We start from the raw sequence: 56,635 nt of genomic DNA, 5'->3' as shown, positions 1-56,635 counted from the left end.
AGCGTATTGCTTTCGCAGACTTGGATCGGCGCGCAGGGCGTCGCGGAATGTGATGTGATCAAGGCATGCGACATCGTTTGGAGGATACAGGTGCAGGTTGTGGGTCCTCACGTCGCCGTCCCGCAGGCGTATGAACAGACGGCCACTTCGAATGCCGCGATCAATGTAACCTAAATTGGTGAGTGCAGTGGCAATTTCGGTTTCATGATTTGAACGTATCGCAATGTCCAGAATGGGTTTGGCAGGCAGATCCGGCACGGCGGTGCTACCGATATGGTCAATCTCAAACGCGACACCAGGCAAAGCTTTAAAGATCAGTGTGACTTCAATTTCGAACAAGTCGGCCCATATCGGGTCATGCTCGACGAGCCTGAGCGTTGCTTGCCGAAGGCCCAGGGCCGGGATCTTTGACCTCATAAGTCACCTTTCCAGTCTTCAGTGGCGGCAAGTCGCATGTAGGCGTTCGGTCAACCGTTCATTTGCGAACTCAACCTCATGAGACCCGCCTCGGTATGCTCGAAACCACATGTGCGGTAGAACGACGTAAGGTGAGGCTCAAAATCGACGTGCAGCCAGAGTGCGCCGCGATCTTGAGCAATTCTCGTTGCCTTTGCGATCAGACGAGTGGCAATACCTTGCCGCCGTACCCGGGGGTGGACACACGTATCAAGAATAAATGCATGAATGCCCCCATCCCAGGCGACATTAACAAAGCCAACCAGTTGATCGTTCTCATAAGCGCCAATGTGGGCAAGGCTTCGAGATGGAATTTGTGAGAAGTTTCTGCCCGCGCGCTCACCCCAGGCCTCGAGCCAAAGAGCATCCAATTCATTCGAAGAAGGGAAAGGATCAACTCGAAGTGTCACCATTACAGAAATTCCAATTGGTTTTTGTTGAACATGATCTGGAGCGGCGGCGTTCCTCGACCATAGATTGCAAAAATTGACAAGATTAAGATACGAGATTCGTCAGATTAAGGGTGCTCTGGTTTCCGACCTGTAAGGCTTCTGCATCCTTCCATAGGTTGGGTTTCAGGTCACCATCAGAAGTGTTTGGGGTGACATGATCGAATGACCGTTTCGAGCTAGCGAAGTAACTCGGCCTGATGCCGTCTCACCCATTCTTGGCAAGCCGCCGCCCGCTCGAGTGTCTCCTTCAGTCCATTTTTCTACTTCGAATTGGAATTCGTGCTACCTTTTAGTCAGGATTGTATCGTCAGGGATTGAAGTAAAAATGATTAAATTGACCAAGCTAACTCATCCAGTCCTCGGATCGATCGCGATGCTCTTCTTGCTGAGTGCCTGCCAGTCAGGCGGTCAATCGGACGGAGGTCTTGAAGCCGGTAGCGCTGCTCCGCCGGTTGCAAATGTTGTTGTTGCCAACGAAGGACCCGACGGGCCTCCAGGTGAGTGTGTCAACGTTTCCGACGAAGGCACTTCGCTTACTCCAGGTTGTCCCTGATCCTGAGCTGATTGAGCTGGGAAACGTGCTCATCCCGGAATGAGAGGGGCACATTCATGTGCTCTGGAAGGGAGTCCCTCCACGTTACCAGTCGGTGCCGATCCAAAACTCTTTGATATGCGACGTCCATCTGCATGGCGCTGAGAATGAAGACCCAACCCCTGGCAAAATGGACGCTCTCACCTGTTCGGTTGCCGCAGGGGCTTGCTGTTTCTAGGTATTATCGGGGCGTTCGAAGGTTCCAGCAGGCGGCAGCATCGCCAAGACCTGGGTTTCGCAATGTTCAAAGCCGCACCGCCGATAGATCCGGCCAGCGGGGCTGTTGCTGAGCGCGTGCAGGACCGGCACGGTATCCGGGGCTCGGGACCTTGCCCAATCAACCCCCGCGGTTACAAGCGCTGCGCAGATACCCCGCCGCCGGTGGCTGGGCCGGGTCTCGACTTCCTGAAACCGCGCCACGCCATGATCGGCATAGATACCCAGATCCGCGGCCAGAAGGTCACCCTCAAAGGCTCCCAGCCAGGTTGCCCAGCCTTCCGCAATCTGGCGGCGCCGGCTCGCGAAGCGAGAGCGAAGGTATATTTCGTAGGAAGAGCGCTCGAAGCCCTGCTCGACGCCCGTATCAATTTGCAGCGCAATGACCTGATGCCAATCTGACTCGCTTTCGACAGGACGAATGTCAATCCCCTTTGGTACGGGTGCGCGCTCCAGAGGGGCTGTCAGGCTCAGGACATCAATCTGCTCAAGCTCGAACCCCAAAGCCGATAACGGCTCGTGTTCCGGTCCGATCTTCATGTCAGGGATATCCCAAGAGATCGCAACATGTGCTGCTTCGGGGAAATCTGAGCGAAATTGTGCAATCTGCCGCTCCGGATCGACATGGGCGCTCCGAAAGGTGACCATGTTCCCGTCCCAACAATGCGGCTCGTCCGGCATGCGTAGAACGATGCGGTCCTCATGCGCCTCAACCTCGCTGACGCCGCGCGCGATCAACAGGCCGCTGCGCACTCCCAGGGTTTGCGCTTCCGCAAGCGTGGTTTCTTTAACTTCAAGGCCAACGCGCTCGCCGGCGAATTTTTCAATATGACTCACGTCACATTCCTTTCGATCAATCATCCAGGAAGCTCCAGCGACTGCCTTTCGAGACAGCTCTGCCTCTTAAAGGATCGTACCTTGAGCTGAATAGGTGGGTTTTCGCTTTATGTATCCTGCAATTGAAGCGGTTAGAACCGGGCATCAAAATCATTTTGATTGTTGATCAATCTTTGTCGCGTCTCGTTGCCCAGACCGGTCCTTCAGGATCAGGGTTGGCAAATCCGACCGGCATGCCATCCGGTGAAAGAGCCCCCTGTTCGGCTTCCGAACCTCACATGAGATGTCCGCCGGTTTCGTGGCTGGGCATCAAAAGTCGCGTGCAATGAAAGATGTCGGAACGGTTCTCGTGATGCGGTCTTCGTCACAGGACTTGGCGACGCGCAGCTGAATGATTTCCATGATTGCATCAACCGTATCAATCACGCTTTGCTTGATGGTCGACAGATTGTAGGACGGCCAGGAAGCTTGAGGAACATCGTCGAACCCGATGATCCTTATGTCCTGCGGAACGGAAAGTCCGTGTACAAATCGGGCTGTGTCCATGGCCCCCATCGCCATCGCGTCATTCGCACAAAACAAGCAGTCGGGCAAAGGACCTCTTGATGACAGTTTCTCAAACGCCTCCTGCCCGCTTTCGTAACTGAAATCGCCCTCTTCCTTGTCAATCAGCTTCATGTCGCTTCGTGCCAGGGCTTCGAGCAGGCCCACGCTTCTTGAATGGAAAGCAGATGAGGAGCGCCGTGCCGTGACCAGCCAGACGGTCTTGTAATCACGGTCATGGAGGTAGCTGGTCATCTGTTGAATTCCCGTGGCGTCATCGACATTCACGACATCGACCCGCTCGTCCTGCGAGAAGTTGCTGTTGAGCATGATGGGCGGACTGTGGATGCAAAACGGGATTACGTCAGATGCATTGACGGCGTCTGCACTGACGATCGCCGTGTTCAGCGGCATCTGAATGATTTGCGCAAGGGTCTCGGCGCCCCGGTAATTCTCGTCAACGCAGATCGTGTAGGGAACCAGTCCCATTTTCTGAAGTGCATTGTTGAGGTGATGGATCAGATAAGGCCGGCGGAAGTCAGGTTTGCTGATCGTGATCAGCGCAACAATGTTGCTGCTGCCGCTGGCAAGGCTGGAGGCGATCGCGTTGGGGCGATAGCCAAGCTCCCTCGCCGCCTTCAGCACCTTTTCCGCTGTGCGGGCCGATACGCTTGCATCTTTGGTAAAGGTCCGGGAAACCGCCGAGCGCGAAACACCCGCACGTTCGGCGACCTGATCTGCTGTAACACGTTGCATTGGTTCAATATGCTCTTTTTTGCATGCGCGTGCAATATGCGGCTGCGATTTGGGTCCAATCATTCTTGGTGCAATTGTCGCAAATGACTTTCGATTCGACAAGCGCGTGAGAAACTGTATAAAACAGGAGGTAGCGCGGATTCGATTCCATGTTGTCGCCTTTTGGGAGGGCGCTGCACCTTTTTCTCATTGAAGTGGGTACAGAGATGAAGTCGAACAGTTTTTTGCAAAATTGCACGCGCTTGCAAAAATGGGAGAATACACATGCGGATCTCAAATTTCCTTCTGTCAACCTCAGCGGCGATGGTGCTCGGAACGCTGTCTGCGACTGCCGGCACAATCACCATCTACTCTGCTCATGGGGATGACGTGTTCGGGCCGATTGTCGAAGTGTTCGAAGCCGCTCATCCGGATATCGATGTCGAGGTCATCGTCGGGGAGACTGGACCGCTCTATCAGCGTGTCAAAGCTGAAGCGGCCAATCCCGCGGCCGATATACAATGGGGCGGTGCAATCCAGTCCTACGAAACCTTTTCCGATCTGTACGAAGCATACGAGGCGCCGGAAGCCGGGGCATTGATTGTTTCAGATCCGAACAACAAGTGGTTCCCGTTTTCTCTGTTCGCTCAGCCCTTGATGGTGAACACGGACATTGTTTCGGAATCCGATTATCCGACATCCGTACGTGATGTGCTCGACGATCGCTGGAATGACAAGGGCGGCGTGGTCTTGGCGGATCCCAACCATTCGGGGACCGGGCATTCGATCGTTTCCGGCCTGGCTTCAGGTCTTGGCTGGGATTTCATGACGGAGGTCATCAAGACCGTTCGCGCCACTCAGGGATCGTCTCCGATGTTCGAAAGCGTTCGCGACGGCGAGGCTGCTCTGGGGTGGGTCAATGAGGACCTGGGCGCTAAGTGGGAGGCGGAGGGTCTGCCGGTCAAGATGATTTATCCCGCTGACGGCGTCACCGTCCAGGTCGACGGGTTGGCCATCATCAACGGTGCTCCCAACCCTGAGGACGCGAGGGTCTTTGTCGATTTCATCATCAGTCAGAAGGGACAAAGAATTGCGAGTGAAATCGTCAAGCGGCGTTCCATTCGCACCGATGTTCAGCCGCCGACGGGCCTGCCGGCCATGGGCGAGTTGCAGCTTTTTCCCGCTGAAGAGCCTCGCGATGTGATCAAGGCGAAATTCACGTCGATCTTGGAAAGCAAATAAGCCTCCGAATTTCCTTTGAAATCCTCTCCCTGGCGGCCGTTGAAGCTGCCGGGGCATTGTCTGACCCTTGAGGGCCAATCTCTGATGAAAAGTCTGACTGACACCTGGAAGCTGTTTTCGCTGCTTTGCCTGGTCGGTGCAGTGATGCTGGTTCTGGTGCCGCAACTATGGATCGTCATTTCGGCATTCAAACAGGACGGCGGAGCATTCACCTTGCAGAGCCGAAATGGAAACCTGAGCCTCGTCAGCGAAGGAATGACGCGTTTTTCGCCGATCTCAAGTGAAAACGGGACTGTGCAACTTGAACGACCCGACGGTTTTTCGGTGACGTTTGAACAACAACAGCCCGGCATAACCTTGATCCGTGCATCCGAACCATTGGAACTGGTGGCTGGCCACATCGGAACGCGTTTCCAGCTGACCGGTGAGAACGTTGATGTCCTGATCGAACAAACGGTCGTTCTGGACATTTTCGGCAACTCCGGTGCACCCGTTCTGGTTCCCGAGCAATCCGGATCGAACATACTCCTGCGGCACGAACCGAAGAGCTTCCTGAGGTTTCAGGATCGCAGGCAACACTTCAGCCTGCAGAACTTTCGGGAGTTCCTGACGAGAAGCACCTACCTTGAAGCGATCAAGAACAGTCTGATTGTCACGGTTCTTTCCACGCTGTTTGCCAGCCTCGTTGCGGTTCCGCTGGCCTGGATGGTGGCGCGCTACCAGTTCCGGTGGAGATCCGCCTGCATCGCCATGATCACGATGGCATCCGTCTCCCCGCCCTTCCTTGGGGCTTATGTCTGGCGAATGCTCCTGGGGGCAAATGGTCTTTTGACCAATGCTCTAGGACTGGACTGGACGATCGTTGGCATGCACGGCGTCATCTGGGTCATTGTCTGGCTTCTTTACCCGCTTGTCTTTCTCATGAGCCTGGACAGCTTTTCCGGAGTTGACCCGACATTGAGAGAAAGTGCGCTGAGCCTTGGTGCATCCCGCCGGCGGTCCTTTTGGAACATCGAAGTGCCGACTTGCCTGCCGGGAATTCTGACAGGCCTCTATATGGCGGCGATGGCCGCATTCTCGGACTTTGGCACGCCGTTCATCATCTCGCTCGACCTCCTGATCCTGCCGAAGCTCGTCTATACGGAATTTCTCAACGAAACCGGAGGCAATCCCTCCATCGCCTCTACCGGGTCAATCATCATGCTTGTCATCGCGACGCTGTTCCTGGCGATGCAGCGGCTTGTGCTGGCCGGGCGAAGTTTTGCATCCGTTACCTCCCGCAAACAGGTTCTGGATGTTCCCTCCACAGGTATGAAGTGGCTGATCTACGGCTTTGCGGGAACCGTCATCGCGCTGGCATTCACACCGCATGCGGTCGTGACCGTTACGTCCTTTCTGGAATGGCGTGCCGGAACAGTGACGAGTGTTCCAACTCTCAGCAACTATGTGAACCTGTTCAGCAATCAGATGAACTCGGTCTGGGTCAGCCTTTCGACTGCCGCGGCTGCCACGGCTCTGAGTTTGTTTTTCGGCCTGAGCATAGCCTACGTCATTGTCCGGAAGCGCTATCGGGTCATCGCGCCTGTCCTGAACGGCCTGGTCATGACGCCTTACATCATTCCGGGAACGGTGTTTGCGATCGGGTTCATTCTGGCGTTCAACCAGGAACCTCTGTTGCTTACCGGAACATGGTTCATTCTGGTTTTGAGCTACTTCATCAGGATGCTGCCGTTTGCCCTGAAAACCGGTGAGGCAACTCTTTATCAAATTCACCCAGCCATGGAAGATGCTGCACTCAGTCTGGGTGCGAAGCCGATGCGCGTGTTCATGGGCGTTGTCGTTCCGATGATGCTCAGCGGTGCAATCACTGGCGCCACGCTCGTGTTCCTGCATTCGGTGACCGAGCTCAGTTCCACCATTCTGCTTTATCGTCCACCCTGGACGCCGATGTCGGCAGTCATCTTCCAGAACACAGTCTCACCGGGCGCCAATTTCGGATACGCGGCAGCAATGGCCGTGTTGATGATGGTCATTCTTTATGTGCCGCTCGCGCTTGTAACCAGAAAAAGAAAGAGCCTTTCTCAATGACGACGTCTGCGATTAACGGCAGTGCCGGACTGGATGTGTCGATCGAAGGATTGCAGATCAACTTCGGCGATTTCACCGCGTTGAAACCAACCGAGCTTGAAATTCGCAACGGCGAGCTGTTCACCCTTCTGGGACCGTCAGGCTGCGGGAAAACCACTTTGTTGCGGTGTCTTGCAGGCTTCACCAAACCGTCGGCGGGCCGGGTGCGCTTTAACGGCAAGGACGTGAGCGCCCTTGAGCCCTGGGATCGGGGCATCGGCTTCGTATTCCAGAATTACGCGCTCTGGCCCACAAAGACGATTGCCGCGAATGTGGCCTACGGTCTGGAAATGCGGCGCGAACCGAAGGATATGATCCGGGAAAAAGTGGCCAGCACCCTTCGAATGGTTGAGCTGACCGAAGCCGCGGGCAAGTACCCCGGAGAAATGTCCGGCGGCATGCAGCAGCGTGCAGCCCTTGCCCGGGCGGTGGTGATTGATCCCCCGCTCCTGCTGTTTGACGAGCCGCTTTCAAACCTGGACGCCAAGCTTCGGGTCAAGCTTCGCCGTGACATCCGCAATTTGCAGAAGCGGCTTGGACTGACAGCGGTTTATGTCACCCATGACCAGGAAGAAGCTCTGGACATTTCCGACCGCATCGCGGTGATGCGACAGGGGGAAGTGCTGCAGGTCGGCACCCCGCGCGAGATTTACGAGACGCCGGAAAACGCTCAGGTCGCCGACTTCGTCGGCAAGGCAAGTTTTCTTAGCGGCAAGGCAATTTCAGATGATCGCTTCCGTTTGACGGATGGTACTGAAATCAAAGCGAAAATGTCCTTTCAGACAAACCGTGACAATGCCGTCGCCATATTCGCCCGCCCCGAGGCAATCGCACTTGTCCCGGTCGATCAGGGCGACCTCAACGGGGTGATCAGCGAAGTCTCCTATCTCGGAAACCTGACCAGGTACCTTGTGCGGATCGGAGATCAGATCGTGCTGTGCGAGACGCGCGATGATGCGGTTCTCGGACAGGAGGTTGGCTTGAGATTGCCGCCCCTCAGGACATTCGACACTTTGCCTGACCGGCAGAAATCGGAGGAGGAAGTGTGATGCGCGCCGCAGATTACCTGCCTTTGATGACCGAAACCGCACGCTCTGCAGGTGCATTGGCCATGGACTATTTCAAGCGAACGGCAACGCTCGATATTCAGTTCAAGGGCCAGGCGGACCTCTTGTGCGAAGCGGATGAAACCGTCGAAGCGCTCATTCGAGACACACTTCAGGAAGCGCATCCGGACATTGCCTTTCAGGGAGAAGAGTCAGGTCATCACGGTCCGCAGGATGCGGATCTGATCTGGGTTGTCGATCCGATCGACGGTACGACGAATTTTCTTTCCGGGCTGCCTTTCGCGATATCGATCGCGCTGGTGCGCAACCAACAGCCGATTGCCGGTGTGATTTATGCTCCGGTGAACGATGAGATGTTCTGTGCATCGCAGGGCACCCAATCCACGCTCAACAACGTTCCGATCCGCGTGCGAAGTCAAGCCGATCCGGCTCGATTTGTGGTCGGCACCGGGTTGCCGTTGGACGCCTATCGGCATTCCAACGGCGCCTATGGCCGATTGCACAAACTTCGCGAAGAAGTCGCCGCGGTTCGTATCGTCGGAACCTGCGCATTGTCGCTGGCTTATGTCGCCAGCGGTCGTCTTGACGGATATTTCGAAGGGCCGACCGGATTTCTGGATTGCGCAGCCGGTGTCGTGATCCTGCGTGAAGCCGGTGGAGTCGTGACCGATTTTTGGGGTGCAGAGGATTTCGCAAAGAACATAACTTTCACCGCTGGAGCGCAGGCTTGCCAGACCTTCTTGCTGGGTTTCACGCGCCAGGCGCCGAGGGAGGTAACATGAGCGATATCAGATTGGGTATCTCTCCCCTCTCCTGGACAAATCAGGCCATCCTCGATCTGGGCGACGATGTTTCCTATGATCAATGTATCCGCGAGGCGTCGGCAGCAGGCTTCACAGGGGTCGAGCTGGGGCGGAAGTTTCCGGAGTCCGACCAGGAGATATTGGACACACTCGGCTCGCGCGGACTGAGACCCGTATCGTCCTGGTATTCGGGTTACTTGGCCGAGCGCGATGTCGAGGCCGAGTGGCCGGACGCCATGGTGTTTGCAGATCGCCTCCTCCGGCTCGGTTGCAGCGTCATGGTCTACGGAGAGTGCGGATGCGGCCCGGATCTCGGTGCGAAGTCGCCATTGGATCAGCGGCCTCGGGTCGACCTGTTTGATCTGAAGACCTACGCCGGACGTTTGACGCAACTTGGCAAGCGCCTGGCCGATCGCGGGATTGCTCTGGTCTATCACCACCACATGATGCAGCCGGTGGAGACCTCTGCCCAGATCGACGAGCTTTTGACCGAGTGCGGACCCGAGGTCGGATTGTTGCTGGATACCGGCCATCTTGCACTGGCCGGTGAGGACTATGTCCCTGTCATGAAGCGTTGGTGGAGCCGCATAGATCATATCCATCTCAAAGACATCCGGAGACAGGTCATCAGCCAGCTCGACCCATCGCGCGACACGTTCAACGACGGCGTGAGGAAAGGGATGTTCACGGTTCCGGGAGATGGCGATCTCGATTTTGCGCCGCTAGCCCGCCAGATCGCGGAACACGGATGGCATGGATGGTTGCTTGTTGAGGCCGAACAGGACCCGGAAATTGCTGAGCCGGCCGCGATGGCGCGCACGGCCTTTACCTATCTTGAAAAAATCCTGACTGCCTCCGGCGTCAGTTTCGAAAGGAATATCCATCGTGTGTGCTGATAGAACACTGAAAATATGTCTGATCGGGTGCGGACACATGGGACGCCTCCATGCCGGCAGTCTGGCAGGTGACAAACATTTGCATCAGTTGACTGTGTGCGACGCCGATCCGAGCGCTGCGCAACTGCTTGCGGACGATCTGGCGAGCCCGGCACTGGAAGTAACCGTTGCACCGATTGAAACGGCGCTTCGTCAAGAGCGCTTTGATGCCTATGTCATAGCGAGTCCGGCGCACCTTCACCTGGAGCAATGTGCCAGCGTCGCGGCAACGGGAGCTTATGTTTTCTGCGAGAAACCGGTCGCTCCGGATTATAAAGACATACTGGGGCAGCTGGACAGCCTTGCGCCCCATGAAGACCGCATACAAGTCGGGTTCAACCGGCGCTTCGATCCCCAAATGGCGGCATTGAAGGCAGAAATCGAACGTGGCGCGATCGGGGAAATCGAGCAGCTGCATGTTGTCAGCCGGGACCACACGCCGCCGACGCTGAGACAGCTTGAAACTTCTGCCGGACTGATAGCCGAAACTGCCATTCATGACTTCGACATGGTGCGATGGCTTCTGGGTGGAGAGGTCCGCAGCATAGCCTGCTACGGTGCGGCCCTGATCAATCGTGAGTATGCCGATCTTGGCCACATCGATACGGCGACGATGGTCATGATCGGAGAAAACGGCCAGCAAGTTGTGTTGCAGAACAGCTGGCGGGCGGCAAATGGCTACGATCAGCGGATCGAAGCTTTCGGCCCGAAGGGCAGGCTCAATGTTGGAAATCCCCTGTCCGATCTTGTTGTTTTCGAAGATCGCGGTGGTGCCCGCCATGGGCAGATTTCCGATGACTGGTCTACACGCTACCGCCAGGCTTATGGCATCGAGATTGCCTCGTTCCTGGATTGCGTTGCCAGAAAAGACAAGACATCTCCGTCCCTGTCCGACGGCGTAGCGGCATCCAAACTGGCGCATTTTGCACAGCTGTCCTTGAAGCAGGGACAGGCAATTCAGCTGCCGTCATAAGGTCATGTTCCGGCCGCTGCCGCGGAGCTTAAAGTCTTTCAAATTCAGCGTTTGATGCGTTGCGGGGCCTCTAACGACTGCCAATCCCGGATCAATACAGAACCGACGTCTGACTGAACCGGGGTTGTCAGAGGCTCCTTCTTGCCCGGCCAACAGTTTGAACCTCCCCTGTTGGCCGGGATTTTTTTGATCTCCTGACTCTCGAGGCCGGTGAATAGGGCACTGCAGTGAACGACCGTAATCAGGAGTCGGCATGACAGCCCATGCCGCCGGCACTCAAAACAGATAAGATGTTTAGAATGGGTACTTGCTTTCCAGCAGTAATCGTAGCGCTGGTAGTTCTGATCGAAAACGACCTTTTCTCCTGATTGTACCCATCTGCGGTCGAAATTCGATTGCAGCCACCAGTAGCGGCCGCCGATACCGAGTTGCCAGGAAGTCTAGCGTTCCCTTCGTTTCTAGCTCTGTGGTTTGATAAAGTGATTGGCAGTCAGCGGTTGGCGGAATATGGAAACTCTGTGCTTTCTCCCTGAAAACATTTATGTCGAGAAATCCCCTTGAAGTGTCTTGTTGTTGTTTCTCATCCCTTGCCGAACAGTCTTTGCAGGCACCTCGCCAACAGAGTTGTGCAACATTTGATTGAAAGCGGTCACGATGTCCTTGAAGAAGACTTGTATGCGCAAGGATACGATCCGACCCTTTCTGATAGAGAGCGTGAAACGTATTACGGCTCGTACGACGCGTCGCAAATCGAGGGCCAGGTCAAACGGTTGCAGGAAGCAGAAGCCCTCGTGCTTGTTTTCCCCACCTGGTGGTTTGGATTTCCCGCGATCCTGAAGGGGTGGTTCGACAGAGCGTGGGGGCCGGGACTTGCTTATGATCACGCTGACGACTTCGGTCCGATCAAACCGAAACTTTTCAACCTGAGACAGGTGCTCGCTGTCACGACGCTGGGGTCGCCTTGGTGGGTTGATAGATTGGTGATGTGGCAACCGGTCAGGAGAATATTGAAACACGCCTTGCTTGGAGCGTGCACCAGGAACAGCAGGCTTGAGTTTCTATCTCTCTATGGCGCAGAAAAAATTCAGGAAAAACAGGTGCGGGCCTTTGAGGCGAAGATTGTCAAAGCCTTGGACAAATGGCGTTAGCGGAGCTCTGAATTCCGTCAAAAAATCTTTGATTGAGGCTGCGCAACTTCGATCGGCTTCATGGTTTTCAAGATTGCTGATCCGCCCTCTTCCCCCGCTCCCGAAATCTTGAAGTTTACCGGTCCGGTAGGGCTGGACACCCGGAATTGGAACATCCTAGTGTCCTGAACTTCATCACACTGAGCAGCGGGCCGATATTGCATGGAACTCTATTTTGCACCGAACACGATCTCGATTGCGGTTGCGATCGTAATGGAGGAGCTGGAGCTTACTTTTGAAGCCAGGAGAATAGATTTCTCGACCGGCGAGCAAACGAGTGCCGATTACGCAAGAATTAATCCGAAAGGCCGTGTTCCTGCGCTAGTGACCGAGGATGGAATCGTAACTGAAACGGGTGCGATCCTGGAATACGCCAACGCGATCTCACCTTCGTCAAAGCTGGTGCCTGATGATGCGTTCCAAGCCGCCAAAATGCGCGAAGTGATGTACTATCTGGCCTCGACAATGCACGTGAACCATGCTCACAAACTTCGTGGACACCGCTGGGCGAATGAGCGCACCAGTTTTGAGGATATGCGTGCCAAGGTGCCTGAAACAATGGCGACGTCCTGCGCCTATGTGGAAGACAATCTGCTGCAGGAACCGTATGTGCTCGGGCAGGAAATGTCTCTCGCAGATCCCTACCTGTATCTGATTTGCACCTGGCTTGAAGGCGACGGTGTCGACATTTCCAATTACCGGAAGTTGTCAAGGTTCAAATCGCTCATGGACGAAAGACCCTCCGTCAGGAAGCTGAAAAGTGCAGGAATGCTTTAGCTTTCGGTTGAAGGATCAAGATAACGGCCTTTCGATCCCCTCCAACCTGACCTGGCGACTAGGAGAACAAGACGGCACTTGTGCGTTGTGGGGGCTAGCCACCTTGCGATCTTTGCATCGCTGCGATCTTCTTGTCGGTGTTGTACTGGCTTAGAGCATACACCGCCCAGATTGCGGCTGGTATCCAGCCAATCAGCGTGATTTGCAGCAGCAGACAAAAAATGCCCTGAAACGGCCGTCCGATCGTGAAGAAGACCAAAAATGGAAGCAGGATTGCAATTATAAGGCGCATTTCATAACTCCCTAGTCGCAAGTGGCAGAGCTTGCTACCTGCATTACAACATCGGCCTTGACGCGGTCCAGTCCGCACAAACAGGGTCGTCCCTTCGGTATGGCGACGGAAAGCCCTGTCCTCCACTCCCCGGAAATGACAAAATCCGCTCCCTCGCTCTTGTAGTCACAACCGGGATTTGTGACCTGCATGGTGTTTGAATGATTGGCAACGACCGCCAGCTCGGGCTCAAACATATTTGCTGGAGACTGATGTCAGTCCGGCAGGCGCGATTTTCAAGGCGATATGTTCACAAAGGGCCGCAAATAGCTAATTTGGCTGGGTATTTCGCAGGCCCGGGAAGCAAAAAAGCAGATTCAGGCCTCGATCAGGCAGAGGATCTTTTGACAAATTCCCCCAGCAGCAATTGCTTTTTCCGCGGCTCTTCGGGGGACTGGAGCATTTCGATCAAACAGTCTGCCATTTCCGCAAGCGGCTGGCGGTATGTTGTCAGGTTGTATGCGGGAGATGACGCAAGACTGATGTCATCGAAACCGATGACAGCAATGTCCTCCGGAATCCTCAGGCCCATCTCATAGCGGATAACGTCGATTGCCCCGACCGCAATGACATCGTTCTCGCACAAGACGATGTCCGGACGCTTGACCCCTTCCCGGTTGTTCAAGATCTCTCTCATGACATTCCGGGCGAGCTGCGGATCATAGGCTGACACACTATGAATGTCAGGAGGGGAATAGCCGCGTTCACTCATTTTGGTGACGAATGTCCGTTTCCGCTTCAGCGACGTCGAAAGCGTGTCCGGTCCCGCCAGGTAGATCGGTCTCTTGTATCCGGAAGAGATGACATAATCCGTGATAACGCCGACTGCGGTTTCGTTGTCGCAAGAAACGGACAGAGTATTGGGATCTTCACTCTCACGGGCAAAGACGACCAGTTTTTTCAGCTTCCTCGCACCCAATGCGGTTTGCATCAGGCTCTCGTCAAACTGGGTTCCGATGAGGATTGCGGCATCGACCCGTCGCTGGCTTGCATGAAGCAAGCCGTCGGATGGTGTCTGTCCGGCCGCGATATTGACCAATATCGCGGTGAAACCCGCCAGCTGAAGTTTTTCGGTCAGGATGTTCAGGATAGGCAGCTTGTGAGGGTTGTGAAAATCATCCACCAGCAGTGCGATTTGATTTGTTCGTTCTGATGCCAGGCTTGAGGCCAGCAGATCCGGCGTATAGCCAAGCTCGGCTGCGACGGACAAAATCTTGTCACGGCTTTTTTGAGAAATGGACGCGCCAGCCTTGAATGCTCGCGCAACCGTCCAGCGCGAGACGCCTGCGGCTTCCGCCACATCATCGGCTGTCACAATTGAGCTCTGTTCCGAGGCCTGCTCTTTCATAAGCCTTTCCTACACCTGCGTAATCCTGCCGGCGCGATCCTAATCGAGTTCAATTGCCGGTGCGAGCCCTATTCTTGCACCCGTGCGCACGATTTTGCACGCGCGAGCATTTTTTTCTTGCTCGCGCGTGCAAAAGTGATAACGTTGTCGTCGACAAGCTTGGGAGGGCATGTTGAAGAAAGCACCTGCAAGAGGGCGAGCTGATCTCAAATCGGTGGCAGAAAACGGGACGTTTCAAGCGCGTCCGTTCGTTTGCACTCACAAGGAGCAAGCAGCAGAACCTGCAGCGAAATCACCGCTGACAGGCCGTTTCGGAGCGCGCAAACTGCTTTGCTTGTCAGAACGTCGACACAAGTCTGTCAAAGCTGCGCGGAGACTGTCGGACGTTCTTGCCTCACGGCCGAATTCACGACTTCTGTCGCATCATGGAGTAATCGGTAGGGCGCGCTCGCTCAGAAAATTTCGGATGCATTCCGGTATCCGGAAAATGCCGGTCTTCGCTCAAACGGTTCAATCTGTTGATGTCCGTGCCATCGTTCAGTCCTTGTCTCGCAGTTCCTGGAATTCGCGGGAAGGAGATTGATATACAAACCGCCTTGCGGATGTTTCGGCAGTCTTTGCCCGTCGGTGCATGACCGCATCTTTTCCCTGAAGACACTCAATCTCCGGTCGGCTTAGAGCCGGTGAAAGTTGGTGAAACTTTTTGACGCGCTCCGGTGGCGGCGGCGCGAACGCCGAGGCTGTGTCTGCAAATCGAAGTTGAATTCGCTGCTCCTGAAAATCCGGTTTCCGCCAAGCAGCGCGAAGTTGAAAGAACGGAAAATTCATGAACTCGTCACCCATCCATATCTCGGCGGTCGAAGCGCAATACGGATCGGTAAAAGTCCTCAAGGGCATCGATCTGGACATTGAACCAGGTACCTTCGTTGCGCTTCTTGGATCATCCGGTTGCGGAAAAACGACGCTGCTTCGCTCCATCAGCGGTTTCATGAAGGTGAGTTCCGGTCAGATCCGTGTCGGCTCCCAGGACATCACCCATGTTCCGCCGGAGCGAAGAGGCATGGCGATGGTGTTCCAGTCATACGCCCTGTGGCCTCACATGACGGTTGCGCAGAACATCGGATACGGTCTGAAACTTCGTCGCAAGAGCAAAAGCGATATCGCCAAACGGGTTGATGAAATGCTTTCGTTTCTTGGCCTTGAGGGCCTGGGCGCGCGCAAGGTGACCGATCTGTCGGGTGGTCAGCGCCAGCGGGTTGCTCTTGGAAGAGCGTTGGCAATCGAGCCGCAAACCTTGCTTCTCGACGAGCCTCTTTCAAACCTCGATGCCAAGATACGCCTGAGCATGCGTCATGAAATCCGGGCCATTCAGAAGAGGCTCGGGCTGACCGCGATACACGTCACTCACGATCGGGAAGAAGCCATGGTTATGGCGGACCGGATCATCATCATGAAAGACGGCGAGATCGTTCAGGACGGGGAACCTGAATCCGTCTACAGGCATCCGAACACCCCCTTCATTGCTTCGTTCCTTGGAGCGGACAACTCAATCGAAGTCAGAGCGACGGCGACCGAGGACGGCATTGCCCTTTCCACGCCGGACGGGCTGGACCTGGGGGCGATCAGTCGTCCGGACCTAAGCAACGGTGCCGACTTTTTCTTTGATCCGAACAGGCCGATGACCGTCCGGTTCCGGGCCGAGGCGGCCAACCTTTTCAAAAGTGCCGACAATCTCGCCCCCGGGCTGAGCTTTTCCGGGGAGATCAGCGATGTTGCCTATCCGGGAGGGCGGTACCGCTATGGAATTACGACCCGCTTCGGAACCTATCAGGTCGATCAGGAAGACAGGTTCCAGATCGGGGATCGGATCACCCTGTCCGTTCCCGAGACCGACGTTCATCTGTTTGACGAACCCCAAATGAGCGAATGACGGCCGGCTATCCGGTTGTCGAGAAGGAGAGTTTTCAAGCTGGCGGGCAAGACGCCACGGCTGGAAATGGCGCTGCTTCATGCAGACAGCGCCGTAGCAAAGGGAGAAGAAGAGTGAAGAAGTTAGTTCAAGGCATTTTGCTGGCGAGCGCCGCAATCACAATTTCGGTGCCGGCCAGTTCGGAAGAGGTGCTTAATGTCAGCACCGCGGGTTCCGAAAACATGGTCGAATATATCACCGACTACCTGGGGCCACTCTTTGAAGCGCAGAATCCGGGGGTCAAGGTACGGGCGGTCGGGACCGGTCCCGGCGATGCCGGCTCACACAAGATTTTCGAGAAGCTCGATGCGCAGGCCAATGCCGGCAACGAGACCTGGGACATCGATGTTGCCATCGTTCACCAGAAGATGGCTGGCGACATGGCAGATGCAGGGCTCCTGTCCAAGTATCGTGGTGATATCTCAACCGGCGAAATGATCACGCGCGATACGGCCAAGATGGCGCTGGGCGTTAACGTCGACGGCTATGTCATGCCCATGTTCCACAGTCAGACGGCCTTGGCCTACAACCCTGATATCATCGCAAACCCGCCTTCGAGCTTCGATGAGTTGCGTCAGTTCACGGCCGAAAATCCGGGGGTGTTCGGCTATAACGGCATCAAGAACGGCATGTCCGGTCTCGCATTCGTCGTTGGCTGGATCTACGCGTATGGCGACAATCCGGACAAGATTGCAAACGGGCCGTATGACCCATCCATGAAAGATCAGTGGGGCACCGTTCTTTCCGACCTCAAGGAGTTCAACGAGAACGTCACCTTTACGCCGGGCAACGCCGGTACCCTGGACATGCTCAACCGGGGCGAAATTGCCATGGGCCCGGTGTGGGTCGACATGTTCTACACCTGGCAGGCCGATGGCCGTGTCAATCCGGCCATCAAGCTCAATCTGATCGAGCCGGGTCTTCCGGGGCAGCCGATGTACTACATCGTTCCCAAGAAGGCGGCCCATGGCGATTTGGCGCGCAAATTCATCGAACTGGCGACAAGTCCTGCCGTACAGGCCGAAGGGATCGTCAAGCGGTTCAACTGGTATCCCGGTATCGATGCCGAACACGTTCAGCCGGAACTCTCGACGGAAGATTGGGACAAACTCTTCGTCGACGTCACGCCGCAAAACCTGGCTGAGAGAGGCAAGCCGTTCCCGATCGCTCCGTATTTTGACGACATCAAAGAAGCCTACGAAGAGCAAGTCGCCAACTAACCGAATTCCTCCAGGAAAACTTGAAGAGGTGGGTTGGGTCGTCAGTCGCGACCTGCCTCTTCCCTTCACACCAGGTGTCCTATGTCCAAAGAAAGATATGCAACATGGCTGATGTTGGCGCCATCGCTCGGCGTTATCCTGGCGCTGTTTGCAATGCCGCTCATTCTGTCAGTTGTGACCTCATTTGAGACCGATGGTTTCTTTTCATTCGCCAATTATCAAAAGGCCTTCAAGGTCTATTCAAAGGACATCTTTTTCACTGTTGTTATCGTCGCACTGTCGGTCCTGCTGATCTGTCTGTTTTCCATCGCAATCGCCGGAGCGTTGACACTGGGCGAAAACAGATTTGTCGTTGCTTCCCTGAGGTGGCTGTACCGCTGGCCTCTGTTCATTCCGTTCATCGTGGCCGCTCAGCTTATGCGCACTTTCCTGGCAAAGAACGGCCTCATGAACAACGTCCTGATCTCCCTAGACGTTATTACACCGCTACAGGCCGTCAGCTTTCTGGATTGGCGCGGTATCATCATTACGTTCGTGTGGAAGCAGACACCGTTTGTCACCTTGCTGCTGGCAGGTGCCATGGCCAGTATCGACCGTGCAACCATTGACGCCGGCCGGAACCTGGGAGCCGGGCGTCTGAGAATTCTTATCGAGATCGTCGTTCCCCAAACAGTTTCAACGTTGATGGTCGGCGCCATTTTGTCGGTCGTGACCATCATGTCGGTCCTGTCGGTTCCATTGATGATCAACGCCGGCACCCCGACCATGATGACGGTCGATATCGCCTTCCGGATCAACTCCTATGGCGACTATGGCGTGGCAAACGCTCTCGGCGTGATCAGTTATCTGATGGTCGGTATTGCAAGCTGGATCTATCTTCGTCACCAGATCAAGGAGACCCAATCGTGAGCACGAATTCCGGGTTGCTACGTTCCAATTCCTTTCTCCAGGCGGGCTCGTTTGGCCGCAAGATCGTAACCTGCGCCTTCCTGGTGTTGCTTGCATGTGTGATTTTCGGCCCGTTCGTGAATCTGGGCCTGTGGGCGGTTGCGGAGAAATGGTATTTTCCCGCGAAACTGCCGCTGGAATACGGTTTTTCATTCTGGGAAAGAGTGTTCCGGCCGCAAGGCAGGGCGATGGAATCGCTCTGGCTGTCGATATTCATCGCGCTGGCGACTGTTGCCGCGAGCCTGGCGCTCTCGATTCCTGCCGGTTACGCCCTGGGGCGGCGAAGCGTTCCGTTCCGTTGGCTCATTATGCTTGCGTTTCTGCTGCCTCAAGCGCTGCCGTCTATCACCATCTTTGCGAATGTCGGCCGGATTTTCTATTCCTTTGGCCTGAACGGAACCGTCCTGGGTGTGGTCATGGTGCACACGGCACACGGTTTGGTGCTCAGCGTATGGATTTGTGCGGCCTCGTTTGCCTCGGTGAATCGGGAAACCGAAGAGGCGGCCCGCAATATGGGAGCGTCACCCTTCAGGGCCTTTCTGGATGTGACCCTGCCGCAAGCAGCTCCGGGAATCATGGCCAGTGCCATCTTTGTCTTTCTTGCCTCGCTTGATGAATTTACCGGCGTCTATTTCGTCGGAATTCCCGAGATCCACACGCTTCCGATCCTTCTGTTCACCGCCAGTATGGAAGGCAACTATCAGATCGCGTCGATTACAGCGTTGATATTGCTGGTGCCATCTGTCCTCTTCATGTTGTTCATCGAACGCTTCCTGCGTGCCGATGTCCTGGCAAAGGTAGGAGCTTAAGTGCGTCATGAATGACATCGAAGCAAGGCTTGGGCTTGCCCGCAATATCGCAGTCGAAGCGGGGAAAATCGCGCAACGGCACAGGCAGCAGGGACTTACGATCGATCAGAAAGCAGAAGCCGACTTCGTCACTGATGCGGACCTCGCGGTCGAGAAGTTTCTGGTCGAGAGGATCCAGCGTTCGTTTCCGGACGACGCGATCTTTGCGGAGGAAACCACGAAGCAGGTCGGTGACGGCGGCGTCTGGGTGCTCGACCCGATCGACGGCACGACCAATTTCTCTTCAGGAATGGATCTTTGGGGAATTTCGATTGGTTGGATGAAGGGAAACAGGCGGGAGTTTGGTGTCATCTTTGCTCCCGACCGACGGGAGCTTTTCTGGGCAAGGCGCGGATTCGGTGCATTTCTCGGTGACACCCCGCTCAACGTGACGGCCCTTGCAAGGGCACCTTCGACGATCGTGTTGGGCAAGGCACCATCATCGCCCGTCGACCAGTACCTTGGGTATATCGACCAATGTTACGGCGCCGGACTGGATTACCGCCGACTGGGCGCGGCGACGATGTGCCTGACACATGTTGCCCGCGGTTGGTCAGGCGCGTACCTGGAAGGGCACGTGAACAGTTGGGACTGTGCGGCCGGGCTTGTGATCTGCGAGGAAGCCGGCTGTATCATCTCGGAAGAGACTGCCAACATGGACCTTGTGCGCGGCGGACCGGTGATGGTCGCTCATCCTGAAATCTATCCGTTGTTCCAAGGCAGGTAGGCCCATGAAATCCGTATGGTTGACCGTCGACGACAAGACTCGCGCGATGTTCCGCGAGCAGGTCGGAAAACTTGCCGAGACAGCACGCATGCCGGTCTTTGAGCCGCACATTACGGTTGTAGGTGACGTCGATGCCGAGCTCGACGTTATCGTGGGCAATTGCGAAGAGGTGTTCTGCACACCGTTGAATAGCGCCGCATCTGTAAGTGGCGCGGACGGATTGGACGATCCATTCATGTCTTTGTTCTTGGATGTGCAACTTGCCCAGTCCGTGCTTGAGAGGCGTGATGAGTTGTATTCCCGATTGATGGGCAGCGAGCCTTCGACCTTTCGTCCGCATATCAGCCTCGCCTACCACTTCGAAAGCCAGGAAAACCGCAGGTCTGTCGTGGACACAATGGCGGAATTGTTCACTGGTCATGCCTTCGGTGTTGCAAGGATCGAAATCTGGGAGGCGGACAAAGTCACTCCGATTGAACGCTGGCAACGGCTTTGGAGCAGGACAATCAATGAGTACAAGCCTTGACATGCCGGGCAGAAGTTCTTTCGCACCAGGTGCCGGGAAATGATGCGCTTGGTCTACAGTAAACGGATCACGCAAGCACGCGGCGTAACAGGTCGGTGTCAATATAGGCGACGATTTCAGCGATACGATCATTTCTTACGACCATCGCGAAACAATAGGTCTGATTGTATTTCAGTCCGGATTTGGTAACGCCGTAACTTGTGAACTGGAGAAACACCTTTTCTCCCTCTCCGGCGATGTCAACGAGCCTGGTGGTCATTCGCCCTTCAAGCTTTTTCAGCAGCGGTCCGAACGCCCGGTCGATCAAATCCTGCTTCGAATGATAGACGCCGGAAACGGGTGTTGAGCCGATCACCGTCCATTTGACGTCATCGGCAACAAGGTCGAAGAACGGTCCGCTGTCGCCCTGCTCCCACGGCTGGAATGCCTGACGTACAAGTTGTTTGTTGGAATCAGTCTGGGTCATGCGTTCTCCAACCTATCGGTAATCGAGTTTCGCAAGGAGAAGTCGAGCTTTGCAAAGTCTGCCCGGCTTTCTGGAAGTTGTCCATTTGGAAGCAGAGATGAGAGGCTGGGAAACCGCGGCTTCAAATAGAACATGATCAATTTCCGGATCCGGGGATGACCTGGGTCACTTCCGGGGCGGCAGTTTTTTCCGGCGCTTCAAAATATGCCTATCTGGCGCGCCGGTTTTCTTTCCGCTGGTCAATTGTTGCCGCCTCGCCTTTGCTGGCGATCCTGCGATTGCTGCCGTTGGTCAGAACCGAAAGATCGTCAGGTTTATCCTGTCCTTACAAGCTGGAACGGAAGCATTACACGGAACAGCTTTCCGGATATTCGGAGCTCGTAAAAGCGGCCGGATCATTTCGTGAAAACTTATAGGCTGCAAATGGAGCGTTCGGCAATTCGATGCGTTCCTGGAATATGAACCACATACATTTGAAATACTGTGAAATTAACAATTTATAAACTGTAATTTACTTAAAAACTTGTCATATTTTACAGGAAAATTCTTGAGTGGGCATTTTTTGCCCATTAACTGGAAGGAATTGCCTAGTAAAAAGAAAAATTTACCTACTATTATTTTTGTTAACCTTAACTTTTTTGCGCCTGAACTTGTTTATTACTTCGTTATAGACTTGTAGCCGTCGCTACGAACCGCTTTTTGCCCTGTGACCTGGGATTATGAATATGGGTGTTGCGATATCAAAGCCTGAAACTTCCGACCTCGAATACGCGGCCGACGAAGAGACCCGGCCGGATCAGCTTCCAGTTGAAACGGCAGTCGATTTGAAGTCGCATTCGGACGACGAGCTTCTCGGGCTGATTGCATCGGATCGGGAGGATGCTTTCCAAGCTCTGGTGGAACGTCATATCGATCGAGGCTATGCAGTCGCCTATCGTATCCTGCAAAATGGGCCTGATGCGGAAGATGTCGTTCAAGACGCATTCTTGCAGGTCTGGACCCGCAGGGATGTGTGGCAGAGCGGGCGCGCAAAATTCTCGACCTGGCTTTTCAGGGTTGTCAGCAATCGTTGCATTGACCTCTTGCGCAAACCAAAAGCGGAAACGGTCGACGAGCTTCCCGAGCTTGAAGACGGCAGCATCAATCAGTCTCAGGATCTGGAGAGGCAGGAGGCGACGGAACAGCTGGAACGGGCCATGATGAAACTGCCGGATCAGCAGAGGGTGGCTCTGGTCTTCTCCTATAATGAAAGCATGAGCAACGGCGAGATTGCCGAGATCATGGATACAACCGTATCGGCGGTCGAGTCCCTGCTGAAGCGCGGTCGTCAGAAACTACGCCATATCCTGAAGAAGCAGGGTGCCGATATCTTGACGGCGTTCACAAATAGTTAACTCTACTTGCCTGGTTGGAAATAAAAAATCGCCTGAAACAGGACTGCTCGTCCGTTGAACTGTCAGAGCGCGGGTATTCGCGCCGACCGCGCCGGATGATGGGCGTGGATCTGTGACATCAGGAGAAGACGATGCCTGTTATTTCGACCAATACCGCAGCCAACACAGCGGTCCGTTACCTGAACTCCAACTCGGCGGAGCAATCCGATTCACTTGCCAAGCTAGCCAGTGGGTCCAGCATCACCAAGGCTTCGGACGACGCCGCGGGCCTTGCCATCGCCACCAAGATTTCCTCCGATGTCGCAGCCCTGGAGCAGGCATCGACCAACGCGTCGCACGGGATCTCTGTGCTGCAGACCGCAGACGGTGGTGCGGCGAATGTCAGTGACATTCTGGAACGCATGAAGACGCTCGCGTCGCAGTCGGCGTCCGGAACCGTGACAGACACGGAACGCGCCTACATTCAGGCCGAATTCGAGCAGCTTCAGGAAGAAATCGACGGCATCGCCGAAAGCACCCGCTATAACGGTCAAAGCCTGCTGGACGGTTCCAGCGACTTTTCAGACGACTCTGTTGAAACCGAGGCAACGGTTACCGGCGCGTCCGCCGATGTGACCGGTCTGACCGGAGGTGATACTGGCAGCATTGTCATCAATGACATAGAGATCGATCTGACCACCGACGATGCCACCCTGACTGTCGACGAGATGGTCGAGCAGATCAATGCCGGTCTTCAGTCCGAGGGTGAATATACCATCGTCGCGTCAAACGATTCCGGAACTTTGACCCTCACCACTCTCGACAGCGGTGCAAATTCTTCAATCACGCTGGCTGATGGTAGCGGCACGCTTGACCTTTCAACGCTCGGCCTGACCGCAGGAACCACCAACGGCACCACCACCGAAGTTGACACGACCGGTGCGGACATTGTTGTCGGATCCTCTTCCTCAGACACGATCAACCTGACATTGCCTGAGCTGACGACCGAGGCGCTCGGTATCGAAAGTCTGGACGTTTCAACTGCCGATGGTGCGAAGGAGGCGCTTTCGGTTCTGGATATGGCGATCGACGAAGTCTCCAATGCACGCGCCGAGATGGGTGCCACGATGTCCCGGTTTGAGTTCCGTTCCGCGCAGATCGACACCAGCATCGAAAACCTGGATGCAGCCCAGTCCGCGATCGCGGATGTCGACATTGCCAAGGAACAGGCGCAACTGTCAGCCGCCAGCGTGAAGGTTCAGGCAGCCGTCGCGGCAGCGTCGCAAGCCAATCAGATGCCGGAGAACCTCCTGCAGCTGATCCGCTAACACCAGAACTCCCGGACCGTCATGAGTTTGCCCCCTCACCAGGCCTGCGTTTGCAGGCGCCCTGGCGGTCCGGGGTACCCCGCGACCCTTTGGAAACCGGACCTTCGCTATGAGCGTGACTGACACTTCCTCGTCTACCGTGACGCCGACAACAACGACACAGACCGTCTATACGTCAACCGCGAATGCCGATGCGGATGTCGATTGGGATGCGTTGATCGAGGCGGCAGTTCTGGAGAAGCAGGCACCGGCCGACACGATCGAGATCAAGATGCTCGAAAATGAGGCCGAGATTGCAGCTTACGAGGAAATGCAATCCCTTCTGACGGGCATGGAAGATGCGCTCGATGTCATTCGCGGGACTGACAATTCGCTGACCGAGTCCGATGATGTCTTCTCGTTGCGGGACGCCTACCTGACAGGATATGGCGACGTAAATGCTGAATCTGCAGTCGTCGTGACCGCGGAAGACGGAATTGATGTCGCGACATATGAGTTGAAGATTTTGCAGCTGGCCACGAGCCAGAAGGTGGCAGGCGGAGTATTCGACGACAATACCGCAGACCTTGGTTTGTCCGGAACCTTCACGCTCGGACTGGATGGAGCGGTCTATGAGGCGGATGGCGAAAGTGGGGAAACTGCAGGGCCCCTGGAAATTACCGTTACCGAGGACATGTCTCTTGACGAGATTGCCGAGGAGATAAACACGCATTCGGAGACAACCGGTGTTTCCGCTTCGGTCATTCAGGTTTCCGACAACGAGTACCAGCTTGTGCTCAGTGCCACGGAGACGGGTCAGGACATCGTCATGTCGCCGGTTTCCGGTGACGATATCGCTCAGTCGCTCGGTTTGACGAATGACGAGGGAGCCTACGTCAATGAGCTCCAGGCTTCGCAGGACGCGATCATCAGCGTCGATGGCGTGGAGGTCACGCGCGACAGCAATGTGATCGATGATGTAATCGAAGGCGTCACGTTTTCCATTTTTCAGGAAACCGGTGAAGACGATTATATCTCCATCGAAATCTCGCAATCGCTTACGAGCATTCAAAATTCCATCTATGAACTGGTGGATGCCTACAATGCCTATCGCGAATGGGCACTCACGCAGCAGGAAGTCGCCTCGGGCGGTGGTGCGGCCGACGGTGCTGTCTTGTTTGGCGACAGCATCCTGCGCAGTGCAAACTCTGATATCGCCGACGGTCTGTCGACTGTCATCGATGAAGAAAGCATGGCGCTGCTGGGGTTGTCCTATGACAGCAGCAATTTCCTGGTCGTCGATGACGATGCCCTTGCCGATGCGCTTTTGACCGATCTGGATGCGATTGAAGATCTGTTGCTCTTCAACATGGAAACGAGCTCCAGCGATCTGGCGTTGCTGGCGCGCAACGAGTCCATGCCCGACGAGTTGTCGCTCGACATCGTAGTCGGTGATGATGGCGCCGTGACCGATGTCACCGTAGATGGCCAGGAAGGTCTGTTCGAGATCGATGGCACGCGTATCGTCGGGGTAGAGGGGACGATTTACGAGGGCATCAGCTTTGTGTTCACCGGATCGGAAAGCCAGACGGTGGACATGACCTTTTCCTCAGGTCTGGCCGAAAATCTCTACAATTCGGTCAATTTCTACAGCGATGCCGCAGACGGATTGCTGACGGAAACCATAACCAACCTGAATGAACAGAACACGGACTACCAGGAGGAGTATGACAGCATCATTTCCGATGCAGACGACTACCGTGACTACCTGACAACGCTCTATGCGTCGTATCAGGCCGAAATAGATCAGGCAGAATCCGATCTTTCATACATTGAAGCTCTTCTCAATTCAGGAGGTTAAGTGATGAGCTACGCCATGAACCAGGCAATCGCCGCCTATCGTACCGCGGCAGCGACCGTCGCGCCGCCCGCCGCTGTGACGTTGCTGTTCGATGAGGTCCTGAACGCGATTGTGCTTGCCGCCGGGCATCTGCGCAAAAAGGAATACGAGCAATCCCAGTCACGCATTGCCAGAGCGACCGGAATTCTGCGTGGCCTGCGCCAGAATGTGGATCTTGGTGTAGACAAGACCATGGGGCAGCAACTGATCGATATGTACACCCGCAACATCTTTGCCCTGAACAGTGCCGTTGGCAGATCAGACGCCATCGAGCGCCTGTCGACACTTGCCGCAGGATTGCTGGAGCTGCGAAACGCCTGGTCTGAAATGACCACCCTTTCGCCCCGGAAACTTCAAACAATCCAGGACGAAATTCGTAACGAACGAATTGTTGCTGAATGTTTCTAAACCATAGACAACCCACTTCCGGGCATGTACCGTCGCCGTCGTGCTCGGATAGTGTCTGGTTTGGATATGGTCGACGAAACGCCGTTAATGGCAATCGAAAAGTTTGATGCGCTTCTTGATCGATACGGATCGAACTTGGACGATTGGCCGGCCGCTGAACAAGGCCCCGCGAGAGAACTCTTGAAAATGTCCAGTGAAGCAAGAGAACGGCTGGAAGAGGAACAGGCACTGACCTCGCTGCTTTCCGCGCGTCCTGCCCCCAAGGCGCCAAAAGGGCTTGCCCAGAAAATCATCAAGAAAGCGCGCGAGTCGTCCTGATCGCGTGTTTCCGGAATTGAGAACCGACCGGTTGGTAAGAAGGCCTCGCCGCTCTTGCCACCGGTTTTTTGGTTTCTGCGACACGTGATGCGAATCGGCAATTTCTGCCGGGTCCTTGCCGGCGCACTCTGCAATTGGCATCAGGCAGATGGTGTTTTGCTTGTCAAAACAATCATTCTTCAGATGTTTTGGTGAAGTACCGGCTAGGCAATATTTTCCGTAAGTTGATGCCGTTCGATCGGCAAAATATTCCTAAGTAAAAAAATACAAAAAACTGCGCCCAATTCCCGCGTCAGGCCCGTTTCACTATTAGACCGGGTGAATATTTGAAATCATCAAATTCAATTCACCCTCGAATAGTTATTATCGAGCGAGGGCGGGGACATGACTATATCCACCGTGAATTCTTATTCCGACGTTTCAAGTACATCGTCAACGACAACTTCAAACGACGCCAGAACAACTATTGATAGCGATGAATTTTTGATGCTGATGGTGGAGCAGCTTCAAAACCAGGATCCGACCAATCCGACCGATACAAACGAATACGTCAGTCAGATGGTCGATTACGCGAGCTTCGAAACCCAGACGCAGATCTCCGATCAGCTGAACTCCATCACCGATGTGCTTTCAAGCTACATGAACTCGCAAGGGCTTGGTTATCTCGGCCAGACGGTTGAAGCCGTCGGCAACACGACCTCTCTTCAGGATGGACAGGCACAGTGGTCCTACACGCTGGACAGCGAGGCAGAGAGCGTCTCCATCAACATTCTCGATGAAGACGGAAACACGGTTTACAGCGCTGAAGGGGAAACCGGCGCGGGTTCACATTCCTTCGCCTGGGATGGCGTGACTTCCGATGGCGAGCAGCTTGAAGACGGTGGGCAGTACACGATCCAGGTGGAAGCCCTGGACGGCGAAGGCAATGAGATCTCCGGTTACACCACTGTCATCGCTGAAGTGACCGCCGTTGATGCATCCGGCGACGAGGCAGTGCTCGGCATAGGGGATTCCTCGGTTCTCCTGGACAACGTTCTTGCCGTCGTTGCCAAGCAGTAAGGGAGGCCGAGATGAGCTTACAAGGCGCCCTGAACGCTTCCATTTCCGCGCTGTCCGCCCAAAGCACCGCGCTTTCCGCCATTTCCGACAATCTGGCCAACTCCCAAACCACGGCCTACAAATCTTCATCGACGAGTTTTTCCAGTCTGGTTGCCGGCAGCGGCTCGAATTCCAGCGGTGGCGTCTCGGCGACGATGGTGTCAAATGTCGATCAGCAGGGCCTGCTCGTTCAGTCGACGGAAGCAACGCATCTGGCGATCGAGGGAGACGGCTTCTTCATCGTTTCCGACAGCAGCGACGCCACTTCGACCTACTATACGCGCAACGGCGAGTTCACGGTCGACAATGAAGGTTACCTGACCAACGGCGAATACTACCTGCTGGGTTGGGCAACCGATGCCGACGGCAATCCGGTCGGCGGTACAAGCGAGAATGCGCTGGAGCCAATCGATCTGGATTCGGTTCAAAGTTCGGTTGATGCGACTTCGAATGTCGAGTTTCAGGCCAATCTTCCCGCAGACGCAGCAATAGGCGATGAATTCGAAACGACGTTTGAGGTTTACGATTCACTGGGAACCACCAGCACGGTCACCGCGACTTACACAAAGACCGCTGAAAACACCTGGGAAATCAACTACTCGGACCCCACGCTGCCATCGTCGGGAGAAGTGGTCGGGACAGTGACGTCCGGCCCGGTCGAGGTCACCTTCAACGAGGATGGAACACTTGCGTCCACCAATCCGGCTCCGGCCGAATTGACCATCGGCAGCTGGACAACCGGGGCGCAGGACAGCTCCATAGGCCTTGATCTCGGTGAACCGGGTGCGACCAACGGACTGACCCAGTATGCGTCCGATGGGGGTGACCCTGCCATCGATGTTCAGTCCATCGACCAGGACGGTTTGGCCTACGGCAATCTCAGTTCCATCGAAATAGCCGATGACGGCTCCGTCATCGCCTTTTTCGACAATGGTGAGGAGCGCCCGATCTACCAGATCCCGGTTGCCACCTTCGGCAATCCGGACGGGCTGGCGGAGATGAGCAACGGCGTCTACGCGCGTTCGTCCAATTCGGGCAACGCAACGCTTCATGAGCCGGGCGCAGGCGGCGCCGGGACCATTCAAGGTGGCTGGCTTGAAGCCAGCACCGTCGATACGGGCAGCGAGTTCTCCAAAATGCTGTCGGCGCAGCAGGCCTATTCGGCAGCCTCTCAGGTCATGACGACCGCCAACAGCATGTTCGACAGGTTGCTCGAGGCGGTGCGGTAATCTCCGATGTCCGAAGACCTTAAAGCCTGCCGGGAGGCGCGAAAGCGCCTCAAAGCAGAGGTTCTCAGGCTGGAGGGGGCATCCCGCAATGCCACCTTCAGGCTGAGGCTTCTGGTCGCCAAACGCGACTTACAGGACCTGATCCGTCAGATGCGTCAACAGCAGGCGGAAACGGGCCGGAAGATGTCCCGATCTACCGCAATCACCCAGGCAGTCAATGCCTATGCCAGAACAGCACAAGCCTGGAAGACCCAAGGACGGTGACCATGTCAATGAAATCCGAACAGCAGATGACCGTAATGTTGTCGCCCGCAGATATCGCGAAAGTCGAGGCCGCCGTTGACCATGCAATCAATGTGGCCGAAGACCTCATCCATGTAGCCCAGGAAGAAAACCGGCGGCTCAAGAGCGGCCGTCCAGCCTCCATTGAAGATCTTTTGGAGCGCAAGCAGAAACTGGCAAATGAACTCGAGAGCTTTCTGAAGACGTTCAAGGCCCAGAGCAACGTGTTCCTGCTCGCCTCGCCGAAGAAATTCACGCAATTGCAGATCAGCAACGAACGGCTGACAAGTGTTCTTTCCGAAAACAGCCAGAACCTGACACGCGCCCTGACCGCCAACCGCCGCCGCGTGGAAACGATCATGAGAGCAATCCGGGAGAAACAGAGTTCCTCGGTTCCATATGGCAATAACGGCCGGAGCTGCCTGTCCTCCCCGTATCCTGTGTCGATAGGACGCCGCTACGAGGCCTGACCTGCCAAATCCAGTTGCCGAGCGGAGACAGCACCATGACAAGCCTGAACACGTCTTCCTACATTGCCACCAGTTCGCTGAGCGCGACACAGGTTCAGCTGTCGGTCGCCTCCGCCAACATCGCCAACGCCGATACCGACGGCTATACGGCCAAATCCGCGAGCGTCACGTCACAGTCAACCCTGGGGTACGGGTCAGGAGTATCCGTTACCGGCATCTCATCAAGCGTCAGCAAATACCTGCTGGAAGATCTGATGAACGCGACGACCGAAACGGCAGGCGCGACCGTGACGGCGGATTACCTCGGCAGCCTTCAGCAGTCATTCGGCACGACAACCGGGAGCGATGGCGATGGCAGTTCTCTTGCCAACACCATTGCGGCCTTCGAGAGTTCGTTGACGGAACTGGCGGCCACGCCGGAGAGCGCGAGCCTGGCGAGTGCAACCGTATCCGCGCTGGAGGATGTGACCTACCAGCTCAACGGCATGTCTGCGGAGGTTCAGCAGCAGATTGACCGGGCCGATGAGGAAATTGCCGATGGCGTTGACGCTGCAAATGAAGCGATCACGACGATTGCCGTGTTGAATGAGCAAATTGAAGCAGCGTCCGCCCGCGGAGACAGCACCGCAGATCTGGAAGACCAGCTCAACGTCGCCATTGTCTCGCTGTCGGAGCAAATGGAGATTGCCACTTTCAAGGGGGGAGACGGCACCGTAAAGGTCTATACTAGCAGCGGTCAGGTGCTGGTCGACAATTCTGTGCATCTGCTTTCCGCGGAAACCGGAGCCGATGGAAAGACTATCGTCTCCGTGAACGGCGCTGATATCACAGCCGATCTGGAGAGCGGCAGGCTCGGTGCGCTGATTGAACTGCGTGACGAAACGCTTCCGGCTTACCAGGACATGCTGGACGAGCTTGCCACAACGTTTATCGACGAGCTGAATGCCGTGAGCCCGGACCTTCTGACAGGGAGCGGGGCTGCCGATATTGCCGTCAGCGAGAGCGTACGCTCAGACCCCGGCCAGATGCTGGGGAGCACCCTGCCGTCCGAAGTTGCCTACAACATGCTGGACGTTTTGCAGTCGGACGCAAGCTTCGATGCCGCGGGTAATCTTTCCGGTGGTGACATGACCTTTACCGACTATGCGAATGACATTCTTTCCGACCTCGTCGGCAAGACCAATTCCGCTCAAACAAGTCTCGAGACTGCAGAAGGCGAGCTGACAATCGTCTCGGATACGATTTCGTCCATGTATGGTGTCAACGTGGACGAGGAACTGGCCCGGCTATCGGAGCTTGAGCAGTTGTACTCCGTTGCTTCGACCTTGCTGAGCGTCGTCCAGCAGATGTTCGACGATCTGTTGGCTGCCGTTCAATAGGATTTAAGCAGATGGCCATGCGTGTCGCGACCTTCAGTCAGTCCTCAACGATCCTGCAAAATGCCCTGCAGACCCAGGCCAAGCTGGCGAAGAACCAGGAACAGCAGGCCAGCGGTTACATTTCATCCGACTATGCCGGACTTGGCACGGATGCAGCCACGCTTGTTGATCTGGAAGTTTCCGTCGCCCGATCGAACGCGACTGTTTCAGCTGCCGAAGATGCTCTTGCGCGGGTGGAAATGACCTATTCGGCACTGGGCGGCATGAGCGACGTCCTGACATCGATGCGAGCTGATGTAAATGCCGTGCTGACGGAAGAGGACCTGGCTGATCTCCAGATGATGGCCGAAAATTATCTGGAAGACATGACCGCCCTGTTGAACACGCAGTTTGCTGGCCGCTATCTGTTTGCCGGCAGCAACACCGAGCAGGCTCCGGCCGATCTCGATGCCTATCAGGCAGCAAACCTGACCGACACGAACACCGACTATTATACCGGTGACGATTATGTGCAGTCGGTCCGGCTCGGTTCGGATCGAATGCTGGATTACGGCGTCACTGCAAATTCCGCGGCGATCGAGGAGGCGATGCGGGCCCTGTCCTTTGCGGCAACGGCCGATCCGCTGACGATGGACGACCTTGAGGAGCTTTCGGACCTGCTTGTGAGTGCCCAGGACGGTATCATCGCCCTGCAGAGCATGTCCTCCACCGCTGCTTCCAGCCTGGAAACCTTCATAGCGGCGGAGAAGGAATACATCGCGGATGCGGAGGAAATGATCACCGAGATCTCTTCGGCCGATGTCGCTGCTCTCATTGTCGAGGCCTCTAACTACGAGGTCCAGCTGGAAGCGAGTTATGCAGCTCTGGGGTCAATCAACAATCTATCCCTGCTGGACTATCTGTTCTAGCCGTATCGATGTCGTAATCCGTTATTCCTTCAGGTGAAATTCAAGCAAAACCGGCCTTCCGGATTACATCTGGCTCGGTAGTAGCAGAACCAGTCCGGGAAGCAGCAAAAGCAACAGGAGTCTCAGGATATCCACCATCCAGAACGGCGTGACGCCTCTGAAGATTGTGGCCGTCGGCACATCTCCAACGACTGCTCTCAACACGAAGACGTTCAGGCCAACTGGCGGAGTTATCAGGCTGATTTCTGTTACGACCACCACAATGATGCCGAACCAGATCGGGTCATATCCAAGCCCTGTCACCAGCGGAAAGAAGATCGGCACGGTGAGGAGCAGCATGGACAGGCTCTCAAAAACACAGCCAAGGGCAATGTAGATCAACAGGATCATTCCCATGACCACCCAGGGCGGCAGGTCGTAAGCTGTCACCAGGTTGCTGAGTGCATTCGGCAGACCTGCGATGTTGACAAAATTCGAGAAGATCCACGCGCCAATCAGCACCGCAAACAGGCTGGCAGCCGTCATCGCCGTTTCGCGCAATGCATCAAAGGTTGCCGCCAGTGACAGACGTCGGCGGGCAAGCGCGATCAGGAAGGCGCCCATCGCTCCCATTCCGGCAGCCTCGGTCGGAGAGAAGCTCAAGTTGAGTGGCGGAACATCGAACAGGCCATAAAGACCACCGATCACCAGGAAAAAGAGCAGAAGAACGGCCCAGACATCCTTGAGGGCGGACAACCGTTCCGATGAGGATGTGCGCGTTCCGGCGGGTCCCGCTTCAGGATCTCGCCATACGATAAAGCGGACAGCTGCAAGATAAAGCAGAATACCGATGAAACCCGGAATAATGCCGGCGACGAAGAGTTTGCCGATGGAGGTCTCGGTCAGAAGACCGTAAATCACAAGGATGACGGATGGCGGGATCAGAATGCCGAGCGTGCCACCAGCGGCGATCGAGGCGGTCGAAAGCCTGTCACTGTAGCCGAAGCGGCGCATTTCGGGCATGGCCACTTTCGACATGGTCGCGGCCGTTGCCAGTGATGATCCCGAGATGGCGGCAAAGCCGCCACAGGCCACGATGGTCGCCATGGCAAGTCCACCGCGAAAATGCCCGAGAAAGGCGTTGGAAGCAGCATAGAGTTCGCGGCTGATCCCGGCCTTGTTGACGAAGAGGCCCATGAGGATGAAGAGCGGCACAACCGACAGGCCATAGTCCTGGCTGGTGTCGATGATCAGCCTGGCAGTCATGGAAATCGATGCCCGGAAGCTCGTTTCGATCATGAAGCCGACCATGCCGACAAATCCCATCGCAAATGCAATGGGAACGCGCAGCATGACCAGAACGAGCACGGCTGCGAAACCGAGTAGACCTTCAAGCATTCAGGGAACTCATCAATTTCGGTGCGAAGAGATGTCCGAGTCCCCGCACGATCAGGACTGCGGCGGTGATTGCCGTAACGGCTGCGATGAACCAGCCCACATAGTGGAGCGGCAGCCGCAGATATTCCATGACGTCGCCATAGGATCGGCTGCGTTCGGCCAGGACAAATACGCGCATGGCCGGCCAGATCAGGATCACTCCGCAGAACAGATCGGTAAACGCATTGCGCCAGCGGGTGAGATGGGCGCGTTTGAAAAAGCCGTCCAGCAAATCGACGCTGATGTGACCGCCCTGTGCCGATACCACAGGCAATACGGAAAAGACCATGATCGCCATCAGCAGACGGGTCATGTCCGCGGCAACTTCGATCGGGGCATTGAACACCGACCTGAGGATAACGTCGCAGAACGTCATCACCATGAGGATAAATAAAGCGAGCGAAGCGAGAATGGCCGGCAGGCGAGCTGCAACATGCAAGAGGCGCGACACGTCAACATCCTTCAGTTACCGGCGGTCCGGCTCAGCCGGACCGCCACGTGTCGTTAGTTAGTTTCCGGCCATTTCTTTTTTGACCATTTCATAGGCGGCCTTGGCGTCAAGGCCCGCTTCCTGAAGTTCCGCCAGAACCTTGTCGGTCACTTCCTGGGCAACTTTCTCAAAGGCAGCGATGTCGGAATCGCTCGCGGGGGTGATCTTGGTTCCTTCCGCGTTCTTGGTTGCCTCATAGGCAATCTTGTCGGACTTGTCCCACGCTGCTCCAGCCATGCGGCTGGCCGGTTCGCCGAAGACCTTTTCGTCTAGCGCCTTCTGGACGTTCTCCGGCAGGCTGTCGAAGGTTTCCTGACTCATGATGATTGCAAAGGAGCCGCGATAAAGGCCGCCCGGCATGTCATAGAGGTTCTTGGCGACTTCGTTCAATTTGAAGCCGACGCGCTCGCCCACATTCATGGCAACAGCGTCAGCTGCGCCGGAGTCCAGAGTCTCGTAAACTTTCGGGGCAGGCACGTTGATGCCAATGAGACCAAGCGCGGCACCCACGTCACCCGCGACGCCACCGCCGATACGCGTCTTCAGGCCGTTCATGTCGGCCAGGCTGGCAACGTCCTTGCTGGAGTGGATTTGTCCCGGTCCGTGTGTGTTCAGGGAAATTACCTTCACGCCGCGATGCTCGTTCAGCTCGGAAAGGTGCTTTTCATGCACGCGCCAATAGGCGACAGAGGCAGCTTCAGCGCTGCCCTCATAACCGGGCAGTTCGATCAGCTTTGTCCCAACGAAACGGCCGGGCTGATAGCCGTGAAAGATGATCGCCATGTCGGCGGCGCCATCAAGAACAAGGTCCATTTGTGCTGGTGGCGGCGCGAGGCCAAACACGAGTTCTCCCGTCACTTCGCCATCGGTTGCCTCCTGCATCATGTCGACGAGGCCGGCAAAGATTTCGGTATTGATGCCATGTGTTGGCGGCAGCCAGCTGGAAATCTTGAGAACGGTTTCTGCGGAAAGCGCTGAAACACTGAGGCAAAGCGAAACAGCTGTTGCGCCCGCAATATTCAATAGCGACTTCATGTTCCTCTCCCTAAAATCATGCGTCTCCTTGATTGGGCTCCTCCACTTTGCCCGAGACTTACCGGGAATACTTTCACCCAACGTGAGGCTTTGTCAAGAAATATGAAACTGCATATAAATTTTGCAGCCTATGACCGTAACCCAACTTGAGAATACAACCTTTCGGCTGCGTGGCTAAGCACTAGTTGCATCTCCATACCTGGTTGAATTGGTTGAATATTTTACTCCAGAAGGGGCGCAGAAACACGAAGCTCCTCCGCATTTGTCATTATTCACTGGCGAAATCTCTTTGTTGAAGCAACGAATAGATATATGCAAAATCAAACAAATTGGGTCGATGCCGTAGGGCGCGACGGCAAATCAGGCGGTTAAGGGAGAGAGTTTTGGAAGTACCATTCAGAACCAAACGCATGCTCAATTTCGGTGATTGTGATATTTCCGGAACGGCGTATTTCCCATCATATCTGAACATTTTGAATGGTGTGAACGAAGAATTCTGGCTGCACCTCGGATATCCATGGCACAAGATCATTTGGGAAGAGCGCTGGGGAACTCCCACCGTTCACATTTCGAGCGATTTCTCCAGTCCTTCCTTTTTCGGTGAGGAGCTGGAATTCGAAGTGACCGTGCAGCGTGTCGGCCGTTCCTCGGTCACAGTTCATCACGAAATCAGTTGCAAGGGGCAAAAGCGCTGGTCCAGCACGCAGGTGCTTGCTGCCAGCGATCTGGACAAACATTGCTCCATTCCCTGGCCGGATGACGTCAAGAAGGCGCTGGAGGCCCTGTTGCCGCCATCAGAAGCAGAAACCTGAGTGTTCCACCGGTCAGATTGTCAGCGTGCCGACGCTTGCACCGCCGCAGACATATAAGGTCTGACCGGTAACAAAGCTGTTTTCCGGACTGCAGAAAAACAGAAAGGCGTTGGTCACGTCCTGCACAGTTCCAATGCGCCCGACCGGAATGCGTTTGGCAAGCGCTTCCTGCTGCGGACTGTCCTTTTCGACGATGCCCCAGAAGTTATCGGTCAGGATCGGCCCAGGCGCGACCACATTGACCGTGATGCCGTGCGGGGCGAGTTCCAGTGCCCATGTGCGCGCCATGCCGATCATTCCGGCCTTGCTGGCGCTATAGGCAGTACGTGTCGGTGCACCAAGGGCTGCCCGGGATGCGTTGAACATGACGCGGCCGAACGAGCGTGCCTTCATTTCCGGAAGCGCTGCCTGCAGGAAGGTGAGTGCGGATCCCAGATGCAGCTGCGCCAGCCCGGTTATGTCGGACGGCTTTGCGTCTTCCACCAGATTCGGCCAGATCAGGCCGGCATTGTGGATCAGATGGGTAACGTTGAATTCGGTCCGGATGGTTTCCGCCGCATTTGCAACAGCCTCCGGATCAAGCAGATCGGCTTCCACCGAATGCAGGTTGGGGTGGTTTTTTTCCGGTGCGGAGCGCGCAACGGAAACAACCTTGTACCCTTGTCCCAGCAATTTTTCGGCAAGATCAGCGCCAATGCCTTTATTACCGCCGGTGATTACCGCCGTGTACTCCGTCATTCCGCCACCATTGCCAGAACCCGCAGCGGGCTCCCGGTTCCGTTCTTTATTTTCAAAGGAGCTGCGATCAGCACGGCGCCCTTGGCGGGAAGCTGATCGAGGTTCGCAAGACACTGCAGGCCGTATTTGCCCGCGCCATGGAGAAAATAGTGAGCTGGATAAGGCGGCACATAATGCGCCCCTTGCCCCGCATCCGTGCCGACGGTCTCCGTTCCGAAACCACGAATGTTCCGTTTTTCGATCAGAAAGCGGATCCCATCAGGGGTTGGGCCTGGAGAATGTGGACCGTCTTCCTTCATGTTCAGATACTCGGCGCCAGTGCGTTTGGACCAATCGGTGCGCATCAACACCCAGGCATCTTCCGGAATTTGTCCGTGCTCTTTCTCCCAGGCCGCAATGACTTCGGGAGTCAGCTCGAAATCTTCATTCTCAGCTGCCCTATCGGAACAGTCGATGACAACGACCGGACCGACGAACACCTCAGCAGGGATCTCGTCGACGGATCCGTTGGGCACATCCTTGCCGGAAATCCAGTGCGAAGGCGCATCGAAATGCGTGCCTGTATGTTCGGACATGGAAATGTTGTGCCATTTCCAGGCCGGGCCACGATGATCGTATGCGCTGATTTCTTCCATCCGGAAGCGGGCGCATTGGCCAAATTCCGGTGGCAGTACGATTACCGGAAAGTCAGGGTCCAGCGTGTGTGTGAGATCCACGACTTTCAAGGCACCGGTTGCCAGGCCGGAGACCAGTTTTTCCAGATCGCTCATGCGCCCTCCCCTGCCTGTGTGAGTTCGCGCTCCAACACTTTCGGGTCCCGGCGCCACCGGTCACGAATTTCTGCAGCGACATCTCCGCACCAGACATCTTCAAGGCCCTGTTGCAGCCCGCTCACCACCGCTCGTGCCAAAGCGTTCGGTGTGACCTTTGGCGGCGGTAGGGGTTGATACCAATCGTCGTCGGTTGGCCCGGTGAAGACCGTCATCACACGAAGGCCGGATGCTCTGAATTCGCCGCGCAGGGACTGGCTCAGCGAATAGGCGGCAGCATTGGAGGCAGTAAAGCAGCCATAGTCGGGTGTGTTGGACAAGGCATGAACCGACAGGATATTGACCCAGGCAACGGCCGAATTGACGCCATCATTGGTGCGCGCGCACATGCCCGGTCCAAATGCCTGCGCGAGCCGCATGAGGCCCAGGTAATTGACGTCCATTTCCTCGCGGGCGAATGCCGTATCTCCGCGCTCCAGAACGCCACCCGGGCGCATGAAGCGCGCATTGTTGATCAGGATGTCGGTCTTGCCGCCGATTTCACCCGCCAGCTTTTGAACAGATGCGGTATCGGTCACGTCGAGTGGCAGCACGCTGACATTATCAAGACCCGACAGCTCTTCCTGGTTCGCATGCGGACGCCAGTTTTCAGATTCGCCGATAAAAACCGTTGCGGCACCTGCATTCAACAGTGTTTTGACAAGCGCTGGCGTGTTGGGGTTGCGCAGATCGGTCACCAGGATGCGCCGGTGTTTCGGATCGGCGGAAAGAGCGCGCAGGTGTGGATCGTCTTCCATATGTTCCGTCCTCTCTGCCGGTACGGCCAGCAAGACACCCTGACCGGACGCATCCAGCCGGTTGAGAATTGTGACATTGCCGCCGCGCTCGCAATCGCCGTGCAGATGACACAGGACCACCGGTCCCGCATCAAGCTGGACCGATCCCATACGCCACGGCATGCGTTCCCTGAAATAGAGCTTTGTCGACGCGCGAACCGTTGTTTCGGCCAGTAGTTTGCCCGCAGGAGAAATGTCCCGCCATTTCAACTCACTGGAAAGACAACCCTGGCAGGCATCGCGGGGGGGATATTGTACGGTCCCGCAGTCCTCGCAGACCTGAAGCGCAAACCGGCCTTCGGCCGCTGCAGCGGTCAAGCCGAGTGCAGCACGCGATCGGGATTCCGGCGGTCGCATCGGCGAACGGGTGCGCTTTTGCGGGTTCTTCCTTGGAGGCGGTTGAAGCGGAGTGGTCATGCCGCCCCTCCCGTTTTCAGGATGGCCGCGCTGGTACAGACACCGCGATCGTAGTTGATCATGCCAAACCCCGAGACCATAGCCGTATAGGCGTTCTTCACCTGGGTGCCACCAGCCGTTCCGGTTACCTGACGAAGTGCCTCGACAAGGCCGATGAACCCTCCGGCAGCTCCCGCCTGGCCGGCTGACAGCTGACCGCCGGACGTGTTGTGCGGAAAGTCTCCGCTGACGGTCAGGTCCTTGGTCCGGACAAAATCCGGCCCGGCGCCCTTTTCGCAGAATCCGAGGTCTTCCATCTGCATCATCGAAATGACGGGATAATCATCATAGGTCTGAAGCAGATCGATATCGTCGGGTGTGCAATCCGACATTGCGTAGAGTTCGTCGATATCGAGTGTCCAGCCACCTCGAAGCTGGATCGGATCATCCGAATGCGCATTGTGGCGCTCGATTGTCCCTCCGATGGTGGCGAAGGGCAGGTTACGGCGCATGGCCTCGTCAACGGACATGACGAGGAAGCATTCGGAGCCGGCACAGGGCATGACACAGTCAAACAGCGCAATCGGATCGGCAATCGGACGTGCAGTCAGGTATTGTTCCAGCGTCAGGGGCTTTTTCATCACCGCGTTCGGATTCTTCAGCGCGTTTTCGCGTTGGGCCACGCAAATGCGGCCGAAATCCTCACGCTCCGCGCCGTATTCCTGCATGTAGCGATCGGTCAAGAGTGCAAAATTCGCATTCGGGCCGCCATATCCGTATGGATAAGAAGCGTCCTGGGCGAAGCGGGAGAAGCTCGACAACATGTTCCGGAAGCTGTCGATGTGATTGGTGTCTCCTGCAACGCAGGCGACGATGTCGGCATCGCCCGCTTGAATTGCACGCGCCGCCCGGCGCAAGGCCACCACTCCGCTTGCACCACCCATGGGGATGTGATCGAGCCATCTTGGGCACAGGCCAAGGTGCTGGGACAGGCCGACGGCGGTGTCGGGAAACAGGGTGAAACTCGCGACCGAGAACCCATCCAGATCGGCAGGCTTCAACCCGGCCGCACGAAGAGACCCGCGCAATGCACCGGCAATCCACCAATGGGCCGTCTCTATGGAATAGCGCTGATAGGGCATCGAAAACGGCGCCGTGACCGCCACACCCTCATAACTCTGACGCTTACCCATCAACTGGCCTGCCGTTTCTTCAAATGTCCGGTTGCAACAGTATCCGGATCTTCCAGAAGCCGCACAGACATTTCTTTCAAGGCGGCCCGCTGGATTTTCTGGGTTGCGGTCAAAGGCAGCTTGTCGACAAAGGCGATGTAGCCCGGAGCCTTGTAATAGGCCATCTGTTCCAGGCACCAGCGCGTGATCTCGTCAGCTTTCTGCCGACTCGGTGCGCTGACCTTGAGACACGCGAAGACTTCATCACCGCGCACAGGGTCCGGCACCGGCGCGATGCCGGCAGCCTCGATATCCGGGTGACGCATCAGGATCGATTCCACTTCGACGGCGGCGATGTTTTCGCCGGATCGCCGGATGACATTTTTCTTGCGGTCGACGAAGAACATGTTGCCGTCCGCGCCCTGCCGCACGATGTCGCCGGTGTGGAACCAGCCGCCTTTCCAGGCATCTTCCGTTGCTTGCCGGTCCTTGTAGTATTCCGAAAAGAAGCCGTGACGCGGGTTCGGGCCTGTGTGGCGCACCAGCAATTCACCCTGACTTGCGGGTTTGCCGGCTTCATCGACGATCAGGCACTCGACCCCGGCTTTCGGCTTGCCGATGCTTGCCTGTGCAACAAGCCGGTCTTCGGTCGAGGCGGCAATGACGGCACCGGCTCCGGTTTCGGTCATCGCCCAGGCTTCGACCAGCGGAAAACCGAACCGTTCCTCGAAGGCGATCTGAAGCTTGGGATCGACACCGGCGCCAAAGCCGAACCGTACCGAATGGGCCTGGTCCTCAGGCGACGGATCAAATCCCATCAGCATGGACGGCATGACACCTAGATAGTGCAGGCACGTTGCCTTTGACGCGGCAACATCCGACCACCATTGACGGGGATGGAACCGGTCCAGAACAGTCAGGCAGCCGCCGACCGTCACCATCGCCATGAACGAATATGCCATGGCATTCATGTGAAAAACCGGCAGCGGCGTGATCATCCGCTCGCCTTCTTGCGTCAGCTTCGCCAGTCCACCGACCTCGGCATACCAGCGGCCTGCAAGCAGGAAGTAGGTATTGGGCAGGACACAGCCCTTCGGCTTGCCGGTGGTGCCGGAAGTGTAAAGGATCGCAGCTTCCCGCGCCTCGCCGTCCAGCTGGCGGCTGACAATCGCTTCCCGTCTGGGGCTCGGGAGCCTGTCTTCCGGTGAGATCACTTCTGTTTTTATGCCGGCGGCATCAGCTGCGGCCGAGAGCTCAGCGTGGCGACCTGCAACTGCCACGATCAAGGCAGGTTCAGAATGGCCGATAAGATATTCCAGCTCCGCTGCTCTCAAGTCGGGGTTGATTGGCACAACAGAAGCCCCGATCCGGTTCACCGCCAACCAGTAAAGAAAGAAGACAGGCCGGTTTTCCAGAAGGAGAGCAACGCGCATGCCCGCGTCAAAGCCGGCCGTGGTCAGGTCAGATGCAAGCGCATCAACTTCTTCCAGGGCTTTGCCGTACGTTACTTCGCCCGAAGAAATGCCATAGACCTCCGCCGTGCCGCGAAGGACGTTCAGAAGTGGGCGATCCGGATACTTTTCTGCCGTCTTGGCAAAAGCCTCGTAGACGGATGAAACCTCAGTTGCACTCATGGCAGCAGCTGAATATTGCCGAAAGCGGCGTCGCAATTCAGGATGTCGACACGCTTGTTGGCAATTCTCAGTTTGCCGTCGACGATCGCAAGTTGATGTGTGGCGGTGAGAGCCAGCAGAAACTGTTCGTCGAGACGGGTTTCGACATAGTGCATCGATGTGTTGGTGATGATCTTTTCGTCCGTCATCTCGTCGATGAACGGTCGCTGAATGACATGGTGACAGCGGCTCTTCGGCTTCTGGCTGAAGGTTCTGGCGCCGTTCAGGCGTTCCACGCGCAAACGCAGCATAAACATGTCTTCGTAGAGCAGAGACGTCACAAGATGCGGGTCTGTCTGCTTGTAATCGAGCGGCATCCAATAATGACCGTCTTCCAGCCACAGAGACAGCCATTCGTCATAGCGGCCCTCATCCAGCATCCTGGCTTCGTCATAGATGAAGTCGATGACCTGGTCCCTGGTAATCGCCATCATGCATCCTCCATCGTGGCCGTCATGAATTTCACCCAGGCATCAAACTGGTTGCGCATCTGACGTTCCGTGGTTCCGTTTTCGACGGCTTCCCGGCTGTAGTCTTCTTCGTCCGTCATCAGGCGCTGAACATTGACCCACTCCATGCCGTCGGACATCAGCCCTTCCTGAGCCCGCTCGTACATTTCCAGATCATCGTGCCCGACCATCGAGGTCGGGGCGTTGATCATACGGTTGTACATGGCGGTTCGTGCCAGCAGATCGTCCGGGGCACCGACGAGCCGGTAGATGTAGCTCTCCACGAGCGTCTTGTCGGGACCGAGCGGAATGAAGTTCCGAAGCTGCTGGATCGGACCCTTGATCATGATGTTGGGAAAGTAGACCGTGTTGTGCCTGTTCTCACCAAGGATTTCCCTGGCGCGTTCTTCACCATATGCCTCGACCATGGCTTCGAAGTAGCCCGGAATGGCGGAATAGTCGGAGTGGATCGAATGATGAACGCCCGTGTGCCCGTGCCCGTTCGGCCAGGTGCGAATGCCCATCTTCTCGAAAAACTCGTATGGAGACATGAATGGTGCGATGATTTCCATTGCAGGCGGGCGTGGCTCCGGATTGCCCATTTTCTTCCAGATATTCACCGCTGTTCCGGCGGAACTCTCGTGCGCAACCATCGGGTGGCAGGTGTCCGTCTGGTTCTCGACCAGCATTTTCCAATTACACTTGTGCATGTAGCGCAAGGGCGGACCGGCGATTTCCAGGCGCCCGACCGGTGACCGGTCGACCATGTTGTCGAGGGAGCTCAGGCTGTCGCCGAAAAAGTCTTCGAAACCGATGCCTTCCGCTGCGAGACGGGCGAATACAAAGCCGCGATGGACGTGTACGGCACCGACAGACGCCATGCCCTTGGCGTTTTCAGTGTCGGAGAAACCGGTATCCTGGTAACCTTTCTTGAGCGGGATCGCCAGCAGGCAGCCATCGGTCTTGAAAGACCAGGCATGGTAGGGGCAGCGGAAGAACTTGCCCGTATTGCCTTCCCGGTCGATGGCAATCTTTGTTCCCTTGTGCGGGCAGCGGTTGTGCAGAACGTAGATCTCGCCATCCGAGTGGCGGACCTGAATGACCGGCTGATCGCCGATCTGGGTGGTGAAATAGTCGCCCTTGTTCGGCGTCTGGCTCTCATGTCCGACAAACACCCAGGTGTTGGCGAACAGGTGCCGCATCTCCAGCTGGTAGATTTCCCGGCTTGTATAGACGTCCCTGTGGACCTGAGGCCCGGTAAACAGGGCAGCGATTTCGCTGGCTGTTCGCATGCTGGCTCCTCCCTAGGATGCGAATTGCTTTAGATATCGAGGATCAGACGCGCGGATTTCGCCCGGCTGACACAAATCTGGATGACTTTGCCCGAAGCCCTTTCGGCGTCCGACAGGACGACATCGCGATGATCGGGTGTTCCGCTGATCACATCGGTCTGGCAGATGCCACAATCACCTCGCTGGCAATCGTACATGACATCGACACCGGCTTCTTCCAGAGCCTCGATGATTGTCTGGTCCGGTGCGACCGTAACAATCTGCCCGGTGCTGTGAACCTCGACTTCAAAGGCAGCATCACCGGCCTGGACTTCCGGCGTGCTGAAAAGTTCGACATGTATCGCGTCCTCGGCGACGCCAGCATCGACGGCGGCAGCACGCGCCGCGTCGATCATCCCTTTCGGTCCACAAATATAGACATGTGTTCCGACAGGCTGAGCAGTCATCAGCGCGGCCAGATCAATCGGAGCGCTGTCGTCTAAATAGAAGTTGGCGGTCTCGCCGAAAACGGCCTTGAGTTTTTCGGCAAAGCCCATGCGCGACGCGGACCGAGCCGAATAATGGAGCTCGAACGAGCGGTGTTCCGAGCTCAGCTGCGTGGCCATCGAGATCAGCGGCGTGATGCCGATCCCACCTGCCAGAAGCAGAACATGCGGGGCATCCTCTTCAAGCGGAAAATCGTTTTTGGGGTCGCTTGCGGTGACGGTTTGTCCGAGAACCAGCTCGTGCATGGCCCTTGACCCGCCCTGCCCGTCATCTTCGCGCTGGACTGCCACGGAATAAAGACCGTTCGGCTCAGGCCAGTCGATCAGCGAATATGCTCGTGTGCCGAGCGGACCCAGATCGAACTTGAGATGAGCACCGGGTTCGTAAGCCGGCAACTGTTGTCCAGCCTCAGCCCGGAACCCGAATACCCGAACCAGATCCGTCTCCGGTTCCACACTTTCAAGAACAAGTTTCACCGGTAATGCCTCCTCCTGAATAAAATATGAAATTTCATATAAAATGAGTCAAGCCTCTTTTTTTCCCTATGTTTCCGGGCTAAACGAGTTCATGACCTTGGGAGCAAACGCGCAGGTTGGGGGAAGTTAGTGGCCCAGGCACCGGAAAAATTCGTTTCTTCTTACTTGCTCTATCTGCTGGCGGCTTCCAGCGAAGCAGCCAGTCACCAGTTTCATGTCCGAGTTCGCGAACTGGGGCTGCGGGTTCCGGAATGGCGCGTCCTTGCCTGCCTGTTTGACCAGGACGGGTTGATGATCACTCAGCTGGCGCGATTCTCGTTGATGGAACAGTCGAGAATGACGCGCATCATCGATCAGATGGAAAAGCGCGGGCTGGTTGTCCGAAGAAGCGACAAGGGCGACGGGCGCCGTGTCCGGGTGTATCTGACGGACGAAGGTCAGGAACTGAGCGTGCAGCTTGTTGGCGAAGCCAAGGATCATGAGACTTCTTTGTTGTCGGCGTTAAGCCCGGCAGACGCAGAGCGGATCAAGCCATCCCTGTTGCGGCTTCTGGATTCCCTCAACTCGTCCTTGATTGCCAACGACTGAACCCGGCTGCTGGTCTCAAGCGGAAATGATTGATCGCTTCTGTGCCGGAAGACTTCAGTTCCGAGTTTCTTCCCATTCATTCCTGACACCTTGCACTTTTCCACCGGTTCGCTGAACGGTGAGCGGGTCGTGATCGGGCGATCATTCGGCTTGGATTGGCTGGAAGCGAGCCGCGCGACAGTCCGCCGGAAAACAGCCTGACCTCTCCCCTCCCCTCCTCTGGCCTCCGCTTGTCAGCTGCGCTGGGTCTGATGGTTCTTTCCTCTCCTCTCCTCTCCTTGAAGCGGCTCACGTGAAGCGGTCGTTTGCCGGTCATATTTGAGTTTCGCCGCGGAACCAGCTTCAAAGAAAGGCAGGAATAGACAACGGAGTTTGCCGCCTCATAGCCTTCCCAATTCACTCAATTGGTCCGATTTTCTGAAGCTGACAGCGGAAACAGCTTTACCAAAACACGATAATGTACTATTTGCATAAAAAAGTACAATTCAACCGGTGAGGCATAGGAATGGATCTCGGAATCAAGGGAAAAAGGGCTCTCGTTTGCGGAGCGAGCAAGGGTCTTGGCCGTGCCTGCGCAAATGCGCTGGCGGAAGCTGGTGTCGATCTGGTCATCAATTCCCGGACAGAAGAACAGCTTGCGCAAGCTGCCCGGGAGATTGCCGAAACATATGGCGTTTCGGTCGAAACGGTGGCGGGTGATATCTCGGATGACGATGTCCGCAAGCAGGCTGTTGCGACGGCTGGCCCTGTCGACATCCTGGTCAACAACGCCGGCGGCCCGCCGACTGGAGACTTCCGCGATTGGGACGAGGATGTGTGGCTCAAGGCGCTGAAGTCCAACATGCTGACCCAGATCTTTCTCATTCGCGAAACCGTTGACGGTATGATCGAGCGGAAGTTCGGCCGTATTCTCAACATAACGTCCGGTGCCGTGAAAGCGCCTTTGGCCCCGCTCGGGTTGTCGAATGGGGCAAGAACCGGACTGACCGGCTTCGTTGCCGGATTGGCCAGGGATGTCGCTCAGCATAACGTCACGGTCAACAATATTCTTCCCGGTCCGTTCGAAACCGACCGGCTGGAAGTGACCTTGGCCGGCATGGCGAAGAAGCAGGGAATTTCCCTGGAGGAGGCGCGCGAGCGCAGGCGCAGCGGCAATCCGTCCAAACGCTTTGGCCGGCCGGAAGAATTCGGGGCCGCTGCTGCATTCCTGGCGAGTGACAAGGCCGGCTTCATCACCGGGCAGAACCTGCTGCTCGATGGTGGTGCTTTCCCGGGCACGCTCTGACAGGGGCCGTTGAGCTTGACGACGTTCGCGTTCCGACTGAAGACCGGGCGACCGTCCCGGTTGTCGGGCACGACGAGGTCTTTCCGATCAACAGGATCTGGTCGGTCACCGAAACGAGTGCGGAATTGTCCACTTTCTTCACCCTGCGGGCCGCAGACCTGATTCATACCGGTATGCCTGAAGGCGTGGCGGCAGGCTCACCTGGGAACAGGCTCCGCGGCAACTGCAGGGGATTGGCTCCGCGGATGTTGCGATCGTCTCCGGCGCTCAAACCTAGGACCTGCGGGTTCTCTCGCCAAAGGACGCTCGGGACAGATTCGAGCCCAGGGCGCAGAACTTCAGGATACCTCTCCGGTTCTCAAGGTTTTGCGGCACGAGGGCAGCTGAATTCCGGGGCTCCGAAAGGCCATGCTCCCGCTCCGCAAACCGGTCCTTGCACCACGGCCTCAGTCGGTGTTTGCCCCCGCTCCCTGCGCCGCGATTGTCAGGTGTTCGGCCATGAACTTGGATGCCTGGCCAAGCTGGCCACGTTCAAGTGCTTCGATAATCTTCAAATGTTCATGGCACCATTCCTCGACACGCTCCAGATTGCTGCCGTCCCACAGTTCAAGAATCGTACGCAAGCGGTTCTGCTGCGAGACCGCGTTGAGGAAGAACTGGTTGCCGGACATCATCGCAATGGCTTCGTGGAAATTCGCGTCGACCTTGTAGATCCAATGCACATTGGACTGCCGCTGGGTGACGGCGTTCAGCAGGTCAAGATGCTCGTGCCGCTGTCCTGTCAGCAGTTGGTAATCAACCTTGAATGTGGATGACAGGATGGAGGCCGGTTCGAGCGCCAATCGAAACTCGTAGCTGGATTGCCTGGACTGGACGCTGTCGAGCGTTGGGACGAAACTCCATCCCTGCCCCGCGTTGCGAACGATCAGCCCCTCATCCTGCATTCGCTTGAGTGTGTTTGTGGCAGTGGTCCGGTTGACTTCGTACTGACGCATGATTTCGGTTTGCGTGAACCGCTCGTTCTGCTCTCCCTTGGCCCTGCCTTCAATCAGGGTAATGTAAAGTTGCTCCTCCGCGGTCTGCGGCGTTTCAAGGGCAAATTCTGAAAGCTTCCTGCCCTCAACAGCAAGATAGAACCCGTGGTTCGCCTTGGCTTCCAACAGCCCCTGCTCCTGGAGAAGCTTGAGAGCCGCCCGCACGGGAGACCGGGACACGCTAAGGCGGTCAACAAGATACTGCTCAACTACATGGTGCCCTTTTGGCCAGCTTTCCTGCAATGCATATTGTATAATTTGCTGCGCCAAGTGGACACGTCGTTTGCTCGGTTTTCGATCCGCGCCGAGCTTCTCATTCATATCAAAATCCCTTTTTCCTGTATTTACGCGACAATAAACCACAAAAATCCGATTTGTCAGCCTCTGTTCACGAGTTTGGATTCAATCTTTGAATTCAGTTATTGCATCCGCAATGATTGTACATTATGAATCAAATAGAACAAAATTGACGAGTGAGCCCAATGAGCACGAGTTTCTTCACTCCGGAATTGCCGAAGTTGATCAGCAATCTTGAGCAGATCGTATCGATCAATACGGAAAACCCTCCCGGCAGAGAGCAGGAGGCCGCAGAATGGGTTTGCACGCAGCTCCGCAATATGGGCTTCCAGTCCACAACCGTGGAAATAAATCTGGACCGAACCAACGCGATCGGCGTTTTTGAAAACGGTCCAGGGCCGGTCTTTGCCTTCAACACGCATCTTGACGTGGTGCCCGCCGGTGACGGTTGGACCACCGATCCCTTTCGCTTGAGACGGGACAGCGGTTTGCTCTATGGCCGTGGTTCCAATGATGCCAAAGGTCCGCTCGTGTCGATGCTGGCTGCCATGGAGCAAATGGTCCGGGCGCGGGATGAATGGTCCGGTACCTTGATCGGTGTGTTCGTGGCGGACGAGGAGGTCGCAAGCACGGGCGCCCGGCACTACGTGAAGCAAGCGCCGAAGATCGATTTCTGCGTGGTTGGCGAACCGACATCGTGCACCACGGTCGCTGCTCACAAGGGATCGATGCGGCCGATCGTTCACGTCATGGGCAAGACAGCGCATTCAGGAACGCCGGATCTCGGCGTGAATGCCATCATCGAAAGCGCATCGCTGTTTTCCGAAGTCGGCAGCGAACATGTGCGCATTCGCGAGCGCCATCATGATCTTGTCGGATCCCCTTCCCTGACGATTACCCGAGGCAACGGTGGTCATGCGGACAATGTCGTGCCGGACCTGTTCGAAGTGATGCTCGACCGGCGGATGATCCCCGGCGAGGACGAAAACGCGGTCAAGGAGGAAATCTCCGCCCTGGTCGCCCGGGCCGCAGCCATTTCCGGCGCCCATATGGAGATCGTCGACTACAAACCCACCACGGGCGGTGCGACCGAAACCGCACTCGACCATCCGGTCGTTGAGGCCGCGCAGCGGGCCTGCTGCCACCATCACGGTCACCAGACGGCAATCACCGGGTTCCAGGGAGGATGCGATCTTGTGCATTTCCGCCAGGTTGGGGCCCAGGGCATCGTCCTTGGGCCCGGGGATCTGGCCGTTGCGCACAAGCCGGACGAATACGTCCCGGAAGCAGAACTGGTTCTGGCCGCAAAGATCTATCGAGACATTGCCTTCGATCTGCTGAAAAGCCGCTGATCGAGGCCCAAAATTCCATCATTAAAGGACTGAAGACCATGCAAAGCCGTGAAGAGTCGATCGAGCGGATCAAAGGGCTGTTCAACATCACCATTACTGCATTCGACCAGAACGGGGATGTTGATTTCAAGGCACTTTCGGAGAATGTCGAGCGTGTCATCGATCTGGGGTATGACGGTCTGCTGATCGGCGGCACCTATGGTGAATTCGCGACCATGAGCGCCGACGAACGGGCAAATGTCTTCAAGGCGGTCATGGAGCAGGTCGGCGACCGGGTCCCGGTTCTCCTGTGTTCGGCGCATTCCGACAGCCGAGTTGTCTTCGAGCTGACCAAGCTGGCCGGTGACCTCGGTGGCTTGCCGATGGTGACAGCGCCCTACGTGTCGGAGGTCGAGGACTACCACATTCACGACTTCTTCACCCGGGTAGCTCCTTTGTCGAAAACCGGGATCATGATTTACAATGCGCCGGGTATCGGCATCACGCTTTCCCCGAAGCTCATCTGTCAGCTTGCCGAAATCGACGGAATGGTGGCGTTGAAACAGGGGGATCTGAACCCGACCGCGGTCGACATCCTCTCCGGGAACCTGCACGGCAAGATCAAGATGTTGGCGGCCTCCGACCTTGCGCTTCTCGGACCGCTGGCGCTTGGGTTCGATGGTGTCAGCTCCACCAATTCCTGTGCCCTGCCCGAGCTCATTCACGCCATCTTCCACGCGATCAGATCCGGTGATGCCCAGGAAGCCGGTCGTCTTCAGCGCCTATGGTACCCGCTGCGCGTTCTGGCTCGCAAATACGGCCAGCCGCAGACGACCAAGGCCATCATGAACATGCGTGGCTTCAACGGCGGGTCGGTGCGTCTGCCTCTGCTTGATCTCAACGAGACACAAAAGGCGGAACTGAAGGAAACGCTTGAAAAAGTCGCCTCCGATCCGGACGCGCGTATCACCCTGGCCTGATCTCCACTGGAACGACTGAAACAAGATGAGTGCGACCAATCTTCACCCGTCGCTAGCCAAACGCATGGCCAGCGCAAAACCCTCGCCAACCGCGGCGGTTTCCGACGAAGCACGACGCCTGCGTGCTGAAGGCCACAAGATCATCAATCTTGGCGAAGGCGAACTGGATTTCGACACGCCGGAATCGATCCGTGCTGCCGGGATCGCTGCCATCAACGGAGGTGACACCAAATACACCGCCGTTGCCGGGACGGCTTCGCTCAAAAAAGCAGTTGCCGAAAAGTTCAAACGTGAGAATGGTCTATCTTATTCTCCCGCTGAATTGATCGTCTCATGCGGTGCCAAGCAGATCATCTACAATGCTTTCCAGGCAACCGTGGAGGAAGGCGACGAGGTGATTGTGCCCGCACCCTACTGGGTTTCCTATCCGGACATGGTCGCACTCGCGGGAGGCAAACCCGTTATTGTGTCCTGTGGGCATGAGGATGGCTTCAAACTAACGCCTGCGGCCCTTGAAGAGGCAATCACTCCGGCAACAAAGTGGTTGATCCTCAACTCGCCTTCAAACCCCACCGGGGCCCTTTATTCGAAGGAAGAACTGGCTGGCCTCGCCGAAGTGTTGTGCCGTCACCCCCAGATTCTGGTGCTCTCGGATGATATCTATGAGCATATTGTCTACGAAGGATCCTTCATCTCGTTTGCAACAGCCGCCCCGGATCTTCTCGGCCGGACACTGACGGTGAATGGCGTCTCGAAATGCTTTTCGATGACCGGCTGGCGGGTTGGTTATGCCGGAGGACCGGATTGGCTGATCCGCGCGCTTGAAATCCTGCAGTCCCAGTCGACTTCGAATGCCAGCTCGATCTCGCAGGCGGCAGCGGAAGTGGCGCTTAATGGTGACACAGCCTTTCTCGGCGAGTGGACGAACCTGCTCAGGGAACGCCGGGACATCGTCCTCGATGCAATCAGCCGGACCAATGGATTGCTGACGGCAGAAGCGCCGTCCTCCGCCTTTTACGTCTATGCCAGCTGCGCAGGAGCGATTGGTCTTCATACCGCCGACGGTGTCCAGATCAACAGTGATGTCGATATGGCAAAGTATCTGCTGACGGCGGCTGGATCCGCCGTCATTCCGGGAGTCGCTTTCGGGCTTTCCCCGTTCCTGCGCATAGCCTATGCGATCAACACCGACGAATTGCGCACGGCCTGCGAAGCCATGGTGACGGCATGCCGTGCATTGCAGAAGGATGCCGCGTGATGGCTCACCTTTTTCAGCTTTATATCGACGGAGAATGGATCGACGCCGGTGATCGCGACACCCGCCAGGTTTTCAACCCGGTGGATGGCAGCGAGATTGGCCGTGCTCCGTGCGCCACGATTGACGACCTGGATGCTGCTGCAGAAGCTGCTGGACGTGCCTTTCCGGCCTGGGCTGCCCTGCCGCCGATCGAGCGTCAGGCGGTTTTGAAACGCGCGGCGACGCTCATTGCCGAACGCACACCGGAAATCGCCAGGCTGCTGGTGCGCGATCACGGCAAACCACTGCGCGAAGCATTGGCGGAAGTCGGAGGCATTCCGGAGCTTTTCGAATGGTTCGGAGAAGAAGGACGCCGCGTCTACGGACGAACGATTCCGGCCCAGGACCAGCTGACAAATCAAACGGTAGCCCGGATACCGGTGGGGCCTGTCGTTATTTTCTCGCCCTGGAACTTTCCCATGGGCGAAATCGCTGCTCACCTGGCCCCTGCCCTGGCTGCCGGTTGCACTGCGGTCGTCAAGGCGCCGGAAGATGCACCGAGTTCGGGACAGGAGCTGATCCGCGCGCTGCATGATGCCGGTCTGCCGAAAGGCGTCGTCAATTTCGTGACCGGCCGGTCTTCCGAAATCGCGGCGCGTCTGATCGACCATCCGGCAATCCGCAAGATCTCGTTTACGGGTTCAACACGCGTCGGCAAGCTGCTTGCCGCCCACGCCGCAGGCCACATGAAGAGCTTCACGATGGAGCTTGGCGGCAATGCACCGGTCATCGTCGGCAAGACAGCGGAACTGGCCGCAGCTGCGGACCAGATCGTTTTCCGCAAGTTCCGGAACGCAGGACAGGTTTGCACCGCACCCAACCGAATCTATGTGCACAAGGATGTGCACGACACCTTCGTTGCCGAAATCCTGTCGCGGACGCAGGCACTTGCCATCGGGGACGGCATGCTTGATGCGACCGATATGGGCCCGTTGATCAATCAGCGCCGGTTGGACGCCATGTCCACGCTCACGGAACGGTCGGTTTCGGACGGAGCGGAGCTGGTGCATGGTGGCAACCGGATCGGTGATAACGGCTGGTTCTTCGAACCGACGGTCCTGACGCAAGTTCCCGAGCAATCAGTCGGTTTCCAGGAAGAGATATTCGGACCGATTGCTTCCATCGGCACCTTTGAGGACGTCAATGACGTTCTGACGCGCTCAAATGCGGTTTCGGTGGGGCTGGCATCTTATGTGTTCTCGCAGGACCGTGCCGAGATAGATCTTCTGCGCAAAGGGCTGCAGTTCGGGTGTGTCGGCATCAACACGATGGCGATCTCCACGACCGAAACACCGTTCGGAGGTGTCAAGGATACCGGATTTGGCCGTGTCGGTGGCTGGGAAGGGTTGCAGGAATACCTGGAAACCAAATTTGTCGCCGAAAAAGTCAACGCGTGAAGCGGATTACGAACATGACACAGGAAACTTTGGTCAAGCAGGGCCAGGAAGCCGTTTTCCCGAAAGACGAGCTGGACGCAAGGGTGAAAAGAGCGCGGGCGGTCCTCGCCGAGCGCGGCATCGACATCATGATCGTCACCGGCCCGGAAAACATCTTTTACCTGACCGGACAGCAAACGCCGGGATACTACACCTACCAGGCGCTGTTGTTACCGGTTGACGGCGAACCGGTCTTCATTGTCCGTCAGCTGGAAATGATGAACCTGATCGCCAATTCCTATGTCAGCGATCTGGAAGTCTACCAGGACAGTGCCGATCCGGTGGATGTGACGGTGAACCTGATCAAGGCGCGTGGCTGGGCTTCGAAACGGATCGCGATTGACGAACGCGGCTGGTTCCTGCCCATCGCAATTTACAAGGCGCTTCTTGAAAATCTCGGACAACTTGGCAACGCCGCGGGCGTTATTGAAAGCCTGCGGGTCATCAAATCTCCCCGTGAACTGGAAAAACTGGAGAAAGCCGCGTCCTATGTTGACGCAGGCATGAAGGCGGGGCTTGCGAAGGTGGCTGCCGGGAACTCCGACAATGACTTTGTCGCTGCCATGATGGGAGCAGCCATTGCTGCCGGATCGGAATATGTCGGCATGGAGCCATTGGCTTCCGCCGGATCCAGAACGGGCATTCCACACGGTACCTGGCGCAGAACGGTTCTTGGCGAGAATGACCCGGCGTTTCTTGAAATGGCGGGGTGTCACGACCGCTACCATGCGGCTCTGATGCGTTCTGCCTGGATCGGCAAGCCGCCGGCGGAAGCGGTTGCCATGAATGCCTGCTGCCAGGAAGCTCTTCAGGCGGCGCTCGATGCAATCAAGCCGGGAGTAACCTGTGAAGCGGTTCACAATGCCGCTCAGGCCGTCATAGACCGGGATGGTTTCACCGAAAACTTCAAGAAACGGACCGGTTACGCTGTCGGTATTTCCTTCGCGCCCGACTGGGGGGAAGGCGGCATCCTGTCGTTCTACACCGGCGTTACCCGCGAACTGGAGCCGGGCATGGTCTTTCACATTCCCCCTGCCCTGCGTCGCTACGGCGAATTCACTGTCGGCGTCAGCGAAACGATTGTCGTCACCGAAGACGGCTATCGGCAACTCGGCACTGTTCCGCGTGAGTTGTTGATCGTCGACTGACCATCACAGTAAACAAAAAGCCCCCGGTTTCCTGGGGGCTTTTTTTGTTTTGAGACCGTATTCTAGAGCGTGAACAGCTTGCCAAACCGGTCTGTTGTTCCCTCATGTCCACCGAGGCGCATCAGGTTCCAGGCAAGCGCCTGGTTGGACGTGATCACCGGGCACCCTGCTTCCGCTTCGATCAGTGCGACGAAGGGCGCGGTCGCCAGCGCCGTGCAGGAAATGAATATTGCATCGCACTCCGCTGTGTTGATCGTTTCGACCGCCCGCAGATAGCTTTCCAACGACAGTCTGTTGCGCTGATTGTCGTCAAAGATTCGAAAAAAGGCTTTGTCGGTAAGCTTCAGTCCCTGTGCTTCGAAGAAGTCCGCGATGCCGACATTGACCTCTCCGATGTAGGGCGTAATGAGTGCGAGGCGTCTCACCTCAAGAACGTCGAGCGCCTTCAGGACCGAAGCAATCGGATCCGTGACGGTGGTTTCCGGCTTGTGTTTGCGAATGTCCCTGGCAACCGTCTCAGACCCGAGTGCCATGGCGGCCGATGTGCAGCCGAAAGCCAGCACATCCAGCTTGTCATCGGGCATCAGCGCCGCAGCGGATGCGGCGATATCCTTTCCCACGGCAATCAGCGAATCCATATTCGAGTATTGAGGGCTGTAGACCCTGTTGGTCGACAGACGTATGCCTTCAAACGGTGCGAGATAGGCATGCATGTCTATTTCGGCGGAAGGATCGTTGGTCAGGCTGATTAGGCCCGCCTTGATCCGGGCAGGTTCATAGATCCGCGTGACCAGTTCCTGCCACCCCTCCGGCGGCGGAGCGGTAAACTCGGGGCCGAGGTCATCCGTCATTTCATCGGCGACGGACCGTGTAGGGCGTGTCATCAACGTGCCTCCGGTTTGACAGCCTCATAATCGGCCAGCGGCAACCACTCGGCCGGCATTTGCGGCCTATCCCTGATCATGTCCGCGGCTTTTTCCGCCATCATCGAGACAGGAGCATTGGTGTTGCCGCTGACAACTTTCGGCATGGCAGACGCATCGCAAACCCGCAAGCCTTCCATGCCGTGAACCCGCATTTCGTGATCGAGAACAGCCATGGAATCGGTACCCATTTTGGCGGTACCGCTCGGGTGATAGCAGGTTGTCGCGCTTTCGCGGACATATGCATCGATCTCGTCATCGGTTTTGACATCCGGACCGGGATTGAGTTCCGCCTTGACGTATTCTCTCATGGAGGGCTGGTTGAACACATCACGCGTGATCTTGATGGCATCGCGCGACATGCGCCGATCCTCTTCCGTTGCCAGAACGTTTGCCTCGATGATGGGGTGATCGAACGGATTGTCCGAGCGCAGTTTGATGTGGCCGGTGCTTTCCGGGCGCAACGGACAGATGTGGCACTGGAAGCCGTGGCGGTCAGGCCAGGTCCGCCCGTTGTCATAGACCAGGATCGGAATGAAGTGATGTTGCGCGTCCGGCAAATCGATGTCTGGCCGGGTCTTGAAAAACGCTCCCGCCTCCGTGTGCATCGTGGCGCCCGGACCGGTTCCTTGCAGCAAGTATTCCAGGCCGATCTTGACGTTGTTCGGAAAGGCATTTGCCTTGTAAAGCGTCACCGGTTGGCTGCACTCCATCTTCACCGACGTATTGACGTGATCCTGCAGGTTTTCTCCGACCCCCTTCAGGTCCTGTACCACCGGGATACCGATCGACTTTAGCTCATCTGCATTACCGATCCCCGAAAGCATCAGAATCTGCGGGGTGTTGACAGCGCCCCCGGACAGGATCACCTCGCGTTCTGCGTGAACGGTCTCAACCTCACGTCCACGAATGATTTCGACGCCGGTGACACGGTTACCGTTTGTCAGCACACGCTTCACCATGGCTCCCGTCATGATCGTCAGGTTCCTCCTCGCAAGAGCAGGCTTCAGGTACGCGAAGGAAGAGTTCTGGCGCCGGCCCTTAGCGATATTCATGTCAAACCGGCCAAATCCTTCGAACCGGTAGCCGTTGAAATCCTCGCTTTCGGGAAAGCCGGCCTCGGTACCGGCCTTGATATAGGCGTCAAACAAAGGGTTCGGATATTCGCCGATCGTGACGCCGATAGGCCCCTCCCCTCCCCTGTACGCGCTGATCTCACGGTTGCGTGCTTCGATTTTCTTGAAGTAGGGAAGGCATTCGGCCCATGTCCAGCCTGGGAGGCCTTGCGCTGCCCAGTTGTCGTAATCCCAGGCATGTCCGCGGATCCAGACCATGCCGTTGATGGACGAGGAGCCGCCAAGCACCTTGCCGCGCGGCCAGTATAGACGCCGGTTGTTCAAATGACGTTGAGGTTCGGTCTCGTAGAACCAGTTGAAGCGCTTCGAGTTGAGTGGATATGTCAGTGCTGCTGGCATGGAAAGCTGCCAGCCGTACAAAAGGCTGCGGTCTGATGGACCGGCTTCGATCAGCAAAATGCGTGCGGGAGAATCTTCACTCAGACGATTAGCAAGCACACACCCGGCGGATCCAGCTCCGACAATTATGTAATCAAAACCACGAATTCGTGAGTTTTCAGCCATTTTCCAACCTCATGTCGCTAACCGGCAAATTCTTATAGACAGCTATCGTTCAAAAATGTACAAATGGCAACAATAAAAACAATCATGCAGCCAAACACCTCGCTGCTTTCAACTCGGGAGGATACGACTTGTCAGCAGAGGCGCTCATAGAATTTCAGGATGTCACGAAGTCGTATGGTGCGTTGACGGTTCTTGGGGATCTTAACTTCAGTGTCGGGTCTGGAGAGAAGATCTCCCTGATTGGTCCGAGCGGCAGCGGCAAGACGACGATCCTGCGCATATTGATGACGCTGGAGACGCTGACTTCTGGTCATATCCTCGTTGACGGCGAGCAGTTGTGGCATGAGCGGCGGGGCGATGTGTTCGTTCCCGCGAGCGAGGCGCATCTTCATGCGGTGCGCGAGAAGATCGGCATGGTGTTCCAGCACTTCAACCTGTTTCCGCATCTGAGCGTTCTGAAGAACGTGGTCGATCCGCAAAGGATTTCGAAGAAGATCGGCGCGGCCGAGGCGCATGAGACCGCGGTGGAGCTTCTGGAGATGGTCGGTCTCGGCGGCAAGCTTGAGCATTATCCCTCGCAATTGTCCGGCGGCCAGAAGCAGCGGGTCGCGATTGCCCGGGCCCTGGCGCTGAAGCCG

General features: G+C 56.4%; 57 protein-coding genes and 1 pseudogene (1 of these 58 cut by a window edge). 37 read left to right on the top strand and 21 right to left on the bottom strand.

Features of this window, described 5'->3' with window-relative positions; all coding sequences use genetic code 11:
- Positions 1–417 carry the 5' portion of a GrpB family protein gene (locus tag ABLQ08_RS31845; protein WP_352950804.1) on the bottom strand. 108 nt of this gene lie to the left of the window's left edge, so only the first 417 of its 525 coding nucleotides appear in the window; the start codon lies at positions 415–417; its stop codon lies off the left edge, out of view.
- A 50-nt stretch (positions 418–467) separates the two neighbouring features.
- Positions 468–869 carry a GNAT family N-acetyltransferase gene (locus ABLQ08_RS31840; RefSeq protein WP_352950803.1) on the bottom strand — a complete coding sequence of 134 codons (402 nt, stop codon included), beginning with the start codon at positions 867–869 and terminating at the stop codon, positions 468–470.
- Positions 870–1,233: 364 nt separating this feature from the next.
- Here ABLQ08_RS31840 and ABLQ08_RS31835 point away from each other — a divergent pair, with 364 nt between their 5' ends.
- Entirely contained in the window at positions 1,234–1,461 is a 228-nt protein-coding gene (locus tag ABLQ08_RS31835) for a hypothetical protein (protein WP_352950802.1), read from the top strand.
- 213 nt (positions 1,462–1,674) lie between these two features.
- Here ABLQ08_RS31835 and ABLQ08_RS31830 read toward each other — a convergent pair whose 3' ends face one another.
- Together ABLQ08_RS31830 and ABLQ08_RS31825 are read right to left on the bottom strand one after the other, a co-directional pair.
- Positions 1,675–2,553 (bottom strand): GNAT family N-acetyltransferase, encoded by an 879-nt coding sequence (locus ABLQ08_RS31830; RefSeq protein ID WP_352950801.1) that lies wholly within the window; start codon positions 2,551–2,553, stop codon positions 1,675–1,677.
- A 309-nt stretch (positions 2,554–2,862) separates the two neighbouring features.
- Positions 2,863–3,852, bottom strand: a complete 990-nt coding sequence (locus tag ABLQ08_RS31825; RefSeq protein ID WP_352950800.1) for a LacI family DNA-binding transcriptional regulator — start codon at positions 3,850–3,852, stop codon at positions 2,863–2,865.
- Positions 3,853–4,116: 264 nt separating this feature from the next.
- Here ABLQ08_RS31825 and ABLQ08_RS31820 point away from each other — a divergent pair, with 264 nt between their 5' ends.
- The 8 genes from ABLQ08_RS31820 (at position 4,117) to ABLQ08_RS31785 (ending at position 12,942) form a co-directional block, all read left to right on the top strand.
- Positions 4,117–5,073: an extracellular solute-binding protein gene (locus ABLQ08_RS31820; protein ID WP_352950799.1), complete on the top strand. Its 957-nt coding sequence runs from the start codon at positions 4,117–4,119 to the stop codon at positions 5,071–5,073.
- A gap of 84 nt (positions 5,074–5,157) precedes the next feature.
- On the top strand, positions 5,158–7,161 hold the full coding sequence (locus ABLQ08_RS31815; RefSeq protein WP_352950798.1) for an ABC transporter permease: 2,004 nt from the start codon (positions 5,158–5,160) through the stop codon (positions 7,159–7,161).
- Positions 7,158–8,249 (top strand): ABC transporter ATP-binding protein, encoded by a 1,092-nt coding sequence (locus tag ABLQ08_RS31810; protein WP_352950797.1) that lies wholly within the window; start codon positions 7,158–7,160, stop codon positions 8,247–8,249. Before ABLQ08_RS31815 ends, ABLQ08_RS31810 begins: the two co-directional genes overlap by 4 nt.
- On the top strand, positions 8,249–9,049 hold the full coding sequence (locus tag ABLQ08_RS31805) for an inositol monophosphatase family protein (RefSeq protein ID WP_352950796.1): 801 nt from the start codon (positions 8,249–8,251) through the stop codon (positions 9,047–9,049). The genes ABLQ08_RS31810 and ABLQ08_RS31805 overlap by 1 nt, the downstream gene beginning before the upstream one ends.
- Complete coding sequence (gene iolE, locus ABLQ08_RS31800) at positions 9,046–9,966, top strand: myo-inosose-2 dehydratase (protein ID WP_352950795.1); 921 nt, start codon at positions 9,046–9,048, stop codon at positions 9,964–9,966. The genes ABLQ08_RS31805 and iolE overlap by 4 nt, the downstream gene beginning before the upstream one ends.
- Complete coding sequence (locus ABLQ08_RS31795) at positions 9,956–10,978, top strand: Gfo/Idh/MocA family protein (protein ID WP_352950794.1); 1,023 nt, start codon at positions 9,956–9,958, stop codon at positions 10,976–10,978. The genes iolE and ABLQ08_RS31795 overlap by 11 nt, the downstream gene beginning before the upstream one ends.
- Positions 10,979–11,535: 557 nt before the next feature.
- On the top strand, positions 11,536–12,126 hold the full coding sequence (locus ABLQ08_RS31790) for an NAD(P)H-dependent oxidoreductase (protein WP_352950793.1): 591 nt from the start codon (positions 11,536–11,538) through the stop codon (positions 12,124–12,126).
- A 201-nt stretch (positions 12,127–12,327) separates the two neighbouring features.
- Entirely contained in the window at positions 12,328–12,942 is a 615-nt protein-coding gene (locus ABLQ08_RS31785) for a glutathione S-transferase family protein (protein ID WP_352950792.1), read from the top strand.
- A 94-nt stretch (positions 12,943–13,036) separates the two neighbouring features.
- On the opposite strand, the gene ABLQ08_RS31780 is transcribed toward ABLQ08_RS31785, so the two are convergent.
- Both ABLQ08_RS31780 and ABLQ08_RS31775 read right to left on the bottom strand, forming a co-directional pair.
- Positions 13,037–13,234 (bottom strand): YqaE/Pmp3 family membrane protein, encoded by a 198-nt coding sequence (locus ABLQ08_RS31780; RefSeq protein ID WP_352950791.1) that lies wholly within the window; start codon positions 13,232–13,234, stop codon positions 13,037–13,039.
- 367 nt (positions 13,235–13,601) lie between these two features.
- Positions 13,602–14,621 carry a substrate-binding domain-containing protein gene (locus ABLQ08_RS31775; protein WP_352950790.1) on the bottom strand — a complete coding sequence of 340 codons (1,020 nt, stop codon included), beginning with the start codon at positions 14,619–14,621 and terminating at the stop codon, positions 13,602–13,604.
- An 826-nt stretch (positions 14,622–15,447) separates the two neighbouring features.
- Here ABLQ08_RS31775 and ABLQ08_RS31770 point away from each other — a divergent pair.
- The 6 genes from ABLQ08_RS31770 to ABLQ08_RS31745 all read left to right on the top strand — a co-directional run bounded on the left by ABLQ08_RS31770 (position 15,448) and on the right by ABLQ08_RS31745 (position 20,859).
- Positions 15,448–16,551, top strand: a complete 1,104-nt coding sequence (locus ABLQ08_RS31770; protein WP_352950789.1) for an ABC transporter ATP-binding protein — start codon at positions 15,448–15,450, stop codon at positions 16,549–16,551.
- Positions 16,552–16,664: 113 nt separating this feature from the next.
- Positions 16,665–17,810 carry an extracellular solute-binding protein gene (locus ABLQ08_RS31765; protein ID WP_352950788.1) on the top strand — a complete coding sequence of 382 codons (1,146 nt, stop codon included), beginning with the start codon at positions 16,665–16,667 and terminating at the stop codon, positions 17,808–17,810.
- An 81-nt stretch (positions 17,811–17,891) separates the two neighbouring features.
- Complete coding sequence (locus tag ABLQ08_RS31760; protein ID WP_352950787.1) at positions 17,892–18,719, top strand: ABC transporter permease; 828 nt, start codon at positions 17,892–17,894, stop codon at positions 18,717–18,719.
- Between the two features lie 62 nt (positions 18,720–18,781).
- Positions 18,782–19,567: an ABC transporter permease gene (locus ABLQ08_RS31755; protein WP_352950815.1), complete on the top strand. Its 786-nt coding sequence runs from the start codon at positions 18,782–18,784 to the stop codon at positions 19,565–19,567.
- Between the two features lie 7 nt (positions 19,568–19,574).
- Complete coding sequence (locus ABLQ08_RS31750; RefSeq protein WP_352950786.1) at positions 19,575–20,333, top strand: inositol monophosphatase family protein; 759 nt, start codon at positions 19,575–19,577, stop codon at positions 20,331–20,333.
- A gap of 4 nt (positions 20,334–20,337) precedes the next feature.
- Positions 20,338–20,859 carry a hypothetical protein gene (locus ABLQ08_RS31745; RefSeq protein ID WP_352950785.1) on the top strand — a complete coding sequence of 174 codons (522 nt, stop codon included), beginning with the start codon at positions 20,338–20,340 and terminating at the stop codon, positions 20,857–20,859.
- A gap of 67 nt (positions 20,860–20,926) precedes the next feature.
- Here the strand turns inward: ABLQ08_RS31745 and ABLQ08_RS31740 are convergent, their stop codons facing one another.
- Positions 20,927–21,325, bottom strand: a complete 399-nt coding sequence (locus ABLQ08_RS31740; protein ID WP_352950784.1) for a nuclear transport factor 2 family protein — start codon at positions 21,323–21,325, stop codon at positions 20,927–20,929.
- A 155-nt stretch (positions 21,326–21,480) separates the two neighbouring features.
- Here ABLQ08_RS31740 and ABLQ08_RS31735 point away from each other — a divergent pair, with 155 nt between their 5' ends.
- The 13 genes and pseudogenes from ABLQ08_RS31735 (at position 21,481) to ABLQ08_RS31680 (ending at position 31,997) form a co-directional block, all read left to right on the top strand.
- Positions 21,481–21,741: a hypothetical protein gene (locus tag ABLQ08_RS31735; protein ID WP_352950783.1), complete on the top strand. Its 261-nt coding sequence runs from the start codon at positions 21,481–21,483 to the stop codon at positions 21,739–21,741.
- A gap of 309 nt (positions 21,742–22,050) precedes the next feature.
- A complete protein-coding gene (locus ABLQ08_RS31730) occupies positions 22,051–22,719 on the top strand; it encodes an RNA polymerase sigma factor (RefSeq protein WP_352950782.1) in 669 nt (222 codons plus the stop codon).
- A 131-nt stretch (positions 22,720–22,850) separates the two neighbouring features.
- A pseudogene (locus tag ABLQ08_RS32685) lies at positions 22,851–23,289 on the top strand (flagellin); the annotation flags it as partial.
- 137 nt (positions 23,290–23,426) lie between these two features.
- The gene (locus tag ABLQ08_RS32680; RefSeq protein WP_417714973.1) at positions 23,427–24,026 is read left to right on the top strand and encodes a flagellin; all 600 of its coding nucleotides are present in this window, start codon (positions 23,427–23,429) and stop codon (positions 24,024–24,026) included.
- Between the two features lie 109 nt (positions 24,027–24,135).
- Positions 24,136–25,866 carry a flagellar filament capping protein FliD gene (gene fliD, locus ABLQ08_RS31720; protein ID WP_352950780.1) on the top strand — a complete coding sequence of 577 codons (1,731 nt, stop codon included), beginning with the start codon at positions 24,136–24,138 and terminating at the stop codon, positions 25,864–25,866.
- 3 nt (positions 25,867–25,869) lie between these two features.
- Positions 25,870–26,313 (top strand): flagellar export chaperone FliS, encoded by a 444-nt coding sequence (fliS, locus tag ABLQ08_RS31715; RefSeq protein ID WP_352950779.1) that lies wholly within the window; start codon positions 25,870–25,872, stop codon positions 26,311–26,313.
- 51 nt (positions 26,314–26,364) lie between these two features.
- On the top strand, positions 26,365–26,631 hold the full coding sequence (locus ABLQ08_RS31710) for a hypothetical protein (protein ID WP_352950778.1): 267 nt from the start codon (positions 26,365–26,367) through the stop codon (positions 26,629–26,631).
- Positions 26,632–27,015: 384 nt separating this feature from the next.
- Positions 27,016–27,690: a flagellar hook assembly protein FlgD gene (locus tag ABLQ08_RS31705; RefSeq protein WP_352950777.1), complete on the top strand. Its 675-nt coding sequence runs from the start codon at positions 27,016–27,018 to the stop codon at positions 27,688–27,690.
- Between the two features lie 11 nt (positions 27,691–27,701).
- Positions 27,702–28,958 carry a flagellar hook protein FlgE gene (gene flgE, locus ABLQ08_RS31700; RefSeq protein WP_352950776.1) on the top strand — a complete coding sequence of 419 codons (1,257 nt, stop codon included), beginning with the start codon at positions 27,702–27,704 and terminating at the stop codon, positions 28,956–28,958.
- Positions 28,959–28,964: 6 nt separating this feature from the next.
- On the top strand, positions 28,965–29,222 hold the full coding sequence (locus tag ABLQ08_RS31695) for a hypothetical protein (RefSeq protein WP_352950775.1): 258 nt from the start codon (positions 28,965–28,967) through the stop codon (positions 29,220–29,222).
- Positions 29,223–29,224: 2 nt separating this feature from the next.
- Positions 29,225–29,710, top strand: coding sequence for a flagellar export chaperone FlgN (locus ABLQ08_RS31690; RefSeq protein ID WP_352950774.1), 486 nt, complete (start codon positions 29,225–29,227; stop codon positions 29,708–29,710).
- Between the two features lie 35 nt (positions 29,711–29,745).
- Entirely contained in the window at positions 29,746–31,089 is a 1,344-nt protein-coding gene (flgK, locus tag ABLQ08_RS31685; RefSeq protein WP_352950773.1) for a flagellar hook-associated protein FlgK, read from the top strand.
- Positions 31,090–31,100: 11 nt separating this feature from the next.
- Positions 31,101–31,997, top strand: coding sequence for a flagellin (locus ABLQ08_RS31680; RefSeq protein ID WP_352950772.1), 897 nt, complete (start codon positions 31,101–31,103; stop codon positions 31,995–31,997).
- Positions 31,998–32,060: 63 nt separating this feature from the next.
- Here the strand turns inward: ABLQ08_RS31680 and ABLQ08_RS31675 are convergent, their stop codons facing one another.
- From ABLQ08_RS31675 to ABLQ08_RS31665, 3 genes are read right to left on the bottom strand one after another with little or no spacing between them, the layout of a single operon-like run.
- Positions 32,061–33,374, bottom strand: coding sequence for a TRAP transporter large permease (locus ABLQ08_RS31675; RefSeq protein WP_352950771.1), 1,314 nt, complete (start codon positions 33,372–33,374; stop codon positions 32,061–32,063).
- A complete protein-coding gene (locus tag ABLQ08_RS31670) occupies positions 33,367–33,864 on the bottom strand; it encodes a TRAP transporter small permease (RefSeq protein ID WP_352950770.1) in 498 nt (165 codons plus the stop codon). The genes ABLQ08_RS31675 and ABLQ08_RS31670 overlap by 8 nt, the downstream gene beginning before the upstream one ends.
- A 57-nt stretch (positions 33,865–33,921) precedes the next feature.
- Positions 33,922–34,938, bottom strand: coding sequence for a TRAP transporter substrate-binding protein (locus ABLQ08_RS31665; RefSeq protein WP_352950769.1), 1,017 nt, complete (start codon positions 34,936–34,938; stop codon positions 33,922–33,924).
- Positions 34,939–35,321: 383 nt separating this feature from the next.
- On the opposite strand from ABLQ08_RS31665, the gene ABLQ08_RS31660 reads away from it, so the two are divergent.
- Complete coding sequence (locus tag ABLQ08_RS31660) at positions 35,322–35,750, top strand: acyl-CoA thioesterase (protein ID WP_352950768.1); 429 nt, start codon at positions 35,322–35,324, stop codon at positions 35,748–35,750.
- Positions 35,751–35,762: 12 nt separating this feature from the next.
- On the opposite strand, the gene ABLQ08_RS31655 is transcribed toward ABLQ08_RS31660, so the two are convergent.
- Genes ABLQ08_RS31655 through ABLQ08_RS31620 form a run of 8 tightly spaced genes read right to left on the bottom strand, consistent with a single transcriptional unit; the run spans position 35,763 to position 44,038 of the window.
- Positions 35,763–36,488, bottom strand: coding sequence for an SDR family NAD(P)-dependent oxidoreductase (locus tag ABLQ08_RS31655; protein WP_352950767.1), 726 nt, complete (start codon positions 36,486–36,488; stop codon positions 35,763–35,765).
- Positions 36,485–37,258 (bottom strand): cyclase family protein, encoded by a 774-nt coding sequence (locus ABLQ08_RS31650; RefSeq protein WP_352950766.1) that lies wholly within the window; start codon positions 37,256–37,258, stop codon positions 36,485–36,487. Before ABLQ08_RS31650 ends, ABLQ08_RS31655 begins: the two co-directional genes overlap by 4 nt.
- On the bottom strand, positions 37,255–38,511 hold the full coding sequence (locus ABLQ08_RS31645; RefSeq protein WP_352950765.1) for an SDR family NAD(P)-dependent oxidoreductase: 1,257 nt from the start codon (positions 38,509–38,511) through the stop codon (positions 37,255–37,257). Before ABLQ08_RS31645 ends, ABLQ08_RS31650 begins: the two co-directional genes overlap by 4 nt.
- Positions 38,508–39,683, bottom strand: coding sequence for a thiolase family protein (locus ABLQ08_RS31640; protein WP_352950764.1), 1,176 nt, complete (start codon positions 39,681–39,683; stop codon positions 38,508–38,510). Before ABLQ08_RS31640 ends, ABLQ08_RS31645 begins: the two co-directional genes overlap by 4 nt.
- Positions 39,683–41,296, bottom strand: a complete 1,614-nt coding sequence (locus ABLQ08_RS31635; protein ID WP_352950763.1) for an AMP-binding protein — start codon at positions 41,294–41,296, stop codon at positions 39,683–39,685. Before ABLQ08_RS31635 ends, ABLQ08_RS31640 begins: the two co-directional genes overlap by 1 nt.
- Positions 41,293–41,766, bottom strand: a complete 474-nt coding sequence (locus tag ABLQ08_RS31630) for an aromatic-ring-hydroxylating dioxygenase subunit beta (protein ID WP_352950814.1) — start codon at positions 41,764–41,766, stop codon at positions 41,293–41,295. Before ABLQ08_RS31630 ends, ABLQ08_RS31635 begins: the two co-directional genes overlap by 4 nt.
- Positions 41,766–43,076 carry an aromatic ring-hydroxylating dioxygenase subunit alpha gene (locus ABLQ08_RS31625; protein WP_352950762.1) on the bottom strand — a complete coding sequence of 437 codons (1,311 nt, stop codon included), beginning with the start codon at positions 43,074–43,076 and terminating at the stop codon, positions 41,766–41,768. The genes ABLQ08_RS31630 and ABLQ08_RS31625 overlap by 1 nt, the downstream gene beginning before the upstream one ends.
- A gap of 29 nt (positions 43,077–43,105) precedes the next feature.
- Positions 43,106–44,038: a PDR/VanB family oxidoreductase gene (locus tag ABLQ08_RS31620; protein ID WP_352950761.1), complete on the bottom strand. Its 933-nt coding sequence runs from the start codon at positions 44,036–44,038 to the stop codon at positions 43,106–43,108.
- A gap of 129 nt (positions 44,039–44,167) precedes the next feature.
- Here ABLQ08_RS31620 and ABLQ08_RS31615 point away from each other — a divergent pair, with 129 nt between their 5' ends.
- Positions 44,168–44,626, top strand: a complete 459-nt coding sequence (locus ABLQ08_RS31615) for a MarR family winged helix-turn-helix transcriptional regulator (protein WP_352950760.1) — start codon at positions 44,168–44,170, stop codon at positions 44,624–44,626.
- A gap of 505 nt (positions 44,627–45,131) precedes the next feature.
- The gene (locus ABLQ08_RS31610; RefSeq protein ID WP_352950759.1) at positions 45,132–45,911 is read left to right on the top strand and encodes an SDR family oxidoreductase; all 780 of its coding nucleotides are present in this window, start codon (positions 45,132–45,134) and stop codon (positions 45,909–45,911) included.
- Positions 45,912–46,357: 446 nt separating this feature from the next.
- Here the strand turns inward: ABLQ08_RS31610 and ABLQ08_RS31605 are convergent, their stop codons facing one another.
- The gene (locus ABLQ08_RS31605; protein ID WP_352950758.1) at positions 46,358–47,266 is read right to left on the bottom strand and encodes a GntR family transcriptional regulator; all 909 of its coding nucleotides are present in this window, start codon (positions 47,264–47,266) and stop codon (positions 46,358–46,360) included.
- A gap of 161 nt (positions 47,267–47,427) precedes the next feature.
- On the opposite strand from ABLQ08_RS31605, the gene ABLQ08_RS31600 reads away from it, so the two are divergent.
- The 5 genes from ABLQ08_RS31600 to ABLQ08_RS31580 are packed head-to-tail and all read left to right on the top strand — an operon-like array spanning position 47,428 to position 53,434.
- Positions 47,428–48,594, top strand: coding sequence for a M20 family metallopeptidase (locus ABLQ08_RS31600; RefSeq protein ID WP_352950757.1), 1,167 nt, complete (start codon positions 47,428–47,430; stop codon positions 48,592–48,594).
- 38 nt (positions 48,595–48,632) lie between these two features.
- The gene (locus tag ABLQ08_RS31595; protein ID WP_352950756.1) at positions 48,633–49,553 is read left to right on the top strand and encodes a dihydrodipicolinate synthase family protein; all 921 of its coding nucleotides are present in this window, start codon (positions 48,633–48,635) and stop codon (positions 49,551–49,553) included.
- Between the two features lie 25 nt (positions 49,554–49,578).
- On the top strand, positions 49,579–50,811 hold the full coding sequence (locus tag ABLQ08_RS31590; protein WP_352950755.1) for a pyridoxal phosphate-dependent aminotransferase: 1,233 nt from the start codon (positions 49,579–49,581) through the stop codon (positions 50,809–50,811).
- Positions 50,811–52,247: an NAD-dependent succinate-semialdehyde dehydrogenase gene (locus ABLQ08_RS31585; RefSeq protein ID WP_352950754.1), complete on the top strand. Its 1,437-nt coding sequence runs from the start codon at positions 50,811–50,813 to the stop codon at positions 52,245–52,247. The genes ABLQ08_RS31590 and ABLQ08_RS31585 overlap by 1 nt, the downstream gene beginning before the upstream one ends.
- 14 nt (positions 52,248–52,261) lie before the next feature.
- Positions 52,262–53,434: a M24 family metallopeptidase gene (locus ABLQ08_RS31580; RefSeq protein ID WP_352950753.1), complete on the top strand. Its 1,173-nt coding sequence runs from the start codon at positions 52,262–52,264 to the stop codon at positions 53,432–53,434.
- 62 nt (positions 53,435–53,496) lie between these two features.
- Here the strand turns inward: ABLQ08_RS31580 and ABLQ08_RS31575 are convergent, their stop codons facing one another.
- Complete coding sequence (locus tag ABLQ08_RS31575) at positions 53,497–54,318, bottom strand: maleate cis-trans isomerase family protein (protein ID WP_352950752.1); 822 nt, start codon at positions 54,316–54,318, stop codon at positions 53,497–53,499.
- Positions 54,318–55,997 carry a choline dehydrogenase gene (locus ABLQ08_RS31570; RefSeq protein ID WP_352950751.1) on the bottom strand — a complete coding sequence of 560 codons (1,680 nt, stop codon included), beginning with the start codon at positions 55,995–55,997 and terminating at the stop codon, positions 54,318–54,320. Before ABLQ08_RS31570 ends, ABLQ08_RS31575 begins: the two co-directional genes overlap by 1 nt.
- A gap of 128 nt (positions 55,998–56,125) precedes the next feature.
- Here ABLQ08_RS31570 and ABLQ08_RS31565 point away from each other — a divergent pair.
- The coding region (locus tag ABLQ08_RS31565) for an amino acid ABC transporter ATP-binding protein (protein ID WP_352950750.1) at positions 56,126–56,635 on the top strand (510 nt) is incomplete at its 3' end.

The organism is Roseibium sp. SCP14, from assembly GCF_040329475.1.
In the GTDB taxonomy this organism is placed as follows: Bacteria; Pseudomonadota; Alphaproteobacteria; order Rhizobiales; family Stappiaceae; genus Roseibium.
This window is presented reverse-complemented; position numbering and strand designations above follow the sequence as displayed.

Bases quoted from the DNA above. Each gene is read 5' to 3' on its own strand.
- ABLQ08_RS31730 (WP_352950782.1), top strand. From the start codon at position 22,051: ATGGGTGTTGCGATATCAAAGCCTGAAACTTCCGACCTCGAATACGCG.
- ABLQ08_RS31645 (WP_352950765.1), bottom strand. From the start codon at position 38,511: ATGACCACTCCGCTTCAACCGCCTCCAAGGAAGAACCCGCAAAAGCGC.
- fliD (WP_352950780.1), top strand. From the start codon at position 24,136: ATGAGCGTGACTGACACTTCCTCGTCTACCGTGACGCCGACAACAACG.
- flgE (WP_352950776.1), top strand. From the start codon at position 27,702: ATGAGCTTACAAGGCGCCCTGAACGCTTCCATTTCCGCGCTGTCCGCC.
- ABLQ08_RS31585 (WP_352950754.1), top strand. From the start codon at position 50,811: ATGGCTCACCTTTTTCAGCTTTATATCGACGGAGAATGGATCGACGCC.
- ABLQ08_RS31570 (WP_352950751.1), bottom strand. From the start codon at position 55,997: ATGGCTGAAAACTCACGAATTCGTGGTTTTGATTACATAATTGTCGGA.
- ABLQ08_RS32680 (WP_417714973.1), top strand. From the start codon at position 23,427: ATGGTCGAGCAGATCAATGCCGGTCTTCAGTCCGAGGGTGAATATACC.
- ABLQ08_RS31605 (WP_352950758.1), bottom strand. From the start codon at position 47,266: ATGAATGAGAAGCTCGGCGCGGATCGAAAACCGAGCAAACGACGTGTC.
- ABLQ08_RS31775 (WP_352950790.1), bottom strand. From the start codon at position 14,621: ATGAAAGAGCAGGCCTCGGAACAGAGCTCAATTGTGACAGCCGATGAT.
- ABLQ08_RS31770 (WP_352950789.1), top strand. From the start codon at position 15,448: ATGAACTCGTCACCCATCCATATCTCGGCGGTCGAAGCGCAATACGGA.
- ABLQ08_RS31690 (WP_352950774.1), top strand. From the start codon at position 29,225: ATGTCAATGAAATCCGAACAGCAGATGACCGTAATGTTGTCGCCCGCA.
- ABLQ08_RS31780 (WP_352950791.1), bottom strand. From the start codon at position 13,234: ATGCGCCTTATAATTGCAATCCTGCTTCCATTTTTGGTCTTCTTCACG.
- ABLQ08_RS31680 (WP_352950772.1), top strand. From the start codon at position 31,101: ATGGCCATGCGTGTCGCGACCTTCAGTCAGTCCTCAACGATCCTGCAA.
- ABLQ08_RS31785 (WP_352950792.1), top strand. From the start codon at position 12,328: ATGGAACTCTATTTTGCACCGAACACGATCTCGATTGCGGTTGCGATC.
- ABLQ08_RS31580 (WP_352950753.1), top strand. From the start codon at position 52,262: ATGACACAGGAAACTTTGGTCAAGCAGGGCCAGGAAGCCGTTTTCCCG.
- ABLQ08_RS31590 (WP_352950755.1), top strand. From the start codon at position 49,579: ATGAGTGCGACCAATCTTCACCCGTCGCTAGCCAAACGCATGGCCAGC.
- ABLQ08_RS31750 (WP_352950786.1), top strand. From the start codon at position 19,575: ATGAATGACATCGAAGCAAGGCTTGGGCTTGCCCGCAATATCGCAGTC.
- ABLQ08_RS31695 (WP_352950775.1), top strand. From the start codon at position 28,965: ATGTCCGAAGACCTTAAAGCCTGCCGGGAGGCGCGAAAGCGCCTCAAA.
- flgK (WP_352950773.1), top strand. From the start codon at position 29,746: ATGACAAGCCTGAACACGTCTTCCTACATTGCCACCAGTTCGCTGAGC.
- ABLQ08_RS31815 (WP_352950798.1), top strand. From the start codon at position 5,158: ATGAAAAGTCTGACTGACACCTGGAAGCTGTTTTCGCTGCTTTGCCTG.
- ABLQ08_RS31665 (WP_352950769.1), bottom strand. From the start codon at position 34,938: ATGAAGTCGCTATTGAATATTGCGGGCGCAACAGCTGTTTCGCTTTGC.
- ABLQ08_RS31835 (WP_352950802.1), top strand. From the start codon at position 1,234: ATGATTAAATTGACCAAGCTAACTCATCCAGTCCTCGGATCGATCGCG.
- ABLQ08_RS31600 (WP_352950757.1), top strand. From the start codon at position 47,428: ATGAGCACGAGTTTCTTCACTCCGGAATTGCCGAAGTTGATCAGCAAT.
- ABLQ08_RS31825 (WP_352950800.1), bottom strand. From the start codon at position 3,852: ATGCAACGTGTTACAGCAGATCAGGTCGCCGAACGTGCGGGTGTTTCG.
- ABLQ08_RS31575 (WP_352950752.1), bottom strand. From the start codon at position 54,318: ATGACACGCCCTACACGGTCCGTCGCCGATGAAATGACGGATGACCTC.
- ABLQ08_RS31740 (WP_352950784.1), bottom strand. From the start codon at position 21,325: ATGACCCAGACTGATTCCAACAAACAACTTGTACGTCAGGCATTCCAG.
- ABLQ08_RS31635 (WP_352950763.1), bottom strand. From the start codon at position 41,296: ATGAGTGCAACTGAGGTTTCATCCGTCTACGAGGCTTTTGCCAAGACG.
- ABLQ08_RS31705 (WP_352950777.1), top strand. From the start codon at position 27,016: ATGACTATATCCACCGTGAATTCTTATTCCGACGTTTCAAGTACATCG.
- ABLQ08_RS31810 (WP_352950797.1), top strand. From the start codon at position 7,158: ATGACGACGTCTGCGATTAACGGCAGTGCCGGACTGGATGTGTCGATC.
- ABLQ08_RS31820 (WP_352950799.1), top strand. From the start codon at position 4,117: ATGCGGATCTCAAATTTCCTTCTGTCAACCTCAGCGGCGATGGTGCTC.
- ABLQ08_RS31745 (WP_352950785.1), top strand. From the start codon at position 20,338: ATGAAATCCGTATGGTTGACCGTCGACGACAAGACTCGCGCGATGTTC.
- ABLQ08_RS31675 (WP_352950771.1), bottom strand. From the start codon at position 33,374: ATGCTTGAAGGTCTACTCGGTTTCGCAGCCGTGCTCGTTCTGGTCATG.
- iolE (WP_352950795.1), top strand. From the start codon at position 9,046: ATGAGCGATATCAGATTGGGTATCTCTCCCCTCTCCTGGACAAATCAG.
- ABLQ08_RS31760 (WP_352950787.1), top strand. From the start codon at position 17,892: ATGTCCAAAGAAAGATATGCAACATGGCTGATGTTGGCGCCATCGCTC.
- ABLQ08_RS31655 (WP_352950767.1), bottom strand. From the start codon at position 36,488: ATGACGGAGTACACGGCGGTAATCACCGGCGGTAATAAAGGCATTGGC.
- ABLQ08_RS31735 (WP_352950783.1), top strand. From the start codon at position 21,481: ATGACCTGGGTCACTTCCGGGGCGGCAGTTTTTTCCGGCGCTTCAAAA.
- ABLQ08_RS31650 (WP_352950766.1), bottom strand. From the start codon at position 37,258: ATGAGCGATCTGGAAAAACTGGTCTCCGGCCTGGCAACCGGTGCCTTG.
- ABLQ08_RS31625 (WP_352950762.1), bottom strand. From the start codon at position 43,076: ATGCGAACAGCCAGCGAAATCGCTGCCCTGTTTACCGGGCCTCAGGTC.
- ABLQ08_RS31640 (WP_352950764.1), bottom strand. From the start codon at position 39,683: ATGGGTAAGCGTCAGAGTTATGAGGGTGTGGCGGTCACGGCGCCGTTT.
- ABLQ08_RS31630 (WP_352950814.1), bottom strand. From the start codon at position 41,766: ATGGCGATTACCAGGGACCAGGTCATCGACTTCATCTATGACGAAGCC.
- ABLQ08_RS31610 (WP_352950759.1), top strand. From the start codon at position 45,132: ATGGATCTCGGAATCAAGGGAAAAAGGGCTCTCGTTTGCGGAGCGAGC.
- ABLQ08_RS31805 (WP_352950796.1), top strand. From the start codon at position 8,249: ATGCGCGCCGCAGATTACCTGCCTTTGATGACCGAAACCGCACGCTCT.
- fliS (WP_352950779.1), top strand. From the start codon at position 25,870: ATGAGCTACGCCATGAACCAGGCAATCGCCGCCTATCGTACCGCGGCA.
- ABLQ08_RS31840 (WP_352950803.1), bottom strand. From the start codon at position 869: ATGGTGACACTTCGAGTTGATCCTTTCCCTTCTTCGAATGAATTGGAT.
- ABLQ08_RS31595 (WP_352950756.1), top strand. From the start codon at position 48,633: ATGCAAAGCCGTGAAGAGTCGATCGAGCGGATCAAAGGGCTGTTCAAC.